The 56,722-nt window shown below is 67.3% G+C and carries 50 protein-coding genes and 1 tRNA gene (1 of these 51 running past the window's edge); 23 read left to right on the forward strand and 28 right to left on the reverse strand.

What is annotated here, in order from left to right; translation table 11 throughout:
* Window positions 1-188: 188 nt before the first annotated feature.
* From guaB to RH90_RS14220, 4 genes are all read left to right on the forward strand, one after another.
* Complete coding sequence (gene guaB, locus RH90_RS14205) at window positions 189-1,646, forward strand: IMP dehydrogenase (RefSeq protein WP_010186409.1); 1,458 nt, start codon at window positions 189-191, stop codon at window positions 1,644-1,646.
* 110 nt (window positions 1,647-1,756) lie between these two features.
* Complete coding sequence (locus RH90_RS14210) at window positions 1,757-2,269, forward strand: GNAT family N-acetyltransferase (protein WP_010186410.1); 513 nt, start codon at window positions 1,757-1,759, stop codon at window positions 2,267-2,269.
* Window positions 2,270-2,462: 193 nt separating this feature from the next.
* Window positions 2,463-3,446, forward strand: a complete 984-nt coding sequence (gene araD1, locus RH90_RS14215; RefSeq protein WP_010186411.1) for an AraD1 family protein — start codon at window positions 2,463-2,465, stop codon at window positions 3,444-3,446.
* 1 nt (window position 3,447) lies between these two features.
* Window positions 3,448-4,365 carry a Gfo/Idh/MocA family protein gene (locus RH90_RS14220; RefSeq protein ID WP_010186412.1) on the forward strand — a complete coding sequence of 306 codons (918 nt, stop codon included), beginning with the start codon at window positions 3,448-3,450 and terminating at the stop codon, window positions 4,363-4,365.
* A 69-nt stretch (window positions 4,366-4,434) separates the two neighbouring features.
* Here RH90_RS14220 and RH90_RS14225 read toward each other — a convergent pair whose 3' ends face one another.
* Complete coding sequence (locus RH90_RS14225; RefSeq protein WP_010186413.1) at window positions 4,435-6,249, reverse strand: IlvD/Edd family dehydratase; 1,815 nt, start codon at window positions 6,247-6,249, stop codon at window positions 4,435-4,437.
* A 191-nt stretch (window positions 6,250-6,440) separates the two neighbouring features.
* Between RH90_RS14225 and RH90_RS14230 the strand changes: the two genes are divergently transcribed.
* Entirely contained in the window at window positions 6,441-7,754 is a 1,314-nt protein-coding gene (locus RH90_RS14230; RefSeq protein ID WP_010186414.1) for a sugar MFS transporter, read from the forward strand.
* A 1,269-nt stretch (window positions 7,755-9,023) separates the two neighbouring features.
* Here the strand turns inward: RH90_RS14230 and RH90_RS14235 are convergent.
* From RH90_RS14235 to RH90_RS14280, 10 genes are all read right to left on the reverse strand, one after another.
* A complete protein-coding gene (locus RH90_RS14235) occupies window positions 9,024-10,472 on the reverse strand; it encodes a sugar porter family MFS transporter (protein ID WP_010186415.1) in 1,449 nt (482 codons plus the stop codon).
* Window positions 10,473-10,496: 24 nt separating this feature from the next.
* The gene (locus RH90_RS14240; protein ID WP_010186417.1) at window positions 10,497-11,363 is read right to left on the reverse strand and encodes an SMP-30/gluconolactonase/LRE family protein; all 867 of its coding nucleotides are present in this window, start codon (window positions 11,361-11,363) and stop codon (window positions 10,497-10,499) included.
* The gene (locus RH90_RS14245) at window positions 11,363-12,109 is read right to left on the reverse strand and encodes an SDR family NAD(P)-dependent oxidoreductase (RefSeq protein WP_010186418.1); all 747 of its coding nucleotides are present in this window, start codon (window positions 12,107-12,109) and stop codon (window positions 11,363-11,365) included. The genes RH90_RS14240 and RH90_RS14245 overlap by 1 nt, the downstream gene beginning before the upstream one ends.
* Window positions 12,106-13,239 carry a fumarylacetoacetate hydrolase family protein gene (locus RH90_RS14250; RefSeq protein WP_010186419.1) on the reverse strand — a complete coding sequence of 378 codons (1,134 nt, stop codon included), beginning with the start codon at window positions 13,237-13,239 and terminating at the stop codon, window positions 12,106-12,108. The genes RH90_RS14245 and RH90_RS14250 overlap by 4 nt, the downstream gene beginning before the upstream one ends.
* Window positions 13,240-13,378: 139 nt before the next feature.
* Window positions 13,379-14,959 carry an aldehyde dehydrogenase (NADP(+)) gene (locus RH90_RS14255; RefSeq protein WP_010186421.1) on the reverse strand — a complete coding sequence of 527 codons (1,581 nt, stop codon included), beginning with the start codon at window positions 14,957-14,959 and terminating at the stop codon, window positions 13,379-13,381.
* Window positions 14,960-15,084: 125 nt separating this feature from the next.
* On the reverse strand, window positions 15,085-16,395 hold the full coding sequence (xylA, locus tag RH90_RS14260; RefSeq protein ID WP_010186422.1) for a xylose isomerase: 1,311 nt from the start codon (window positions 16,393-16,395) through the stop codon (window positions 15,085-15,087).
* Between the two features lie 20 nt (window positions 16,396-16,415).
* The gene (gene xylB / locus RH90_RS14265) at window positions 16,416-17,870 is read right to left on the reverse strand and encodes a xylulokinase (protein WP_010186423.1); all 1,455 of its coding nucleotides are present in this window, start codon (window positions 17,868-17,870) and stop codon (window positions 16,416-16,418) included.
* Window positions 17,871-17,878: 8 nt separating this feature from the next.
* Window positions 17,879-18,958 (reverse strand): glycoside hydrolase family 43 protein, encoded by a 1,080-nt coding sequence (locus RH90_RS14270; protein ID WP_010186425.1) that lies wholly within the window; start codon window positions 18,956-18,958, stop codon window positions 17,879-17,881.
* 144 nt (window positions 18,959-19,102) lie between these two features.
* Window positions 19,103-19,864 carry an FCD domain-containing protein gene (locus RH90_RS14275; RefSeq protein WP_010186427.1) on the reverse strand — a complete coding sequence of 254 codons (762 nt, stop codon included), beginning with the start codon at window positions 19,862-19,864 and terminating at the stop codon, window positions 19,103-19,105.
* 82 nt (window positions 19,865-19,946) lie between these two features.
* Window positions 19,947-20,036 (reverse strand) — tRNA-Ser (locus RH90_RS14280).
* A 122-nt stretch (window positions 20,037-20,158) separates the two neighbouring features.
* Here RH90_RS14280 and RH90_RS14285 point away from each other — a divergent pair.
* The 11 genes from RH90_RS14285 to mazG all read left to right on the forward strand — a co-directional run bounded on the left by RH90_RS14285 (window position 20,159) and on the right by mazG (window position 30,137).
* Window positions 20,159-21,205: a lytic murein transglycosylase gene (locus RH90_RS14285; protein WP_010186428.1), complete on the forward strand. Its 1,047-nt coding sequence runs from the start codon at window positions 20,159-20,161 to the stop codon at window positions 21,203-21,205.
* Window positions 21,206-21,209: 4 nt separating this feature from the next.
* Entirely contained in the window at window positions 21,210-22,112 is a 903-nt protein-coding gene (locus RH90_RS14290; protein ID WP_010186429.1) for an SPOR domain-containing protein, read from the forward strand.
* A 17-nt stretch (window positions 22,113-22,129) separates the two neighbouring features.
* The gene (locus tag RH90_RS14295) at window positions 22,130-23,299 is read left to right on the forward strand and encodes a D-alanyl-D-alanine carboxypeptidase family protein (protein ID WP_010186430.1); all 1,170 of its coding nucleotides are present in this window, start codon (window positions 22,130-22,132) and stop codon (window positions 23,297-23,299) included.
* A 4-nt stretch (window positions 23,300-23,303) separates the two neighbouring features.
* Window positions 23,304-23,936: a dTMP kinase gene (gene tmk / locus RH90_RS14300; protein WP_010186431.1), complete on the forward strand. Its 633-nt coding sequence runs from the start codon at window positions 23,304-23,306 to the stop codon at window positions 23,934-23,936.
* Complete coding sequence (locus RH90_RS14305) at window positions 23,933-24,910, forward strand: hypothetical protein (protein ID WP_010186432.1); 978 nt, start codon at window positions 23,933-23,935, stop codon at window positions 24,908-24,910. The genes tmk and RH90_RS14305 overlap by 4 nt, the downstream gene beginning before the upstream one ends.
* Before the next feature lie 54 nt (window positions 24,911-24,964).
* Window positions 24,965-26,503, forward strand: a complete 1,539-nt coding sequence (metG, locus tag RH90_RS14310; RefSeq protein WP_010186433.1) for a methionine--tRNA ligase — start codon at window positions 24,965-24,967, stop codon at window positions 26,501-26,503.
* On the forward strand, window positions 26,503-27,279 hold the full coding sequence (locus RH90_RS14315) for a TatD family hydrolase (protein ID WP_010186434.1): 777 nt from the start codon (window positions 26,503-26,505) through the stop codon (window positions 27,277-27,279). The genes metG and RH90_RS14315 overlap by 1 nt, the downstream gene beginning before the upstream one ends.
* On the forward strand, window positions 27,276-28,040 hold the full coding sequence (locus tag RH90_RS14320; protein WP_010186435.1) for an MBL fold metallo-hydrolase: 765 nt from the start codon (window positions 27,276-27,278) through the stop codon (window positions 28,038-28,040). Before RH90_RS14315 ends, RH90_RS14320 begins: the two co-directional genes overlap by 4 nt.
* On the forward strand, window positions 28,037-28,219 hold the full coding sequence (locus RH90_RS14325; RefSeq protein ID WP_010186436.1) for a hypothetical protein: 183 nt from the start codon (window positions 28,037-28,039) through the stop codon (window positions 28,217-28,219). The genes RH90_RS14320 and RH90_RS14325 overlap by 4 nt, the downstream gene beginning before the upstream one ends.
* A 362-nt stretch (window positions 28,220-28,581) precedes the next feature.
* Complete coding sequence (locus RH90_RS14330) at window positions 28,582-29,259, forward strand: RBBP9/YdeN family alpha/beta hydrolase (protein WP_010186437.1); 678 nt, start codon at window positions 28,582-28,584, stop codon at window positions 29,257-29,259.
* Between the two features lie 131 nt (window positions 29,260-29,390).
* Window positions 29,391-30,137 carry a nucleoside triphosphate pyrophosphohydrolase gene (gene mazG, locus RH90_RS14335; RefSeq protein WP_010186439.1) on the forward strand — a complete coding sequence of 249 codons (747 nt, stop codon included), beginning with the start codon at window positions 29,391-29,393 and terminating at the stop codon, window positions 30,135-30,137.
* On the opposite strand, the gene RH90_RS14340 is transcribed toward mazG, so the two are convergent.
* The 9 genes from RH90_RS14340 to dusB all read right to left on the reverse strand — a co-directional run bounded on the left by RH90_RS14340 (window position 30,115) and on the right by dusB (window position 40,961).
* Complete coding sequence (locus tag RH90_RS14340; protein WP_010186440.1) at window positions 30,115-30,771, reverse strand: GNAT family N-acetyltransferase; 657 nt, start codon at window positions 30,769-30,771, stop codon at window positions 30,115-30,117. The two genes, mazG and RH90_RS14340, sit on opposite strands and share 23 nt — an antisense overlap.
* Window positions 30,749-32,035 (reverse strand): GTPase HflX, encoded by a 1,287-nt coding sequence (gene hflX, locus RH90_RS14345; protein ID WP_010186441.1) that lies wholly within the window; start codon window positions 32,033-32,035, stop codon window positions 30,749-30,751. The genes RH90_RS14340 and hflX overlap by 23 nt, the downstream gene beginning before the upstream one ends.
* Window positions 32,032-32,523, reverse strand: coding sequence for an RNA chaperone Hfq (gene hfq / locus RH90_RS14350; RefSeq protein WP_010186442.1), 492 nt, complete (start codon window positions 32,521-32,523; stop codon window positions 32,032-32,034). Before hfq ends, hflX begins: the two co-directional genes overlap by 4 nt.
* A 199-nt stretch (window positions 32,524-32,722) precedes the next feature.
* The gene (locus tag RH90_RS14355; protein WP_010186443.1) at window positions 32,723-33,553 is read right to left on the reverse strand and encodes a 23S rRNA (adenine(2030)-N(6))-methyltransferase RlmJ; all 831 of its coding nucleotides are present in this window, start codon (window positions 33,551-33,553) and stop codon (window positions 32,723-32,725) included.
* A 243-nt stretch (window positions 33,554-33,796) separates the two neighbouring features.
* Window positions 33,797-35,170, reverse strand: coding sequence for a nitrogen assimilation response regulator NtrX (ntrX, locus tag RH90_RS14360; protein WP_010186444.1), 1,374 nt, complete (start codon window positions 35,168-35,170; stop codon window positions 33,797-33,799).
* A gap of 3 nt (window positions 35,171-35,173) precedes the next feature.
* Window positions 35,174-37,393, reverse strand: coding sequence for a sensor histidine kinase (locus RH90_RS14365; RefSeq protein ID WP_010186446.1), 2,220 nt, complete (start codon window positions 37,391-37,393; stop codon window positions 35,174-35,176).
* A gap of 93 nt (window positions 37,394-37,486) precedes the next feature.
* Window positions 37,487-38,905 (reverse strand): nitrogen regulation protein NR(I), encoded by a 1,419-nt coding sequence (gene ntrC, locus RH90_RS14370; protein ID WP_010186447.1) that lies wholly within the window; start codon window positions 38,903-38,905, stop codon window positions 37,487-37,489.
* Complete coding sequence (locus RH90_RS14375; RefSeq protein ID WP_037493474.1) at window positions 38,902-39,984, reverse strand: two-component system sensor histidine kinase NtrB; 1,083 nt, start codon at window positions 39,982-39,984, stop codon at window positions 38,902-38,904. Before RH90_RS14375 ends, ntrC begins: the two co-directional genes overlap by 4 nt.
* Complete coding sequence (gene dusB / locus RH90_RS14380) at window positions 39,960-40,961, reverse strand: tRNA dihydrouridine synthase DusB (RefSeq protein WP_010186449.1); 1,002 nt, start codon at window positions 40,959-40,961, stop codon at window positions 39,960-39,962. Before dusB ends, RH90_RS14375 begins: the two co-directional genes overlap by 25 nt.
* Window positions 40,962-41,072: 111 nt before the next feature.
* Here dusB and ispF point away from each other — a divergent pair, with 111 nt between their 5' ends.
* Genes ispF through RH90_RS14395 form a run of 3 tightly spaced genes read left to right on the forward strand, consistent with a single transcriptional unit; the run spans window position 41,073 to window position 43,361 of the window.
* Window positions 41,073-42,320: a 2-C-methyl-D-erythritol 2,4-cyclodiphosphate synthase gene (gene ispF / locus RH90_RS14385; RefSeq protein WP_010186450.1), complete on the forward strand. Its 1,248-nt coding sequence runs from the start codon at window positions 41,073-41,075 to the stop codon at window positions 42,318-42,320.
* Window positions 42,317-42,838 (forward strand): hypothetical protein, encoded by a 522-nt coding sequence (locus RH90_RS14390; protein WP_010186451.1) that lies wholly within the window; start codon window positions 42,317-42,319, stop codon window positions 42,836-42,838. Before ispF ends, RH90_RS14390 begins: the two co-directional genes overlap by 4 nt.
* Window positions 42,831-43,361: a CinA family protein gene (locus RH90_RS14395; RefSeq protein ID WP_010186452.1), complete on the forward strand. Its 531-nt coding sequence runs from the start codon at window positions 42,831-42,833 to the stop codon at window positions 43,359-43,361. Before RH90_RS14390 ends, RH90_RS14395 begins: the two co-directional genes overlap by 8 nt.
* On the opposite strand, the gene RH90_RS14400 is transcribed toward RH90_RS14395, so the two are convergent.
* Both RH90_RS14400 and lipA read right to left on the reverse strand, forming a co-directional pair.
* Window positions 43,301-43,780: a type II toxin-antitoxin system RatA family toxin gene (locus RH90_RS14400; protein WP_029625334.1), complete on the reverse strand. Its 480-nt coding sequence runs from the start codon at window positions 43,778-43,780 to the stop codon at window positions 43,301-43,303. The genes RH90_RS14395 and RH90_RS14400 overlap by 61 nt on opposite strands.
* A 128-nt stretch (window positions 43,781-43,908) precedes the next feature.
* Window positions 43,909-44,832, reverse strand: a complete 924-nt coding sequence (gene lipA, locus RH90_RS14405) for a lipoyl synthase (protein WP_010186454.1) — start codon at window positions 44,830-44,832, stop codon at window positions 43,909-43,911.
* A 66-nt stretch (window positions 44,833-44,898) separates the two neighbouring features.
* Here lipA and RH90_RS14410 point away from each other — a divergent pair, with 66 nt between their 5' ends.
* Both RH90_RS14410 and RH90_RS14415 read left to right on the forward strand, forming a co-directional pair.
* Window positions 44,899-45,528: a carbonic anhydrase gene (locus RH90_RS14410; RefSeq protein WP_010186455.1), complete on the forward strand. Its 630-nt coding sequence runs from the start codon at window positions 44,899-44,901 to the stop codon at window positions 45,526-45,528.
* A gap of 45 nt (window positions 45,529-45,573) precedes the next feature.
* The gene (locus RH90_RS14415) at window positions 45,574-46,020 is read left to right on the forward strand and encodes a hypothetical protein (protein WP_010186456.1); all 447 of its coding nucleotides are present in this window, start codon (window positions 45,574-45,576) and stop codon (window positions 46,018-46,020) included.
* 22 nt (window positions 46,021-46,042) lie between these two features.
* Here RH90_RS14415 and RH90_RS14420 read toward each other — a convergent pair whose 3' ends face one another.
* Window positions 46,043-46,816: a polyphosphate kinase 2 family protein gene (locus RH90_RS14420; protein ID WP_010186457.1), complete on the reverse strand. Its 774-nt coding sequence runs from the start codon at window positions 46,814-46,816 to the stop codon at window positions 46,043-46,045.
* 136 nt (window positions 46,817-46,952) lie between these two features.
* Window positions 46,953-48,776 carry an aspartate--tRNA ligase gene (gene aspS / locus RH90_RS14425; protein ID WP_010186458.1) on the reverse strand — a complete coding sequence of 608 codons (1,824 nt, stop codon included), beginning with the start codon at window positions 48,774-48,776 and terminating at the stop codon, window positions 46,953-46,955.
* Between the two features lie 193 nt (window positions 48,777-48,969).
* Between aspS and rnd the strand changes: the two genes are divergently transcribed.
* A complete protein-coding gene (gene rnd, locus RH90_RS14430; protein ID WP_010186459.1) occupies window positions 48,970-50,148 on the forward strand; it encodes a ribonuclease D in 1,179 nt (392 codons plus the stop codon).
* Between the two features lie 111 nt (window positions 50,149-50,259).
* On the opposite strand, the gene RH90_RS14435 is transcribed toward rnd, so the two are convergent.
* Genes RH90_RS14435 through RH90_RS14450 form a run of 4 tightly spaced genes read right to left on the reverse strand, consistent with a single transcriptional unit; the run spans window position 50,260 to window position 55,900 of the window.
* Complete coding sequence (locus tag RH90_RS14435; protein ID WP_010186461.1) at window positions 50,260-51,804, reverse strand: Ppx/GppA family phosphatase; 1,545 nt, start codon at window positions 51,802-51,804, stop codon at window positions 50,260-50,262.
* A 4-nt stretch (window positions 51,805-51,808) separates the two neighbouring features.
* A complete protein-coding gene (locus RH90_RS14440; RefSeq protein WP_010186462.1) occupies window positions 51,809-53,986 on the reverse strand; it encodes an RNA degradosome polyphosphate kinase in 2,178 nt (725 codons plus the stop codon).
* On the reverse strand, window positions 53,983-54,618 hold the full coding sequence (locus tag RH90_RS14445; RefSeq protein ID WP_010186463.1) for an HdaA/DnaA family protein: 636 nt from the start codon (window positions 54,616-54,618) through the stop codon (window positions 53,983-53,985). Before RH90_RS14445 ends, RH90_RS14440 begins: the two co-directional genes overlap by 4 nt.
* A gap of 19 nt (window positions 54,619-54,637) precedes the next feature.
* Complete coding sequence (locus tag RH90_RS14450) at window positions 54,638-55,900, reverse strand: hypothetical protein (protein ID WP_010186464.1); 1,263 nt, start codon at window positions 55,898-55,900, stop codon at window positions 54,638-54,640.
* Window positions 55,901-55,962: 62 nt separating this feature from the next.
* Between RH90_RS14450 and purM the strand changes: the two genes are divergently transcribed.
* Window positions 55,963-56,722: the 5' portion of a phosphoribosylformylglycinamidine cyclo-ligase gene (purM, locus tag RH90_RS14455; protein WP_010186465.1), read on the forward strand. It continues 350 nt past the right edge of the window; only the first 760 of its 1,110 coding nucleotides appear in the window; its start codon is at window positions 55,963-55,965; the stop codon falls past the right edge of the window.

Consider the following 56,722-nt stretch of genomic DNA (forward strand, 5'->3'; position numbering starts at 1 on the left):
TCTCCGCGAATCCCACGGCAGAGTTGAGGCACGGCCCCACCCCAACCCCTCCCCTGAAGGGGAGGGGCTTTTTGCACCAATCCCAACCCCGCACCCGCCCCCTAGCGCCCCGTGCGAGCGTTGTTTACATGGACCGCCACGACTCGCACCCACCCGACCTCCCCGGGCCAGCAGGAAACGGCATTTTCATGGACATTCGCCTCGGCCTCACCTTCGACGATGTCCTGCTCGTGCCGGCCGAATCCGACATCGTGCCCAGCCAGACCAACACCGCGACGCGCGTCACGCGCGGCATCTCGCTCGACATTCCGATCCTCTCCTCGGCGATGGACACCGTGACCGAGGCCGACATGGCGATCGTCATGGCGCAATTGGGCGGCATCGGCGTGCTCCACCGCAACATGGAAGTGCCCGAGCAGGTCGCCGCGGTCCGCGCGGTGAAACGCTTCGAGAGCGGCATGGTCGTCAACCCGATCACGATCGCCCCCTCGGCGACGCTCGCCGAAGCGCAGGCGCTGATGCTCCGCCACAAGATCAGCGGCATCCCGGTGGTCGAGGCCGACGGCACGCTCGTCGGCATCCTCACCAACCGCGACACGCGCTTCGCCGAGAACGCGCAACAGCCCGTCTCCGAGCTGATGACGCACGAGAATCTCGCGACCGTCTCGACCGGCGTCGGCAAGGAAGAGGCGCGCCGCCTGCTCCACCAGCGCCGCATCGAAAAGCTCATCGTCGTCGATGACAAATATCGCTGCGTCGGCCTGATCACCGTCAAGGATATCGAAAAGGCGGTCACCTATCCCAACGCGACCAAGGACGATGCCGGCCGCCTGCGCGTCGCGGCGGCGACCACGGTCGGCGACAAGGGCTTCGCGCGGACCGAGGCGCTGGTCGATGCCGAGCTCGACCTGGTGGTGATCGACACCGCGCACGGCCACAATCGCGACGTCGCGCGCGCGGTCGAGCGGGTGAAGAAGCTCAGCAATTCGGTGCAGGTCATCGCCGGCAACGTCGCCACCGCCGAAGCGACCCGCGCGTTGATCGATGCCGGTGCCGACGGCATCAAGGTCGGCATCGGCCCGGGCTCGATCTGCACCACGCGCGTCGTCGCCGGCGTCGGCGTGCCGCAGCTGACCGCGGTGATGGACTGCGCCGAGATCGGCCAGAAGCACGGCGTGCCGGTGATCGCCGATGGCGGCCTGCGCACCTCGGGCGATCTCGCCAAGGCGCTCGCGGCGGGCGCATCGGCGTGCATGATCGGCTCATTGCTCGCGGGCACCGAGGAAGCGCCGGGCGAGACCTTCCTGTTCCAGGGCCGCGCCTACAAATCATATCGCGGCATGGGCTCGGTCGGCGCGATGGGCCGGGGTTCTGCCGACCGCTATTTCCAGGGCGACATCAAGGACCAGATGAAGCTCGTCCCCGAGGGGATCGAAGGTCAGGTCGCCTTCAAGGGGCCGGCCAAGGACGTGATCCACCAGCTCGTCGGCGGCATCCGCGCGGCGATGGGCTATACCGGCTCGGCGACGCTCGAAGACCTGCAGGCGCGCGCGCGCTTCGTCCAGATCACGGGTGCTGGGCTCAAGGAAAGCCACGTCCACGACGTCGACATCACGCGCGAGGCGCCGAACTACCCGACGCGCTGACGCCCGCAGCGGCGCTACGTAATATTACCAGCAGACCGACCTTCCGCGCGGCGGCATAGCGCCGATCGCGCGATGCCGCCGCGGCATCGCACCGTTGCGAAAGGTCGTCCATGCACCCGCCCAGCCAATTGCTCGTCACCCGGAGCGGCTTTCGCCTCCACGTTCGCCCGGCCTGCCCCGAGGACGACGGCACGGTCGCCGACTTCTTCACCCATGTCACGCGCGAGGATCTGCGGTTCCGCTTCCTGACCGGGCTCAACACGGTCGGCCCGGCGCAGGTCAGCGCCTTGACGCATGTCGACCACCGGAGGACCGAGGATTATCTCGCCTTCACCGAGGACGGGTCGATGATGATCGCTACCGCGATGCTCGCCTGCGACGCGGGCTTCGAGCGCGGCGAAGTCGCGATTACGATCCGCAAGGACTTCAAGCAGCATGGCATCGGCTGGGCGCTGCTCGCCTATGTCGCGCACTGTGCCGAAGCGAAGGGCGTCAAGGTCCTCGAATCGATCGAGAGCCGCGACAATCATGCGGCGATCGAGGTCGAGCGCGATCTGGGCTTCACGGTCGACGCCTATCCCGGCGACGCGGCGCTGCTGCGGGTGAGCCGTACGCTCGAGTAGGAGATGCGCCTCTGGGAGCGACCCCCGCGCGCTTTCTTTGCGGCCGGCTCCCCGACGTTTGGTTGAACATCGGCGACCCGGCTGCTAGCGGCAGTCGGACTAATCGCTGCCGAGATCCGCTGCGCTTGTGGCGGCTGGCACGCGACGTTCAATCCGCTGCCGGCGTGCGGCGTAGCTGGGAGAGGCCGTTTCTATGAGCGTATCGCTCGTTCAATTCCGCGCCGCGGATGGCACCCGCGGTGTCGCCGCGCTCGACGCGGCTGGCGCTGCACGGATCGTCAAGGGCGCGACCACCGTCCTCGCGCTCGCGCGCACGGCGCTGGCCGATGGGGTCAGCCTCGCCGATGCGGTGGCGCGTGCCGGGTCGGGCGATGCGCTCGATCTGGCGAGCGTGACGCTGCTCGCGCCCGTCGACCATGCCGACCCCGCGCATCTGCTGCTGACCGGGACCGGTCTCACGCATCTCGGCTCGGCCGAGGGGCGCGACAAGATGCACCGCGCCGCGGTCGAGAACCCCGCGCCGACCGATTCGATGAAGATGTTCCTGATGGGGGTCGAGGGCGGCAAGCCGTCCGAGCCGGGGCAGGGCGTCCAGCCCGAATGGTTCTACAAAGGCGATGGCTCGCAACTAATCGCGCCGGGTGAAGCGCTGCGCTCGCCGGCGTTCGCGCTAGATGCGGGCGAGGAACCTGAGATCGCCGGCATCTATCTGATCGATACCGACGGCACCCCGGTGCGACTCGGCTTCGCGCTCGCCAACGAGTTTTCCGACCATGTGACCGAACGCGGCAACTATCTGTGGCTGGCGCATTCGAAGCTGCGCAACGCCGCGCTCGGCCCCGAACTGCTGCTCGGCGCCTTGCCCGCCGACGTCCGCGGCACCAGCCGGATCGTTCGCGACGGCGCGACGGTGTGGGAAAAGCCGTTCGTTTCGGGCGAGGCGAACATGTCGCATTCGATCGAGAATCTCGAGCATCACCATTTCAAATATGCGCTGTTCCGCCGTCCGGGCGACGTGCACGTCCATTTCTTCGGCACTGCCACTTTGTCGTTCAGCGATGGCGTCCAGACCGCGGAGGGCGACGTGTTCGAAATCAGCGCGGCACCGTTCCATTTGCCGGTGCGCAATCCGATCGCGGTCGATGCGCCGGTCTCCGTCAGCGTAAAGGTTCTCTGAGATGGTCATCCGCATCGGTATCGTCGGGGTCGGCAAGATTGCGCGCGATCAGCATATCCCGGTGCTCGATGCTTCGCCCGATTTCGAACTCGTCACGGCAGCGAGCCGGCACGGCCGGATCGAGCGGGGCGTGACGCACACCACGATCGAGGAGATGCTCGCCGCCGAGGATATCGACGCGGTCGCCTTGTGCCAGCCGCCGCAGGTGCGCTTCGAAGCGGCGCGACTCGCAATCGCCGCGGGCAAGCACGTCTTTCTCGAAAAGCCGCCCGGCGCGACGTTGTCCGAAGTCGAGCTGCTGCGCGAACTGGCGCACGCCAAGGGTGTTACGCTCTTCGCGAGCTGGCATTCCCGCTATGCCGCCGGGGTTGCGACGGCGCGCGAGTGGCTCGCCGGCAAAACCCTGCGCTCGGTCAAGATCGAGTGGAAGGAAGACGTGCGGCACTGGCATCCGGGCCAAGCCTGGATCTGGGAAGCCGGCGGGATGGGGGTGTTCGACCCCGGCATCAACGCGCTGTCGATCGCGACGGCGATCCTGCCGGGGTTCTTCCTGACCGAAGGCGTGCTCGAAATCCCGGCTAACCGCGCGTCTCCGATCGCGGCGACGCTCGACTTCACCGACGCGGCCGGCACCCCGATCCGTGCTGAATTCGATTGGCGCCAGACCGGGCCGCAGACCTGGGACATTCGCGTCGAGACCGATGCGGGCACGCTGCTGCTGTCAAAGGGCGGCAGCGAGCTGCACATCGACGGCATCGCACAGGCGCTCCCGCCCGAGGCGGAATATTGCGGGCTGTACGATCGCTTCGCCGCACTGATCGCGGCGGGGGAGAGCGATGTCGATGTCGCGCCGCTCCGACATGTCGCCGACGCCTATCTCCGCGCGGAGCGGCGGCAGGTCGAGGCGTTCGAGGACTGAGCACCGCGCGCCGCGCGGCTGCGTAGGGAAGGGACGGCGGTCGCAACCGCCGTCCCTTTTCGTATCGGCTCAGTGGCTGTCGCGCGGCAGGCCCATCGTCTGGGCGATGCGCTGATACTTCTCGGCGCCTTCGAGGATCGCGCCGGTGTTGAGCTGGCCGACCACCGCGCGCTGCATCTCCTGCCATGGCGTTTGCGAGGCCGGGTAGTGATACCCGCCCGCCGCCATCAGCGCCGCGCGACGCTCGGCGAGTTCCTCGTCCGAGATCAGCACGTCCGCAGTCCCGCGGCCGAGATCGATCCGCACGCGGTCGCCTGTCCTGAGTAGCGCCAGCCCGCCATTGGCGGCGGCTTCGGGCGAGGCGTTGAGGATCGACGGCGACGCTGAGGTCCCCGACTGGCGACCGTCGCCGATGCACGGCAGCGCATGCACGCCTTCGCGGATCAGATAAGCTGGCGCGCGCATGTTGACGACTTCCGCCGCGCCCGGATAGCCGATCGGCCCGGCGCCGCGCATGAACATCAGCGTCTCGCGCGTGATGCCGAGCGCGGGGTCGTCGATCTTGTGATGATAATCCTCAGGGCCGTCGAACACGATCGCCGGGCCTTCGAATGCTTCGGGATCCTCCGGATTGGAGAGATAGTGCGCACGGAATTCGGCGCTGATCACGCTCGTCTTCATGATCGCAGCGTCGAACAGATTGCCCTTGAGCACGACGAACCCGGCTTCCTCGACCAGCGGCGTTTCGAACGTGCGGATCACGCGCGTATCCTCGATCGTCGCGGCGCGGCAATTGTCCCCGATCGTCCGGCCATTGACGGTCAGCGCGCCTTCCTGGATCAGATCGTGCCGCATCAGCTCGGCGACCACCGCGGGGACGCCGCCGGCATGGTAATAATCCTCGCCGAGATATTCGCCGGCGGGCTGCAGATTGACGAGCAGCGGGACCTTGTGGCCGTGCGTCTGCCAGTCGTTGAGCTCGAGTTCGGCGCCGACATGCCGCGCGATCGCGGCCAAATGGATCGGCGCGTTGGTCGATCCGCCGATCGCCGAATTGACGACGATCGCATTGAGGAAAGCGTCGCGCGTCATGATGTCGGAGGGCTTGAGGTCCTCGCGCACCATCTCGACGATCCGCTTGCCGGTGAGATAGGCGACTTCCTGGCGGTCGCGATACGGCGCGGGGATCGCGGCCGAGCCCGGCAGCATCATGCCGAGCGCCTCGGCGAGCGAGTTCATCGTCGTCGCGGTGCCCATCGTGTTGCAATAGCCGGTCGACGGCGCCGACGAGGCGACGAGTTTGATGAAGCCTTCATTGTCGATCTCGCCCTTGGCGAGCATCTCGCGCGCCTTCCACACGATCGTGCCCGAGCCGGTGCGCTCGCCCTTGTGCCAACCGTTGAGCATCGGCCCGACCGACAGCGCAATCGCCGGGATGTTGACCGTGGCGGCCGCCATCAGGCAGGCAGGCGTGGTCTTGTCACAGCCGATCGTCAGCACGACGCCGTCGAGCGGATAGCCGTAGAGCGTCTCGACGAGGCCAAGATAGGCGAGGTTGCGGTCGAGCCCGGCGGTCGGGCGCTTGCCGGTTTCCTGGATCGGATGAACCGGGAATTCGATCGCGATCCCGCCCATTTCGCGAATGCCCTCGCGGACGCGCTCGGCGAGGACGAGATGGTGGCGGTTGCACGGCGACAGGTCGCTGCCGGTCTGCGCGATGCCGATGATCGGTCGGCCCGAGCGCAATTCCTCGAGGCTCAGCCCGAAATTGAGATAGCGCTCGAGATAGAGCGCGGTCATGTCGATATTGTCGGGGTTGTCGAACCAGGCGCGCGAGCGCAGGCGCGCCAGGGGAGTCGAAAGGTCGTCAGGCGTGTCGGTCATGCAGGATCGTCCGGATAAGGCCAGCAGCAGCAATACGACCTGTGATGACGCGAGCGGGACATGAAATCTCCGCGCAGCGCCCTCAGGTCGCCGAGGCTATCTGTTGACGAGATAACGCCTGGCTTATACTCCGACAAATAACGAGAAGGCAATCCGCCCTGCGCGGCATTGCCAGTTAGAGGATCTACCGCATGGCCGCACCCGTCATCGCCGCGCCCGCCCCCGTCGGCAGCGGCGATTCCCCCGATAGCGGACGCTATCGCTCGGCACTGACGTTGCTCGCGAGCCTGTTCTTCATGTGGGGCTTCATCACCGTCATCAACAATACGCTGCTGCCGCATCTGCGCAGCGTGTTCGACCTGAGCTACACGCAGACGACGCTGATCGAGAGCGTGTGGTTCATTGCCTATTTCGTCGCGTCGATCCCCTCGGCCAAGCTGATCGAGCGGATCGGCTACCAGCGTTCGCTGGTGGTCGGGCTTGGCATCATGGCGGCGGGGGCGCTCGGCATGATCGTCGCGGCGCGGATCCCGTCCTACGGCGTCACGCTGTTCGCCTTGTTCGTCATCGCGAGCGGCATCACGCTGCTCCAGGTCGCCGCCAACCCCTATGTCGCGGTGGTCGGCAAGCCCGAGACCGCCTCGTCGCGGCTCAATCTGGTGCAGGCGTTCAACTCGCTCGGCGCCACGCTGGCGCCGCTGTTCGGCGGGTATCTGATCCTCGGTCGCTCGACCTCGGGTACGGCAGCAGCGGGGGCGGCGGCGCTGACCCCGGCGCAGCGGCTCGCCGATGCGCAATCGGTGCAGCTGCCGTATTTGATCGTCGCGGTCGTGCTGGTGGTGCTCGCGGTGGTGATCGCACGTTCGCCGCTGCCGGCGATGGGCAGCGCGACCAAGCGCAACGCCAAGGCCGAGCGCGCCAACCATTCGCTCTGGTCGCACCGCAATCTGATCTTCGGCATTCCGGCGATCTTCATCTACCTGATCGCCGAGATCGGCGTCGGCAATCTCTTCATCAACTTCATCAGCCAGCCCGAGATCGGCAATACGACGCACGAGCAGGCGTCGCACTATCTCTTCCTGCTGTGGGGCGGGATGATGGTCGGCCGCTTCCTGGGCAGCTATCTGATGCAGCGCATTCCGGCCGAGCGCGTGCTAGCCGCGGCGAGCATCGGGGCGTGTATCGTGATGCTGGTCGCGACCTTCACGACGGGCCATGTCGCGATGTGGGCGCTGATCTCGGTCGGGCTGTTCCACTCGATCATGTTCCCGACGATCTTCACGCTCGGCATTCGCGGGCTCGGGCCGCTGACCGAGGAGGGTTCGGGGCTGCTGATCATGGCGATCGCCGGCGGGGCGCTGGTGATCGTGCAGGGCAAGCTCGCCGATATGTACGGGCTGCAGAACTCGTTCCTGCTGACCGCGGCGTGCGAACTGTATGTGCTGTTCTATGCAATATGGGGCAGCCGGGTGACGGGCGAAGGTACGGGGCAGGGCGCCGCGTAATCGCGGAGCCTGTTCTACTTGACTCGATTGACCCCAAGACGTGATGTTTACCATTGCGATCGTTTCCGTTTCTGAACGGATACGGTCGTGCGGGTTCGACAATGTCAAAGAGCCTGGCGGGTATACCATGAAGGCTGGGATGTAGGACAGCGGCGTGTTGCTGGCGGCCCCGCGCGGCGGTCGGCGATCTGGCGGCAGGCGCCCGCGGACCTAATGGTGGTCGTCGTTGACGCTCACCGCTTGCGTCATTCCCGCGCCGGCAAAAATCGCTGGCCGCCACGCCAGCGCGAGACAGAAGATCGTCGCGCTTACAGACCCCGCCTGCGCGGGGATGACGGGGGGCGGGAACAACCATCAACGGCGGTTTAGCTAGTGATCGCGGGGCGCGTCGCCCGAAAGCCGACCGGCAGTTATTGAGCGGAACAGCGGTCGGGCAGAGATCGACCAATTGCGGTCATATGCGGTTCGTGACATCTTATTGCAAAACAGACGACTGGAACCGATGTGTTTCTCATGTTTCTTGCGCTGGCCGCTTCGGTCGCTCAGACCCCGTTACCTCGGCAATGGGCGCAGTTCGGTCGTTACGGATTGTTGAGTGGCGTTACTGAGACTGTGGATATCGCCACAGGTGACACAAAGGGCGAACCGAACTTTCCATACACACTTCGATTTACGAGGACATCACCCGGCGCCGCCCCTGAAGTGAGCTGGGCCAAAAGTTCTACTTGCTCTGCCGTCCGCGCGGTGATTGCCAGTATGCGCAATATCAAGATGCCGTCGCCTGCGCCTTATGGTGTGCCCGGTGTCCGTCCGAAAAGCGTTGTCGACGGCATAGGATATTTCATCACGGCTCCTTCGTCAGACAGCAACGGAAAACTGACCATATCCTCTAATCTCGGCTCGCCCCTTGCAGTATGGATTGATGCTTCACTGAAGCGCCTCGCATCATGCTGGAGGATGCCGGCTTCCTAGATAATGTGATCCAAAAGGTGCCTTTCCGGAGTCCACCAATAAAGGACAGTCGCCCCCACGTGGATTGCGAGGGAATAATGGACGTTGGACGGAGTTCCGACGCCAGCCTCGTCGACCTCTCAGGTCGTGTTCTGTAGCGACGGGATTGCTCTCGCGCCGTCCCTCGCTCTCGCTCGGCGCTTCGACTGCCGGGAGACCAAACCAAAACGGGACCGCGATGGCGTCCATCGCGGTCCCGCTCGGGCCGAATTGCAGCTCGTCAGCCCCCGCGCGCCGCTTTCGCGGCGCGCGATCAGCTCAGCCCTCCATCGCCTCGAGCGACTTGCCCTTGGTCTCGACGATGAACTTCTGCACCAGGAAGAAGCTGATCACCGCACACACCGCGTAGAACGAATAGCTCTTCGCGAGCCCGATCGTGCCGAGCATGATCGGGAAGGACTGCGCGACGAGGTAGTTGGCGAACCACTGCGCGAAGCCACACACCGCGAGCGCCGAGCCGCGGATCTGGTTCGGGAACATCTCGCCGAGCATCACCCACATGATCGGGCCCCAGCTGATGTTGAACGCGACCGAGTAAGCGAGCGCCGCGCCGACCGCGAGCTGCCCCATATGCCCCGGCAGCGTGAGCTTGTCGGCGACGAGCGTGCCGGTCGAGAAGGCATAGACCATCGCGAACAGCGTGACCGCCATACCCGCCGAGCCGATCAGCAGCAGCGGCTTCCGGCCGATCTTGTCGACCAGGCCGATCGTGACGAAGCACGCGACGATCGAGAGCGAGCCAGAGATGATGTTGGTCATCAGCGCCTGCGATTCGGAGAAGCCCGCCGCCTGCCACAGCGTCGCGCCGTAATAGAAGATCACGTTGATGCCGACGAGCTGCTGGAACACCGCGAGCAACAGGCCCGCCCAGACGATCGAGCGCAGCCCGAGAAAGCCCCTGCCACCCGGCGGCGTCAGCACGTCGGACAGGCGCGGACGATGGTCCTTCGAGAAGCTCGCCTCGATCTCGCCGAGCGTCTGCTTGCCCTGTGCGCTGCCGAACAGGCTGGTGAGGACGCCGAGCGCCTCTGCGTTGCGCCGCTTCGCCACGAGGAAGCGTGGGCTCTCGGGAATGAAGAACAAGGCGATGAAGAAGATGACCGCCGGGATCGCCTGGAGCAGGTACATCCAGCGCCAGGCCGCGATGCCGAACCACAAGGGATTGAGCGACGCCACGTCATTGGGCGTGGCGGGATTGGCCGCGGCGGCGGCGAGATAGTAATTGGCGAAGAAGGCGGCGGTCAGACCGGTGATGATCATGATCTGCTGCACCGTGGTCATGCGGCCACGCAGCGCCGGGGGGGCGACTTCGGAGATATAGGCGGGCGACAGCACGCTCGCCGCGCCGACCGCGATGCCGCCGCAGATCCGCGCGATCACGAACAGCGTATGGTTGTGTGCCAGGCCCTGAACCAGCGCGCCGACGAGGAACAGCAGCGCGGCGTAGCGCATCACGTTGCGGCGGCCGATCGCGTCGGCGAGCGTGCCCGCCGAGAAGGCGCCGACCACGCACCCGATCAGCAGCGAGCCGACGGTGAAGCCCAGCCCAGCATCGTCGAGCGCGAACGCCGCCTTGAGCCCGGGCTGCGTCCCGTTCACCGCACCGCTGTCATAGCCGAACAACAGTCCGCCGATCGTGGCCACCGCCACGATCGCCGCAATGAACCCTAGATTGCCCTTTTGGGTATCGGGCTGGGTGGTTGCCATATCGTTTTTCCGCTCCTGAGACTGTTATAGTTGTGCTGGATGAACCGGCAGGCCCGCCACGCCGGCGTCGAAGGCGAAGAGGTTGCCCGCGAGCGGCTGCGAGTGCAAATCCTGTTCGCTCAAGCCCTTGCGCGCCGTTGTCGCATAGGCGGTGCGCAGGTCGGCGCCGCCGAAGGCGATTTTGGTGACGTTGGCGACGGGGAAGGCCACCGTCTCGATCAGCGTGCCCGCCGGATCGTAGCGCCGCACGCCCCAGCCGCCGAACAGCGCGACCCAGACACAGCCTTCGGAATCGATCGTCGAGCCGTCGGGATGGCCTTCACCGGGCGCGATCTCGCAGAACACGGTGGGGGCTTCGAGCGTGCCGTCGTCGTTGAGCACGACGCGCCACACCGTCCGGCCGAGTGTATCGGTATGGTAGAGCGTGCCGCCATCGGGCGCGATCGCCGGGCCGTTGGTGATGACGACGGGCGCGAGCCCGCTGTCGGTGCCGCCCTGCGCATCGGCGCGGTAGAGCCGGCCGGTCGCGTCCTGCTCGGCATTGTCCATGCTGCCGAACCAGATGCGGCCCTGCGCATCGGTGGTGGCGTCGTTGAGCCGATTGCCGGGGAGATGCCGCTCGGGGTCGAACAGATGCGCGAACTGTCCACTGACCGGGTCGAAACTGTGCAGGCCGGAGTCGAGGCCCGCGATCATCCCGCCCGAGCTACGCGGCAGGACCCAGCCGACTTCGCCCGGCGCTTCCCACTCGCGTAGAGCGCCGCCCGCGGGATCGAAGCGATAGATTCGCTGGCGCTTGATATCGACGAACCATAGCGCGGCGTCATGCCACACCGGCCCCTCGCCGAGCACCGCGCCGATCGGCGCGACCGAGCGGAGCGCGAGTTCCATCAGCGCCAGCCCGCGTCCACGAAATAGTCGTGGCCGGTGCACATCCGCGCATCGTCCGAGGCCAGGAAGAGCGCGAGCGCGGCGACATCGGCGGGCTGGATCCGGCCGTCGAGGCACTGCGCGGCGACGATCTCGGCTTCGCCCTCGGGGGTGTACCAGCGTTCCTGCCGAGGCGTCTGGATGTTGCCCGGCACGATCGTCGTGACGCGGATCCCGTCGCGCCCGAGATCGCGCGCGAGGCTGCGCGTGAGGCCTTCGATCGCCGCCTTCGCGGTCTGGTAGAGGACGAGGTCGGGGAGCCCGAGATGCCAACTGATCGACCCGAAATTGATGATCACGCCGCCGCCCGCTTCGCGCATGCCGGGGACCACTGCCTGCGCCGCAAAGAACAGGTGGCGGAGGTTGGTCGCCATCCGCTCATCCCAATACGCAGGGGTCACCTCTTCGATCGTGTGACGATCGTCGCGGGCGGCGTTGTTGACCAGGATGTCGATGCCGCCGAGCGTGCTCGAGATCGTCTGGATCGTCGCGGCGAGCGCGTCGAGATCGCGCAGGTCGCATTGGTAGAAGCTATCGGGCGCAACTTTCGCCGCGGTCGCTTCGCCCGCGGTCCGGTCGTTGTCGATGAACGCGACGTGCGCCTGTTGCGCGGCGAACGCCTCGACCAGCGCGGCGCCGATGCCGCTGCCGCCGCCCGTCACCAGCACACGCTTGCCGACCAGGCTCGGATAGATGGCGCCGCTCATTTGGTTGCTCCCAACAGGCCGCGCTCGGCCAGATTTGCGAAAAACGCGCCGATGCCGATCTGCCAGGGCGCGGCATCGCGCGAGGTGGTGACACGGTTGACCAGCCGACCGAGCTTGGCGCTTTCGATCGCCACGCTGTCGCCGATCTTGTGGGTGAAGCCGCGGCCCGGCTCGTCGCGATCCTGCACCGGTGCGAACAGCGTGCCGAGGAACAGCACGAAGCCATCGGGATATTGATGTTCGCTGAGCGTCTGCTTGACCAGATCGAGCGGATCGCGGCTGATCTCAGCCATGTTGCTCGCCCCTTCGAGGACATAGCCGTCGGTGCCTTCGATCCGCAGCCGGAGCTCGGCCGAGCGCACGTCGTCGATGCCGAAGCTCTCGTCGAACAGCCGGACCATCGGCCCGAGCGAGCCGGAGGCGTTATTGTCCTTCGCCTTGCCCAGCAGCAGCGCCGAGCGCCCCTCGAAGTCGCGCAGATTGACGTCGTTGCCGAGCGTCGCGCCGACCACCGTGCCGCGGCTGTCGACGAGCAAGGCGATCTCGGGCTCGGGGTTGTTCCAGGTCGAATCCGAGCGGATGCCGATTTCGGCGTCGGCGCCGACGGTCGAGAGCACGGGGGCCTTGGTGAAGACTTCGGCGTCGGGCCCGATCGCGACTTCGAGATATTGCGACCACATCGCATCGTCGATCAGCGCCTGCTTGAGATCGGCGGCTTCGGGCGAACCGGGGACGACCTTGCGGATCGAACCACCGACACGGCTTTCGAGCCGTTCGCGGATCGCCGCCGCCGCGCCCGAATCGCCGCGCGCACGCTCCTCGATCACGCGCTCGATCGCCGAGATCGCGAAGGTCACGCCGCATGCCTTGACGCATTGCAGATCGATCGGGGAGAGCAGCGTCGCCGCGGCAGTGTCATAGGCGCCGAGCGAACGACCACCGGCGGTGCTGAAATCGCCCGCCTCGACCAGCGCCGAGACGGTCGGCGCGACCTGCGCCATGTCGAACAGCTCGCCGTGCCGCAGGAGGACGGGGCTGGGGCCGTCGGGGGTCACGATGCGCCCGATAAAGGTCCCGCTGCGCCAGTCTGCTGCCAGCGCGGACTGCTGTGGCTCACCGCTAACCGCCATTATCCACTCCAGTTACGATTTTTTTCGTTGATAGCGCTACCAACACGACCCATCACGGGGTGTCAAGAGCGCGCTAGGGCGAGGGGCGTCCCGCGGGTGATGCGAGACCGCGGGTCATGCCCGCGGTCTCGGGAAAGCCTCACCGCGCAGACGCCTCGCGAACCCCTTCGACCCGTCGTGCGACGTGCCACGGATTGTCCGGCGCGATCGCGTGCGGCAACAGCTCGGCTGGCATGTTCTGGAAGCAGACGGGACGCAAGAAGCGGTAGATCGCCAGCGTCCCGACCGACGTCGTGCGACCGTCACTGGTCGCGGGGAAGGGGCCGCCATGCACCATCGCATGGCTGACTTCGACGCCCGTCGGCCAGCCGTTGGCGAGAATCCGCCCGACGCGGTCGGCGAGGGTCGGGAGCAGCTTGGCGGCCTCGGCATGATCGTCGGCGTCGATCTGCAGCGTCGCGGTCAGCTGACCCTCGAGCCCGGCGACGACGCGCGTCAGCTCGGCGACGTCCTTGCAGCGCACGACCACCGCCGACGAGCCGAACACTTCATGCCCGAGCGCGCGGTCGGCGAGAAAGGCGGCGGCGTCGGTATCGAACAGCGCGCCGACCGCCTGATTGGCGCCGGTGCTCGCGCAGCCGCGCGCGACGGTCCGGACCGAACCATGTTCGGCGAGCGCGGCGACGCCCTTTTCGAAGCTGTCATGGATGCCGGGCGACAGCATCGTCGCGGGCTGGCTGCCGCCGAGCGCGACCCCGGCTGCATCGACGAAGGCATCGAGTTCGGGACCGTCGATCGCGAGCACCAGGCCGGGATTGGTGCAGAACTGGCCCGCGCCCATCGTCAGCGACTGGACGAATGCCGTTGCAAGCGCCTCGCCGCGTGCAGCAAGCGCTGCCGGGAACAGGATCACCGGGTTGATGCTCGACATCTCGGCATAGACCGGGATCGGCTCGGCGCGTTGCGCCGCGATCTTGACCAAGGCCAGACCGCCGCCGCGCGAGCCGGTGAAGCCGACCGCCTTGATCCGCGGATCCGCGACGAGCGCGCCGCCGAGATCGTTGGTATTGCCGGGGAGGTAGGAGAAGGTGCCGGCGGGCAGGCCGCATTTGGCGACCGCGCTGGCGATCGCGCGCGCAACCAACTCGCCCGTGCCGGGATGCGCCGGATGGCCCTTGATGATCACCGGGCAACCCGCCGCGAGCGCCGAGGCGGTGTCACCGCCGGCGACCGAGAAAGCGAGCGGGAAGTTCGATGCGCCGAACACCGCGACAGGCCCGAGCGGGAGATTGACGCGACGCAGGTCGGGGCGCGGCAGCGGGGCGCGATCAGGCAGCGCGGCGTCGATCGTCGCGTCGAGCCAGTCGCCTTGCCGGACGACCTGCGCGAAGAGTCGCAGTTGGCCGACGGTGCGGCCGCGTTCGCCTTCGATGCGCGGGCGGGGCAGGCCGCTTTCCTGGACGGCGCGGTCGATCAGTTCGTCGCCGATCGCGACGATCGCATCGGCGATCGCCTCGAGGAAGGTCGCGCGCGTTTCGAGATCGGTCGCGGCGTAATCGACGAACGCGGCCTGCGCGAGCGCGGCGGCATCGGCGACGGCATCGGTGCCGGCCGAGGAGAAATCGGGGGTGAGGGCCGCACCGGTCGAAGGGTCGATCCCCGAGAATCGCGTCGTCGCCTGCCGTTGCTCGGCACCGACCAAAATCGCTCCGTCGATCATAGATAACCTTCCTTGGATTAGTCCGACATAATAGAAGCTGCCGGCGCAGAGTACAAGGCGATCGGCGCAAAGGCCGGAGGGGGACATCGGCCCGTCCGTGCGAAAGGGACGGGCCGATCGCTTCGTCAGATGAAGCGGTTGATCAGATTCTCGATCCGCTCCTGACGGCCCGAGCGCGGCTGCGGGTCGATGCCCTGCTCGACCGCGAGATCGGCGATCCCGGCCAGATCGAGCGAGCCGATCTTCTGGCCGAAATCGGCATCCCAGCCGGCATAACGCTCGGTCTTGATCGCATCGAGCCGACCGTCCTCGATCAGCGCTGCCGCATTGAGCAGGCCCTTCGCGACGACGTCGATCGCGCCGACATGGCCGTGGAACAGGTCGACCGCGTCCATCGACTGGCGGCGCACCTTGGCGTCGAAGTTGAACCCGCCGGTGGTGAAGCCGCCTGCACGGATGATCTCGAGATTGGCGAGCGTCAGTTCCTCGACCGAATTGGGGAACTGGTCGGTATCCCAGCCATTCTGCGGATCGCCGCGGTTGGCGTCGATCGAGCCGAAGATGCCGAGCGCCGCGGCGGTCGCGATCTCATGCTCGAAGGTGTGGCTGGCGAGGGTCGCGTGGTTCGCCTCGATGTTGACCTTCACTTCATGCTCGAGGCCGTAGCGCTTGAGGAAGCCGTACACCGTCGCGGTGTCGAAATCATACTGGTGCTTGGTCGGCTCGAACGGCTTGGGTTCGATCAGGATCGTTCCGGTGAAGCCGATCTTGTGCTTGTGCTCGACGACGAGCGACAGGAAGCGGCCGAGATTGTCGAGCTCGCGCTTGAGATCGGTGTTGAGCAGCGTCTCGTAACCCTCGCGACCGCCCCACAGCACGTAGTTCGCGCCGCCGAGGCGATGCGTCGCTTCGAGCGCGTCGCGGACCTGCATCGCGCCGAACGCGAACACTTCCGGGTTGGGATTGGTCGCACCACCGGCGGCGAAGCGCAGGTGGCTGAACAGGTTGGCGGTGCCCCACAGCAGCTTGCGGCCCGACGAAGCCTGCAGCTTCTCGAGGTGATCGACCGCTTCGGCGAAGTTGCGGCGATGCTCGTCGACGCTGTGCGCATCGGCCATCACGTCGACGTCGTGGAAGGCGTAGAACGGGATGTCGAGCTTGGTGAAGAAGTCGAACGCGACCTCGCGCTTCTGTGCGGCAGCGGCCGAATCGTTCGCGCCGGCATGCCACGGGCGGTTGAAGGTGCCGCCGCCGAACACGTCCGAGCCGGGCCAGCAGAAGGTGTGCCAGAAGCACGCGGCGAAGCGCAGATGGTCTTCCATCCGCTTGCCCATGACGACGCGGTTCTTGTCGTAATAGCGGTACGCCAGCTCGTCGTCGGTCTCGGGGCCCTTGAAGGCAATCTGCGGAATGTCGGCGAAGAAATCGGTGGCCATTGGGGCGCTCCTTGGGGGGGTCAGTTGGATGCGGTGAGGGGGGAGATGCGCGAATAGGCTGCCTTGAACCTCGCCTTTTTGGGGGCGAGGCGGCGGACCAGTTCGGCATCGGGGGCGATGCGGTGCGAGACGGGCGGGGCGACGCAGACTTCGGCGGGCGTGCCGCCATCGACCGCGATCTGCGCGAGGCGCGCGGCGCCGAGCGCGGGACCGACTTCGCCGCCCTGCAGGTACACCAACGGCACCTCCATCGCGGCGGCGAGCGTCTCGCCCCAATAGCGCGAGCGTGCGCCGCCGCCGATCACCGCCAGCTCGGCGACCTCGGTCCCGGCCTCGCGCAGCACGTCGAGCCCGTCGGCAAGCGCGAACGCGACGCCTTCGAGCACGGCTTGAGCGAGCCGGTTGGGACCGGTGTCATTGTCGAGCCCGACGAACGCGCCGCGGACCTGCGCGTCGTTGTGCGGGGTGCGTTCGCCCGAGAGATAGGGGAGGAAGATCTCGGGACCGTTGGCGACACCCGCAGCTTCGGCGCGCTGGAACAGTTCGGCGGCGCCGCTCGCGCCGGTCAGGCGCGCGACCCAGTCGATGCACGAGGCGGCGCTCAGATGAACCGACATCTGGTGCCACATGTCCGGCAGGCAGTGGCAGAAGGCATGGACTGCGCGCGCCGGGTTGGGGCGGAAGCGATCGTTGGCGACGAAGATCACCCCCGACGTGCCGAGCGACAGCAACGCCTTGCCGTCGGTCACGACGCCGACTCCCGCCGCGCCGCCGGCATTGTCGCCAGCGCCGCCCGCGACGGGAACCTGCGGGATGCCCCAGGCTTCGGCAGTGTCGGCGCGCAACAGCCCGGCGACATCGGTACCCTCGACCAGTCGCGGCATCTGCGCTTCGGTCAGTCCGCACGCGGCGAGCAGCGTCTCGCTCCAGCGGCGGCCCGCGACGTCGAGCCACAAGGTGCCCGCCGAATCGGACATGTCGGACGCCTTCTCGCCGGTCATCCGCAGCCGGATATAGTCCTTGGGCAGCAGCACGGTCGCGACCTGCGCGAAGATTTCGGGCTCATGCCGGCGGACCCATTCGAGCTTGGGCGCGGTGAAGCCCGGCATCACGATATTGCCGCCGATCGTCCGGAATTCTGGTGTCGTTGCCTCGAGCGCCGCGCATTCGGCGAACGAGCGGCCGTCGTTCCACAGGATCGCGGGGCGCAGCGGCCGGTCGTCGGCGCCGAGCAGGGTCGCGCCGTGCATCTGCCCGGCCAGCCCGATCCCGCGCACCGCGCGCCGGACTTCGGGGTCGATCGCGAGAACGGCGGCGCTCGTCGCCTTCCACCAATCGTCGGGGTCCTGCTCGGACCATAAGGGATGGGGGCGCTGGACGCTCAGCGCCGCGACGCCCTGGCCGACGACCGCACCATGCGTGTCGAGGACGACGGCCTTGACGCCCGACGTGCCGATATCGATTCCGAGAAACATCTGCTGCCTTATTTGACCAGCGGATCGATCGTCTTGATCGTCCCGTCGGCGTTGAAGGTGAGTTCGGTCACTTTGACGTTGCGCAGGTGATTCTTGTTGCTCAGCTGCGTGTCGGCATAAAACAGCCACCATTTGCCGCCGGTCTCGAGGATCGAGTGGTGCGTCGTCCAGCCCTGCACCGGCAGCAGGAAATGGCCGCGATAGGTGAACGGGCCGTAGGGGTTGGTGCCGGTCGCATAATTGAGGAAATGCGTGTCGCCGGTCGAGTAGGTGTAATAATATTGCCCGCCGCGCTTGAACATCCATGAGGCCTCGAAGAAGCGCTTGGCATGATCACCGCCGAGCACGGGCTTGCCGGCTTCGTCGAGGATCACCGCATCGTGCGGCGTCTCGGCGAGGCTCTTCATGTCGGGGTTGAGCCGCGCGACCTTGCCGGTCAGCGCGGGCTGGGCGTCCTGTAGCAGATCGGTATCGCTGCCGTTGGGATCGAACTTTCCGTCCTTCCAGCGCTGGAGCTGCCCGCCCCAGATTCCGCCGAAATACAGATAGCTCTTGCCGTCGCTGTCGGTGAAGACCGCGGGGTCCATCGAGAAGGCGCCCGCGATCGGCGTGGGATCGGCGGTGAACGGGCCCATCGGGTTCTTCGAGGTGGCGACGCCGATCATGAACTTGCCGAGGCCGTTCTTGTCCTTGGTTTTGTCACGCGCGGGGAAGTACAGATAATAGGTGCCGTTCTTGTACGCCGCGTCGGGCGCCCACATCTGCTGCGATGCCCAGGGAACCTGCTTCACGTCGAGCGCGACCGGGCCGACCGTGACCGGCGCGCCGATCCGGTCCATCCGCAACACGCGATAATCGTGCATCGCATATTCGTTGCCGAGATCGTCGTCGGGAATCGACGTCGGGACGTCATGGCTCGGATAGACATAGATCTTGCCGTCGAAGACGTGCGCCGACGGGTCGGCGGTGTAGATCGACTTGACCAGCGGCTGCGACAGATAATGCCGCCCATCCGGTGCGCGGTCCTGCGCGAGCGCGATGGACGCGATTCCGCACGCCAATACCGTGGCCGCGATACGATATGCCATAGATCCTCTCCCCCGATGCGCCTTGTCGCGCTATGGCATACGGGTAGCGCTACCATTGAAGCGCCGCAAGCGCTTTTGGACGATCCGGCGGCACGCTCCCCGCTAAGACCGGATTTCCGGCATCCGACCGGACCGCGGACGGCGTCAGCGCGCCATCGCGCTTTGCGTGTCTTCGAGCGCCTGATCCACGAGGCGTCGCATCGCCGCGCGGGCCGCCTCGGCATCGCCCGCGACGATCGCGTCGCAGACCAGGGCATGATCGGGGATCGGGTTGCGTGGCAGCGTGCGCATGCGCTGCTTGAAATGCGTCGTCCAGCTCACCGCCGCGCCGATCGAGGCGCTGAGCACGGTCAGCGCGTCGTTGCGCGTCGCGCGCAGGATTGCGTCGTGGAATTGCCGATCGGCGGCGCGGCCGAGCTCGGTTGCGAGCGAATAGCGGCGCATCGCGGCGAGCGCGTCCTTCATCCGCTTGATATCGTCGCGGTCGCGCTTCGTCGCGGCGATCGCCGCCGCGGCGGGCTCGATGATCGCGCGCAGTTCGAACAGGCTGCGCACCAGTTGCGGATCGGGCTCGCCGGCAAACGCCCAGCCGAGCACGTCGGGATCGAGCAGGTTCCAGCGATCGCGCGGCAGCACGCGCGTTCCCGTCTTGGGACGGCTCTCGACCAGCCCCTTGGCGATCAGCACCTGGATCGCCTCGCGATACGCGCTGCGCGAGACGTCGAGCGTCTCGGCGAAGACGACCTCGCTCGACAGCGTCTCGCCCGGCGCGAACTCGCCCGAGACGATCGCCACGCCCAGCTTGTGCGCGATCGCGCCGCGCAGGCGTCGCCCCTTGCCGCGTGGCTGGCGCGTGATCGGTTCGGCGGGGGCGAGCGTTTCGGTCGAGAGCGTTTCTGTTTCCACCCGGCGATGGTAGCAGCAGCGGGGCGCGACGGAAACTCCGCGATTGCCCGGGGCCGATCGGCCGCGAAATCGTGGCGGTAAGTGGCGGAGAGAGTGGGATTCGAACCCACGGTGAGCTTGCACCCACGGCGGTTTTCAAGACCGCTGCCTTAAACCACTCGGCCATCTCTCCGCGCTATGGATCGCATAACCATCCCGCCCCGGTTCGTGCAAGGGCCACTGCGTGCGCGGTTTGTGATGGAGTGCGGGCCTTTGGGGGTTCATGTGCGCGGGCGGCTGTGCCAAAGTTGCGCAATGCGGGACAAACACACATTACGCGCTCGGATCGTTCAGGGCGCTGCAGCGATCGCGCTGTGTCTCGGGCTGGGTGGGCCGGCCGGCGCGCAGGACGACGCGGGTTTCCAGAGCTATCTGACGACGCTCCGCGCCAAGGCCGAGGCCAAGGGCGTCAGCCGTACGACGCTCGATGCGGTAATCCCGACGCTGACGCTCAATCCGCGCGTGATCGAGCTCGACCGCGCGCAGCCCGGCGCCAATCCGAACGCCGGCGTCCCCGATTTCGCGCCGTACAAGGCGCAGCATTTGAGCAGCGCGCTGATCGCCAACGGGCGCAGCGCGTATCAGGCCGAGCGCTGGCGGCTGCGGCGGATCGAGCAGCAGACCGGCGTCCCCGAATCGATCATGGTCGCGATCTGGGGGCACGAGACGAGCTATGGCCGCGTGATGGGCGGGTTCGACCTGCCGCGCGCGCTGGCGACGCTCACTTATGAGGGGCGGCGACGCGATCTCTTCGCCGACGAGTTCATCGCCTCGCTGCAGATGCTGGACCGCGGCGTGACGCGGTCGCAGCTCGTCGGCAGCTGGGCGGGGGCGACCGGCGGGCCGCAATTCCTGCCGTCGATCTATCTGCGGCTCGCGCGCGACGGCGATGGCGACGGGCGCGCCGATATCTGGTCGAGCCATGCCGATACGCTCGCGTCGATCGGCAATTATTTCGCCAATGCCGGCTGGCGCCCGGGGCAGCCGTGGGGGCTGGCGGTGTCGGTGCCGCCGAGCTTCGACCGCAGCCAGATCACCAATCGCTTGCTGTCGCCGCGTTGCCTCAGGGTGTTCGCGCGCCACAGCGGGTGGAAGACGATGGCGGAGTGGCGCGCGCTCGGGATCGCGCCGGTTTCGCGTGCCTGGCCGGGCGATACGGTGCTCGCGACGCTGATCGAACCGGATGGTGTCGGGCGCACCGCCTATCTGCTGACCGGGAATTACCGTGTGATCCTCGATTACAATTGTTCGAACTTCTACGCGCTGTCGGTGGGCCTGCTCGCCGACGCGGTCGAGCAATAAGCGCGTGACGGTGCTGCTTGGCTTGGCGCTGCTTGGCGTCACGGTGTCGCCGGACGCTGCCACGCTCCAACGTGATCTTCGCGACCCGACCTTGCCGTCGGATAGCGCCGCGCCGCCGCAGGACGTGCCGCCAGAAGTCGCGCAAGGCACCGGTCCGCGCGGAACCTCGGGCGAGGTCCATGAGGATGGCGTCGGCTATGCCGCGCTGCTCGCTGCGCCGCCGGAAGGCCGCTGGGCCCGTGTCGCGATCGGCGTCGGTCATCCGACGCTCGCCCCCGGGACGCCGGTCGAACTGACCGCGCTCGACACCGGACGGACGATCGTCGCCCTGGTCGTCGCGCCGAGCGGCGGGGCGGTGGTCGCGCTGTTGCCGGGGGCGGCGCAGGCGCTCGGCGTGGGCGAGCATGCCGGGGTTCGCGTCCGCACCGTCGTCGCTTCGCCGCAGGACCTGCGCGCGCTACAAGCCGGGCAAGCGGCATCGCCTCGGCTCGACGCGCCGCCGACCTTGCTCACGGCGCTTCGGCACAAGCTTCCGAACCGAGCGGTCGGCGCCGCGCCGCGCCCTTCGCCACGACCACCGATCGCGGCGGCGCGGCCGACGCCGGCTCCGCCGCGGCCCGCGCCGGCAAAGCCCCACGCCGCGGCCGAGACCCAGCCTCCCGCATACGCAAAGCCTGTGCCGCTGCCGGCCCCGGCGCGCGGCGGGCTGATGGTCCAGGTCGCTGCGCTCTCGTCGGCCGAGCGCGCCGCGGGGCTCGCCAAGCAGCTCGGCGGACGCGTCGTCCCGCTCGGCAAGCTCTACCGCGTCCAGCTCGGGCCCTTCGCCGACCCCGCCGCGGCGCAGCGCGCACGTGACGGCGCCGCGCGACGCGGCTATGCTGACGCACGCATTTTCCACACCGACTGAAAACGAGACCGAACCGCATGTCCTCGCGCCAGAAACTGCTTGCCGCCGCTGTCGTCGCCTTTGCCGCAACGTGCCCGGCAGTCGCCGCCCCCGATTTCCAAACCCCGGCGCCGGTCGCCTATCTGCAGGATCTGTCGTCGGGTGCGATCCTGTATCAGAAGGATGCCGACCGCCGCATGCCGCCCGCCTCGATGGCGAAGATGATGACGGTCTATGTCGCGTTCGAGATGATCAAGTCGGGCGAGTTGAAGCTCGACCAGAAATTCCCCGTCCGCCCCGAGACGTGGCGCGCGTGGCATTCGCAGGGCTCGACGATGTTCCTGTCGTCGGGCGAGGAAGTCAGCGTCGAAGATCTGCTGAAAGGGATCGTCACGCTGTCGGGCAACGATGCCTGCGTCGTGCTCGCCGAGGGGATTTCGGGGACCGAGAGCGCGTTCACCGAGCGGATGAACCGCGCGGCGGCCAAGCTCGGCCTGAGCAACAGCCATTTCGGCACCGCGAACGGCTGGCCCGATAATGGCGTGACCTATGTCACCGCGCGCGATCTCGCCAAACTCGCCTCGGCGACGATCCGCGACTTCCCCGATTTCTACAAGCGCTTCTACTCGCTGCGCAGCTTCACCTGGGGCAAGACCCTCGGCGGCGAGAAGCCGATCGACCAGGCCAATCGTGATCCGTTGCTCGGTCGCGTGTCGGGCGCCGATGGCCTCAAGACCGGCCATACCGACGAAGCCGGTTATGGCTTCACCGGCTCGGCGCAGCAGAACGGTCGCCGGCTCGTGCTGGTGATGGCGGGCCTCGGCAGCTCGGGCCAGCGCGCCGAGGAATCGGTCAAGTTCATGGAATGGGGCTTCCGCGCGTGGCAGGCCAAGCCGATCCTCGCCAAGGGCAAGCAGATCGAGACCGCCGAGGTCCAGCTCGGCAACGCGCGCACCGTTGGCCTCGTCGCCGCGAACGATCTCAGCGCGACGCTCCCGGCCGGCACCGCGGGCGAGATGAAGCTCAGCGTGCAATATGACGGGCCGATCAAGGCGCCGATCAAGGCCGGCCAGCATATCGCCGATCTCGTCGTGGTGACGCCCGGCATGCCCGCCGAACGCCTTCCGCTGGTGGCGGCGAACGACGTCAGCGAGGCCGGTTTCTTCGGGCGCGCCTGGGCGGGTCTGATGAGCCTGTTCGGCGCTTGAGCCAATGTCCGTGACGGGCCGCTTCATCTCGCTCGAGGGCGGGGAGGGGGCGGGCAAGTCGACGCAAGCGAAACGCCTCGCCGCCGCGCTCGGCGCGCGCGGGATCGATGCGCTCGTCACCCGCGAACCCGGCGGGAGCGAAGGCGCCGAGGCGATCCGCGCGCTGCTGATGCAGGGCGCGGTATCGCGCTGGAGCCCGCATAGCGAAGCCTTGCTGTTCGCCGCCGCGCGCGCCGATCATGTCGAAAAGACGATCCGGCCGGCGCTGGGGGCGGGGCGGTGGGTGATCTGCGATCGCTTCCTCGACAGCAGCCGGGCGTATCAAGGCGTGGCGGGCGGGATCGATGACGCAGCCGTCCTTGCGTTGCACGGCTTCGGTTCGCGCGGGCTGCTGCCCGATCGCACGCTCGTGCTCGAGCTCTCGCCCGAGCAGGGGCGCGCGCGCGCGGCGGTGCGCGACGGCGCGGCGGCCGATCGCTTCGCGGCGCGCGGGGCGGCGTTCCATGCCGACGTCGCGGCTGCGTTCCACCGTTTCGCCGCCGCCGAACCCGAGCGCTTCCGCCTGATCGACGCTGCGGCCGACTTCGACACGGTTGCCGCGTCGGTGCTCGCCGCGCTGGCGGACCTGCTGCCATGACGCTGCCGCTCGGCAACGACGCCGCGCATCAGGCCTTCGCCGCCGCGATGACGAACGGGGCGTTGCACCATGCCTGGCTGTTTGCCGGCCCCGAAGGGATCGGCAAGGCGACCTTCGCCCGCATGGCTGCGTTGCGCGTGCTCGCGCAAGGCGCGGGCGCCGACCTGCCGCCCGGCTTCGACGTCCCCGAGAGCGATCCGCAGCGCAAGCTGATCGCCGCGGGTTCGCATCCCGATTATCGCGAACTGACGCGCCAGCCTAAGGAAGGCGACAAGACCGGGCTCGACCTCGCGCGCAGTATCCCGATCGCGCAGGTCCGCGCACTCGGGCCGATGTTCGCGACGCGGCCCTCGATGTCCGACCGCCGCGTGGTGATCATCGACTCGGTCGACGACCTCGAGCGGCCGGGCGCCTCCAACGCATTGCTCAAGAATTTGGAAGAACCGCCGCAGGGCACGATCTTCCTGCTGATCAGCCATGCCCCGGGGCGGTTGCTGCCGACGATCCGCTCGCGCTGCCGCCAGCTGCGCTTCGATCCGTTGAACGATGCAACCATGACGTCGGTGCTCGGCCATCTGCTGCCGAGCGTCGAGGATGCCGAACTGTCGGCGTTGATCGGCGTCGCGCATGGATCGCCCGGTCGCGCGCTCGGGTTTGCTGGGCTCGATCTCGCGGCGCTCGACCAGGCGCTGGCGGTGATCGCGCGCGAGGGCGATCCGGGCAATGGCCGCCGTGTCCGGCTCGCCAAATCGCTTGCGCTGAAAGCGGCGCAGAAGCGCTACGAGGCGTTTCTCGACCGCGCGCCGGCGTTCATCGCGGCGCATGCCGCCGATCGGCAGGGCGAGCGGCTGCGGATCGCGCTCGACGGCTATGACGCCGCGCGCACGCTCGCGGCGACGGCGCGCGCGCTGACGCTCGATGCGCAGGCGACGGTGTATGAGATGGCGGGGATCGTCGCGCGGCTGGCTGCCTGAGCAGCGGCCGCGCCGAGGCTTCAATAACCCCGAGCGATGTTCTAGGAGGCGGGCATGACCGAACCCTATTACATCACCACCGCGATCAGTTACCCCAACGGCCGCCCGCATATCGGGCACGCCTATGAGGCGATCGCGACCGATGCGATCGCGCGCTACCAGCGGCAGTTGGGCCGCGAGGTGCGCTTCCAGACCGGCACCGACGAACATGGCCTCAAGATGGTGCAGGAAGCGCGCAAGCGCGACTTGACGCCGCGTGCGCTTGCCGATGAAATGAGCGGGTATTTCAAGGCGATGGCCGACGCTCTTGATATCTCGTACGATCGCTTCATCCGTACCAGCGACGAGGATCATTATCGCGCGAGCCAGGCAATCTGGCGGGCGATGGAGGCAGCGGGCGATCTGTATCTCGATCGTTACGAGGGCTGGTATTCGGTCCGCGACGAGGCGTTCTACGACGAGAAGGAACTGGTCGAAGGCGAGGGCGGTGCTAAGCTTTCGCCGCAAGGGACGCCGGTCGAATGGACCGCCGAGGAGACCTGGTTCTTCAAGCTCTCGAAATATCAGCAGCCGCTGCTCGATTATTACGCCGCGAACCCCGACTTCATCCGCCCCGAGGCGCGGCGCAACGAGATCCTGCGCTTCGTCGAGGGCGGGCTGTCCGATTTGTCGGTATCGCGCACCAGCTTCGACTGGGGTGTTCCGGTTCCCGGCAGCCCGGGGCACGTGATGTACGTCTGGGTCGACGCGCTGACCAACTATCTGACCGGCGTCGGCTATCCTGACGATGTCGAACTGTACGAAACCTTCTGGCCCGCGCATCTGCACATCATCGGCAAGGATATCGTGCGATTTCATGCGGTTTACTGGCCAGCCTTCCTGATGAGTGCGAATATCCCGCTGCCGGGCGGGGTGTTCGGCCACGGATTTCTGCTCAACCGCGGCGAGAAGATGTCGAAGTCGGTCGGCAACGTCACCGATCCGATGGAACTCGCCGAGCGTTTCGGGGTCGACGCGCTACGCTACTTTCTGCTGCGCGAGGTGAGTTTCGGGCAGGATGGCAGCTATTCGGAGGACGCGATCGTGACGCGGTGCAATGCCGATCTCGCGAACAATCTCGGCAATCTCGCGCAGCGCTGTCTGTCGATTATCGCCAAGGCGTGCGGCGGTATCGTGCCTGCGACGGGTACCCGGACGGCGGCCGAGGATGCGCTGATCGCCAGCGTCGAAGCCGCCGAGACCGGCATGCACACCGCGATGACCGATCTCGCTTTGCATACCGCGCTCGAGGCGATCTGGGCGGCGGCGCGCGACGCCAACCAATATTTCGCCGACCAGGCGCCGTGGAGCGTGCGCAAGACGGACCCCGAGCGTGCCGACACGATCCTGTATCACGCCGCCGAGGCGATCCGCCGCATCGCGATCCTCGCGCGCTGGGCGATCCCTAGGGGTGCCGACAAGTTGCTCGACCTGCTCGCGCAGGCGGCGGACGCGCGAAGCTTCGCAGCGCTCGGCCATCCACTTGCGCCGGGCCTGGCGCTGCCGGCGCCGGCGGGCGTGTTTCCGCGGCTCGAATCCCTCATGGAGGCGTGATGTTCGCCGACAGCCATTGCCACCTCAACTATAAGGGGCTGGTCGAAGGTCAGCAGGATGTGCTCGCGCGCGCCCGCGCGCGCGGCGTCCATGCGATGCTCAACATCGCGACGCGCGAGAGCGAATGGGATGCGGTGATCACGACCGCCGAGCGCGAAAGCGACGTCTGGGCGACCGTCGGGATCCACCCGCATGAAGCCGACCAGCATCCCGACGTGGGCACCGCGCGACTGATCGAGCGCGCGCAGCACGCGCGCGTCGTCGGGATCGGCGAGAGCGGGCTCGACTATTTCTACGATCACAGCGACCGCGGCCGCCAGCGCGCGAGCTTCCGCGCGCACATCGCCGCGGCGCGCGCGACGCAGTTACCGCTCGTCGTTCATACGCGCGACGCCGAGGAGGATACCGCCGCGATTATGCGCGACGAGATGGGGAAGGGGGCCTATCCCGCGGTGATCCATTGCTTCACCGCGAGCGGCGCCTTTGCCGACATCGCGCTCGACCTTGGCTGCTATATCTCGATTTCGGGGATCGTGACCTTCAAGAACGCCAGGGATCTGCAGGAAACCGCGGCGCGGCTCCCGCTCGATCGGCTGCTGATCGAGACCGACGCGCCGTTCCTCGCGCCGGTGCCGCATCGCGGAAAGACCGGCGAGCCGGCGTTCGTCGCCGACACCGCGGCGTTTCTCGCGCAACTGCGCGGCGAGCCGCTCGAGGCGCTGGCCGCGGCGACTGCGGAAAACTTTCACGCTTTGTTCACCAAGACGCGCGTATGAAGCTGCGGATCCTCGGTTCCGGCACGTCATCGGGCGTGCCGCGGATCGGCAATGACTGGGGTGCATGCGACCCGACGAACCCGCGCAATCGGCGCCTGCGGGCGTCGATCCTGATCGAGAGCGCGAGCACGCGGATCCTCGTCGATACCGGACCCGATATGCGCGAACAGTTGCTCGCGGCCGGGGTGGCTACACTCGATGCGGTGATCTGGACGCACGATCATGCCGACCATACGCATGGCATCGACGATCTGCGGCAGGTGTTTCACGCCATGGGGCAACCGGTCCGCGGTCTGGCGCGCCCGGAGCTGAAGGCGATGCTCGAACGCCGTTTCAGCTACGTCTTTCGCGGGCATGACGGCTATCCGCCGACGGTGGTGATCGAGGCTCTCCCCGATACGATCACGATCGGCGACATCACCGTCAGCACGGTCGAGCAGCCGCATGGCCCGTTCGTCTCGGCCGGGCTGCGGTTCGCGAGTGGCGGAAAGGCGATCGGATATGCCACCGATTTCAGCGCGATGACGGCGGATATGGCGACGCTGTATCAGGGGCTCGACCTGTGGGTGGTCGATGCGCTGCGGCGGCGCCCGCATCCATCGCATGCCGATCTGCCGAGCGTGCTCGGTTGGATCGAGGCGTTCCGGCCGGGGCATGCGGTGCTGACGCATGTGGACCAGTCGATGGACTATGCGACGCTCGTCGCCGAACTGCCGCCGGGTGTCGAGCCGGGGTATGACGGATTGGAACGGGTCCTGTGATCGACGGCACGATGACGATCGTGCTGTATGCGCTGGTGCTGATCCTGCCGCTCAGCGCGCTCGTCGCGCGGCGTCTGCCGATCGGCGATGCGATCAAACTCGCATTGGCTTGGGTTGCGATCTTTGGTGTGTTGTTCATCCTCGTGACGCTTTGGCAGGGCGCGGCGTCGGGCCCGTGAACAGATCCAACGATCCCCAGAATACGACCTTATTTTACATAATGTATATTATCGGACTGTGAGCTAGTGGCCTTTTGGGCCAATGGGGCCGTCGTCCCCCTAAATATCGCGCGGCGCTCATGGTCGGAATCGGCGCGCCGCGGTCCCTGCAATCCATATAGCGACCAAAAACGCGACGCGACGACGGATCCGTGCGGTGTCCCGTGATGGGGAAAGCCGAGCTTTAGCGACACCAAGAAAGTCACGGTGGAAGCCTCCGGCGCGATGCGGGATCATCTCCCAGCACAACGATCGGAATTGACGATGTCGTCCATGCTTGCTGCCCCCCGGGCGAACGCCGCATCGCATCGCGCGGGTGCGGCATGATCTCGCCCGTCATCCTCACCGTTCCCGGATTGCTCGGCTCGGGGACCGATCACTGGCAAACCCGCTGGGAACGCGAGCGCGCCGATACGCATCGGATCGAGCTGGGCGATTGGGACAATCCCAATCGCACCGTCTGGATGAGCCGGATCGACCAAGCCGTCACCGCCGCGCGCGGGCCGGTCGTTTTGGTCGCGCATAGCCTCGGGTGCCAGGCGGTCACCTGGTGGGCGAACGCGCTTGGCCCGAGCGGCGCGTCCTCGGTGCTCGGCGCGCTGCTGGTCGCCCCGCCCGCGACCGAGCGCGCTGCGCTCGATCCGCGCATTGCGCGCTTCGGCAACGATCCGCGCCGTGCGCTCCCATTCGTCTCGCTGCTCGTTGCGAGCGAAGACGATCCGTACGCCACGCTCGCCGAATCGCAGGCGCTCGCGCGGAAATGGGGTGCCGGGCTGGTCGATATGGGCCTCGCGGGGCACATCAACGCGCGCTCGGGGCTCGGCAGCTGGCCGCAGGCCCAGGCGGTCGCCGAACTGCTGCGCGATGCCCGGACGGGCAATGTCCGTCTGCTCGCCGATCAGGCGCAAGCGCTGTTGCTCGACCCCGACGCGACCCCCGCGCACCCGCGTGCGGTGACGCCCGGCGGCATGACGGTCGGCCGATCGGCCCCGCACCGCTGACCGCGCCAGCCGCTCGCGACTTTCCGGCATCGCATCGATGCGTGCTTTGCGCTAGGCGACGGCGACATAGTCGAGCGAGCGCGAGATCCGATGCACCGACCCTTTCCTGCCCCGACCCGAACGGCCTACCGATGATCGGCCGCCTCGTCAGCATCATGGCGCGGCTGCGCGACCGCGAGACCGGATGCGAATGGGACGTCGCGCAGGATTTCGCGAGCATCGCGCCCTATACGATCGAGGAAGCCTATGAAGTCGCCGACGCGATCGCGCGCGACGATATGGCCGATCTCAAGGACGAGCTCGGCGACCTGCTGCTGCAAGTCGTGTTCCACAGCCGAATCGCCGAGGAGGCCGGGCTTTTCGCGCTGCCCGACGTGGTGGGGGCGATCAGCGACAAGATGGAGCGCCGCCACCCCCACATCTTCGGCGACGCCACGGCGGGCGGATCGCAGCGCTGGGAACAGATCAAGGCCGAGGAACGCGCCGCCAAGGGCGCCGGGGGTGCGCTCGACGGCGTCGCGGTCGGCCTGCCCGCCTTGCTCCGCGCCGAGAAGCTGCAGAAGCGCGCCGCGCGCACCGGGTTCGACTGGCCCGATACCGCGGGGCCGCGCGCCAAGATCTTCGAAGAGATCGCCGAGATCGACGCGGCTACGACACACGACGAACGTGAGGACGAGATCGGCGACCTGCTCTTCTCGGTGGTGAACTGGGCGCGGAAACTCGGGGTCGATCCCGAGGCGGCGCTGCGCCGCGGCAACGCCAAGTTCGAACGGCGCTTCAAGGCGATGGAAGACGCTGCGGGCGATGGCTTCTCCGCGCTGTCGCTCGACGAACAAGAAGCGCTGTGGCAGTCGATCAAGCGCCCCAAACAGGGCTGAGCGCGCTTGCATAGGGGCTCTGCACGGTCCAGCCGAGGCTCGAGTAGAGCGCCCTTCCCTGGTCGGTCGCGACGAGTATTTCGCGCGACGCGCCGGACCGCCGCTGCGTGCGCAGCGACGTCATGACGACATGGCCGAGCCCGCGCCGTTGGTGATCGGCGCTGGTGCGGATCCGATCATACGCAAAGACCCCCGCCGTCTCGACCGCATAGCCACTCGCGCCGAGCGTCCCGTCGGGCGCGGTGATCGTGGCCGCGATGACGTGGTCTATCTCCTCAAGCGCAAGCGTATAGCCCGACGGCAGGCTGCGCGCGGGCGGGTCGGCCGTGCTCGTCATCACCCAGGCGCGATCCTGCAGCGTCCATCCATCGGGCAGCAGCCGGAGCAACGCGGCGTCGTCGGCACAGACCTTGATAAACACCCGCGGCCGCGCGATCGTCCGCGCGAGCGCCGCTATCGCGCTATCGGGACGCGCGGAGATGTAGCGGCACCATTCGACGTCGCTATGGGTATCGACCCGCCAGCCGCCATGAACGGCGACCGGCGCGGGCAGCCCGCGCGCGATCGACCGCGCCGCGACCCACCCCGCGAGAAGTCCCGGGTCGACTCCGTCAGCGCTGGGCGAAGCGCTCATAGTCGCGCTCGGCCATCCGGACCTCATAGATCGCCTGCGCGCCCTCGACGCTCTGGCTCAGCACATCGCCATGCGCATGCAGCCACGCCGCCCCCGCGCCGTCGCCGGCATCGAGCAGGATCGTGTAGCGCCGATGGCTCGCGGTCAGCAGTCCGGCGACGGTGTCGAGCAGGCCCGCCACCCCTTCCCCGCTCAGCGCCGAGATCGCCACGACATCGTCGCGCCGCGCCGCCTCGCCGAGCCATTCGGCGCGTTCGTCGTCGTCGAGCAGATCGAGCTTGTTCCAGGCCTCGATCCGCGGCACCGAGGTGTCGACGCCGATATCGCGCAGCACGGTCTCAACATCGTCGCGCTGCACCAGCGTATCGGGATGCGCGATGTCGCGGACGTGGATCAGCAGATCGGCCGAGACGACTTCCTCGAGCGTCGCCTTGAACGCCGCGACGAGCTGGGTCGGGAGTTCGGAGACGAAGCCGACCGTGTCCGACAGGATCGCCTTGTCGATCCCGGGCAGCGCGATCTGGCGCAGCGTCGGGTCGAGCGTCGCGAAGAGCAGATCCTCCGCCATGACGTCGGCCCCGGTCATCCGGTTGAACAGCGTCGATTTTCCCGCGTTGGTATAGCCGACGAGCGCGATCACTGGCCACGGCGCGCGCTGGCGCCGGTCGCGGTGGAGGCCGCGGGTGCGCGAGACTTGTTCGAGCTCCTTCTTCAACCGCGCCATGCGGTCGCGGATCAAGCGCCGATCGGCCTCGATCTGCGTCTCGCCCGGGCCGCCGAGGAAGCCGAAGCCACCGCGCTGACGTTCGAGATGGGTCCAACTGCGCACGAGCCGCCCCGCCTGGTAATCGAGATGCGCGAGTTCGACTTGCAGGCGTCCTTCGGCGGTCGCGGCGCGCTCGCCGAAGATCTCGAGGATCAGCCCCGTACGGTCGATCACCTTGGCCGACAGCGCCTTTTCGAGGTTGCGCTGTTGCACCGGGGTGAGGCTCGCGTCGAACACGACGAGCTCGGCTTCCCCCATCCGCACCGTCGCGGCGAGCGCCTCGAGCTGACCTTTGCCGATCAGCGTCGAGGGCTGGAGCGTGCGGACCTTGATCGCGACGCGATCGACCACCTCGACATGGATCGCCATCGCGAGCCCAGCGGTTTCCGCCAGTCTTGCCTCGGCATCGCGGGTCGATACGCCGGTGTCTGGATACACCACGACCGCCTTGGCACCGCGCGCTACGTCGTCGCGGTCACGTTCGAAACCTGTGGTCAATCTTCGTCCGAACCTGCTGTTTCATCAGCCAAATTGAGGGGGTGCGCGGGTTGGATCGTCGAAACCGCATGCTTGTAGACGAGCTGCGCCATGCCGTCGCGCTGGAGCAGCATGCAGAACAGGTCGAACGCCGCGATCTGCCCCTGCAGCATCACGCCGTTGACGAGGAACATCGTGACATTGTCCTCGGACTTGCGCACCGCGTTGAGGAAGATTTCCTGGAGCAACGGCTGCTTGCGCTGGGCTTCGCCGACGGCGTTGACGATCGCATCGATATCGACGCTGTTCGACGGCATGATCGTCGAAATCGCGTGCTTGTAGATCAGCTGCGACTGGCCGTCGCGGCGGAGCAGAACCGAGAAATTGTCGAACCAGGTGACGATGCCCTGGAGCTTGACGCCCTTGACGAGGAACATCGTGATCGGCGTCTTGGTGCGGCGGAGCGCATTGAGGAACAGGTCTTGCAGCGAAGTGTGCTTGTCGGCCATCGGTCGATCCTATGTTTTTGGCGGGTGGTTCCCGCAGTGCGCCGGTTCCGGCGTCGAGATGCGCCTGATTGGCGCTGAGGGTGATTTAGGGTGTCTGGGGCGGTTCGTCCAGCGGGTGGGTTTTGGAAAGGATGTGGTCTCGTGTTGGCGGCGCTCGATCGCCTGCCGGCTTGCACGGCGCGGCCGATGAGGATTTCGTTCAATTACCCAGCCATTCGGCCGTCAATTCGCCGCTATGCCCCTCCGGCGCCAACGCGGCGCGCAGGGTCTGTAGCAGAGGCGGCAGCGCCTGCGCGAAGGCATAGGGCGGGTTGACGATATAAAGCCCGGCGCCGTTATAGCTGCCGGGCTGATCCTCGTCGTACAGCCAGTGCTCCACCGACAGCATTTTCGGGATGCCGAGCCTGCGGAGCTGCCCCTTCCACCGTGCATGCGTGGCGCGATCCTTCAGCGGATACCAGATCACCGTCACGCCATGCGCCCATTTGCGGTGAGCGGCGGCAAGCGTGGCGGTGATCCGTTCGCGTTCGTCCGTCTGCTCGTACGGCGGATCGACCACCACCACGCCGCGCGCGGTGCGGGGCGGCAGCACCGCCAGCCAGAGTTCGTAGGCGTCGCGCTCATGCACGGCAGCGGACGTGCCGCGCATCACGCCGCGCAGGGTATAGGCGTCGTCGGGATGTTTTTCGTTGAGGATCAGCAGATCCTGCGGACGCAGAAGCTGCGCCAGGATCTGCGGCGAGCCGGGGTAGAGCTGTGGTTCGGCCCCGACATTCACCGCCTGCACGGCGGTGCGGTAGTCGTTCAGCAAGGGGTTCGGGTCGGCAAGGGCGCGCACCACCCCGTGCGTCGACTCGCCGGTGCGCTGGGCATCCTCGCCACCCAGATCGTACAGCCCGCAGCCGGCGTGCGTGTCGATCAGGGTGAGCGCGCCCGGTTTCAGCTGCAAGGCCCGCACGAGGGCGATCAGGAGGCTGTGCTTGACGACGTCGGCGCTGTTGCCGGCATGGAAGGAATGGCGATAATTCATTGCAATCCGAAATTCTGACGATCCGGCTTCAGACGCGTAGCGGGTCGCGAGGCAATTGAGGCAACCAAGCCAGCGCTCGTATAAAGTCGGGCCGAAACCTTCAACGCACTTCCGCGCAAGGTCTCAACCCCGCGTTGGCGATCGGCAGCAGAGCGGAGACGCGAGGCTCCGGACGCATGCAACTGCCCGATCGTCGCGAAACCGGACGCGACAAGGATCACCACGTCCTTCCCCGCCCGCCCCTCAATCCTCCCGCACCTCGGTGATCCCGAGCAGTTTCAGCTTCCGGTGCAACGCCGAGCGCTCCATCCCGATGAAGTTCGCGGTGCGCGAGATATTCCCCGAGAAGCGCCGGATCTGCACACGCAGATACTCGCGCTCGAACGTCTCGCGCGCTTCGCGTAGCGGCGAACCCATGATTGCCGTCCCGCTCCCGCCCAGCTCGCCGGGATCGCCGAGGATGTCGGCGGGCAGCATGTCGAGGTCGATCCGCCCGATCCGGTCGCCGGGCGCCATGATGATCGTGCGTTCGACGATGTTGCGGAGCTGGCGGACGTTGCCGGGCCATTCGTACGATTGCAGCGCGACCATCGCGTCGGGCGCGACCTCGGGAGTCGGGACACGGCGTTCCGAGGCGTAGTGCGCCATGAAATGGTCGATCAACGCGGGGATGTCTTCGCGCCGCTCGGCGAGGCCCGGGATCGCGACGGGGACGACGTTCAAGCGGTAATAGAGATCCTCGCGAAAGCGCCCCTCGGCGATCTCGTGCGTCAGGTCGCGCGCGGTCGCCGAGACGACGCGGACGTCGACCTTGACGATGCGCTGCCCGCCGACGCGGCTGAAGCTCTGGTCGGTCAGCACGCGCAGGATGCGGCCTTGCGTGGCGAGCGGCATGTCGGCGATTTCGTCGAGGAACAGCGTTCCGCCATGCGCCTGTTCGAGCAGCCCCGAGCGCACGAGTTGCCCCGCTTCCTCGGCGCCGAACAGCTCCTCCTCGACGCGCTCGGGCGTCATCCTTGCGGCATTGACGATGACGAACGGCGCATTGGCACGCTGGCTCCAGCCGTGGAGCAGCCGCGCGGCGACTTCCTTGCCGACGCCGGCCGAACCCATGATCAGCACGCGGCTGCCCGTCGCGGCGACGCGCTTCAAGGTCGCGCGGACGCCGTTGATCGCGGCGGAATTGCCGGTGAGATCGTTGTTCTGCCCGACCGACTCGCGGAGAGACGCGATCTCGCGGCGGAGGCTCTCGGTCTCGGTCGCGCGCGCGACCATCAGCAGCAGGCGTTCGGCCTCGAACGGCTTCTCGATGAAATCGGCGGCACCGCGGCGGATCGCGGCGACCGCTGTGTCGAGATTGCCGTGGCCCGAGATCATCAGCACCGGGATCGACGGGTCGCGCCGCTTGATCTCGTCGAGCAGCTCGAGCCCGTCGAGCCGCGAGCCGTGGAGCCAGACGTCGAGCAGCACGAGCGACGGGCGCCGCACCGAGATCGCCTCGAGCGCCGAGTCGCTGTCTGCGGCGACGCGCGCGCCATAGCCTTCGTCCTCGAGGACGCCGGCTACGAGGTCTCGGATGTCACGTTCGTCATCGACGACGAGAATGTCGAGGGGCATGGCTCAGGTCCGGTTCTGCAAAAGGGCGGGTGCGGGCGCGTCGGCGATGCCCCCATCGCCTCCGTCGCCCTGGTCTAGCGTGGCGAGCATCGCCGTGTCGAAACGCACGGTGACGATCGTGCCCCCCCCGGGGCGGTCATCGAAGGCGATCGTACCGCAATGCTCCTCGACGATCTTCTTGACGATCGCGAGGCCGAGCCCGGTCCCGCGCGCGCGTGTCGTGACATAGGGCTCGACGATCCGGTCGCGATTGGCGGGCAGCCCGATGCCGGTGTCGGCGAGGGTCAGCGTGATATGGCCCTGCCCTTCGCCGACCGTCATCGCGATCTCGGCCGCGCGCGCGTCTGGATGGGCCTCGACCGCCTCGACCGCGTTCTTGACGATGTTGGTCAGCGCCTGGCCGATCTGCCGACGGTCGCACACCAGGATCGGGCCGGGATCGTCATGCGTGAGCGTAAAGACGATGCCGGGATGCGCGACCTCGTGAAGGAACATCGTCTGGCGCGCGAGATCGACCAGCGATTCCTCGCGGAACACCGGCTTTGGCATCCGCGCGAAGGAGGAGAATTCGTCCACCATCCGCCGAAGATCGCCGACCTGGCGGATGATCGTCTCGGTCAGGCGCGCGAAGGTCGTGTCCTCGGGGTCGATCTGCTTGCCGTAGCGGCGCTGGAGGCGTTCGGCGGCGAGCTGGATCGGGGTCAGCGGGTTCTTGATCTCGTGCGCGATGCGGCGTGCGACATCGGACCAGGCGGCGCGGCGCTGGTCGAGCAACTGGCCGGTGATGTCGTCGAAGGTCAGGATCGGGCCTTCCGCGGCGCGCGTCACCTTGACCGCGAGCGTACGCGCCTCGCCGCCCCCCGCGCCGAGCTCGACGATCGCCTCGCGCTCCTTGCCTTCGACCAGGGCAGCGAGCTCGGGCGAGATCAGGCTGAGCGGCTTGCCCGCCAGCGTCTCCTCGACGCTTTCGAGCAAGGTCATCGCCGAGCGGTTGATAAGGCGGATCGTGCCGTCGGGCGCGACCGAGATCACGCCTGCGGTGACGCCCGACATCACTGCCTCGATCAGCGCGCGGCGGCTCTCGAGCGCGCTGTTCTGCGCCTGAAGCCGGCTGGTCATGCCGTTGAACGCGTTGGCGAGCGTCCCGACCTCGTCGTCGGTGGTCGGCGTCGGCACGCGCGCGCCGAGATCGCCCGCGGCGACGCGGTGCGCGGCGGCGACGAGTTCGCCGACGGGTCGGACAAGCCGATCGGCGACGGCGAGCGCGATCCACACCGCGATCGCGACGATCAACAGCGAGATCGCGAGCAAGGCAGCGTTGAACTTGAGCTGCAGCGAGCGGGCCTTGACGAGCAGGTCGCGATAGGTTGCAAGGACCTGGGTGCTGCGCCGCGACTGTTCCTCCATCACCTTGACGTCGGAGATCGCGACGCTGAGGAAATAGCGGTCGGCGGTCCCGGGGATCGCGGTCAGCGTCTCGATGCGATTGCCCTTGACGGTCGTCACGCTCGGCGCGCCGCCGCGCACGCGGTCGAGATCGGTCGCGGTGATTTCGTTGCGGAGGTCGAGCTTGTCGGGATTGATCGCATGCAGCAGCTGGATGTCGTTTCCCGGGCTCGCGGCGAAAATGAACCCGTCGGACAGGCTGCGGAAATAGATCTGGTAGAAAAAGATGTTCTCGAACGCGGGCGACCCCGATTTGAATTCGGGCAGGCCGCCAATGTCCTGCGCAGCGATCACCGTCGCCTGCTGCCAACGCTTAAGCATCTGCTGGTAGGAGGTCGAGGCGACGCCCGTCGCGTTCTCGATCATGTCGCGCGCCTGGTCGGAATACCAGAACTGCACGCCGTACTGGAACAGTAACGACGCGAAGATCACGACGAGCAGCGTCGGCACCGCGGCGATCATCGAAAAGATCGCGACCAGCCGGACGTGCAGCCGTCCGCGCCCGCCGATCGGCGAACGCGCCGCGCGGCGCATCGCGACACGGCGTCCGAGCAAGACGAGCAGGGCGACGCCGGGCAGCAGGTTCGAGACGAGCAGCAACGCGACCACGCCCGGGCTGAGCAGGCTCTGCGAGACGGCGCCGCTCGCGATCACGAAATAGCTCGCGACCGCAATCGCGACCGCGATGCCGACGACCGAAAGCTCGAGCGCAGGCGTCACGCCGATCCACGACCGCGGCGCGGCGAAGGGAACAGAAGAGGCCGAAGCATCGCTCATCGTGACATTGCTACAACGCCAGCGTTGCAAGGAAAACACACAAATCGGGTTTCTGTCGCAGTTCCGTACCGATCGGGCGTCCGGGCGCGTCGTTCAGGGATCGATCCCCAGCAGATCGAGCCGCTTTCGCAGCGTGTTGCGGTTGATCCCGAGCGCCCGCGCCGTGCGCAACTGATTTTGCCCGTGCCGTGCGAGCAGCGCCTCGATCAGCGGGCGTTCGACCTCGGCGATGATCCGGTCGTAGAGCGTCCCGTCGTCGAGCGCCGCCGGCTCCTCGATCGCGAGTCGCTCGATGCGCGCGCGAATCGCGGCGTCGATTCCCGCATCGCCGGGCGTAGCGACCGACGGCATCGCGCTGCCGAGCATTGCGCGGATCTCGCCGGCATCGATCCGCTCGTCGCGCGCGAGCACGGCGATGCGGCGCATCATGTTCTCGAGCTCGCGGACGTTGCCCGGCCAGTCATAGGCTTCGAGCACCGCGATCGCATCCATATCGAGCTGCTTGCGCGGCAGCCCGTCCTCGGCGGCGCGGTCGAGGAAGTGGCGCGCGAGCAGGGCGATGTCCTGCCGTCTGGCGCGCAGCGCCGGGAGCGTCACCGGCACGACGTTGAGGCGGTAGAACAGATCCTCGCGGAACTGCCCCGTCGCGACGAGCTGACCAAGCTCGCGATTGGTCGCCGCGACGATGCGGACGTCGGCGCGAATCGTCCGTGCGCCGCCGACCGTGGTGAACTCGCCCGATTGCAGGACGCGGAGCAGCCGCGTCTGCGCCTCCATCGGCATGTCGCCGATTTCATCGAGGAACAGCGTGCCGCCAGCCGCCTGCTCGAACCGCCCCGCCGATCGCGCCTGCGCGCCGGTGAAGGCGCCGCGTTCATGCCCGAACAGCTCGGCCTCGATCAGTTCGCGCGGGATCGCCGCCATGTTGAGTGCGAGGAAGGGCGAACGGCGGCGCGGCCCGAGATCGTGGATCGCACGCGCGACCAATTCCTTGCCGGTGCCCGATTCGCCCGAGACGAGCACGGTCAAATCGTTCGACACGACGCGCGCGATGATGCGGTAGACGTCCTGCATCGCGGGCGAACGCCCGATCAGCGGCAGCGCGCGATCCTCCGCCTCGATCGGCTCGGCCTCGCCCCCCGAGCCGCGTGCCAGCGCGCTTTGGACGGTGCGCGAGAGCGCATCGAGATCGAACGGCTTGGGCAGATAATCGAATGCACCGACCTCGGTCGAGCGCACCGCCGTCGTCAGCGTGTTCTGCGCCGACAGCACAATGACGGGAAGTCCCGGATGCGCGCGCACGACGCGGTCGACCAGATCAAGCCCGTTGCCGTCGGGCAGCTTGACGTCGCTGATCAGCACGTCGGGCAAAGCCGTGGCGAGCTGCACTTCGGCCTCGGCGATCGTCGCGGCGGTCAGCACGCGGTGCCCGTCGCGCTTGAGCGCCTGGCCGACGACGGTGCGGATCGCTGCGTCGTCGTCGAGCACGAGGATGCGGCCGGTGCGCGTCATGAATCGCCTCGCGGGAGGAGGATGCGAAAGACGGTCATCGGCGGCGCGCCCTCGCGCGCGAACTGTATGATCCCGCCCATGTCGCGCACCAGCTTGTCGACCAAAGCGAGGCCGAGCCCCTGCCCTTCGGGCTTGCCCGAGATGAACGGGTCGAACAGATGCTCGGCTATGTCCGCGGGCGGGCCCGGGCCATTGTCGATCACGCAGATTTCGATCGGCAGCGGGCGGCGCGGTTTGCCCGGCGCGGGCGCGACCGCCATGCCGTGGCGATAGGCGGTGGCGAGCGTGATCCGCGCATCGGCCTGCTCCTGCGTCGCCTCGCTCGCGTTCTTCAGCAGGTTGAGCACGACCTGGAGCGTCGCATCGCGGTCGATCTGGACGCTCGGTAAGGACGGGTCGAAGCGCTCCTCGATCGTCACATGCTGCGCGAAGCCGGCGAGCGCGACGCGACGCGCGTGGCCGAGCAAGGGATAGATGTTCTCGGGCGCGAGCTTGAGCGGCCGGGTGTCGGTAAAGTCCTGCATCCGGTCGATCAGCGCGGCGATGCGATCGACCTCGGTGGTGATCAGCGTGGTGAGTTCTTCGGCGCCCTTCCCCTTCGACAGCAATTGCGCCGCGCCGCGAATCCCCGAGAGCGGGTTCTTGATCTCGTGCGCGAGCATCGCCGCCGCACCGATCGCGGCGCGCGCCGCCGCCGCCCGGTCGGCGCTGTGGCCCATTCTGCGCGACGTGGCGGCATGATGCAGCGTGATCGTGTGCCAGCCGGGGTGATCCGCGACTCGCGTCTCGATATAATCGACGCGGATCTTGCCGCCGCGCTTGAGCGCGATCTCGGTGTCGAACGCGGCGAGCCCGTGATTGTCGCGGGCGTTGGGCTGGCTCGGCGGGGTCATCACCGAGACGAGTGGATGACCGAGCATCGCGCGCTCGGACAGATTGAGCAGCGTTTCGCATTCGGCATTGGCGAAGACGATGCACCCCGCATCATCGACGACGAGCACCGCAACCGGGAGCGCTGCGAACAGCTCGGCGAAATCGGGGCCCCCGATCGCCTTCACGCGGCGGCGCGGCTGCACCAGGGGGCGTAGAACTCGGCGAGCATCGCCTGCACGACCTTGGGATCGGGGATCTGGTTGACCTTGTTGCGGAACTCGGCCGAGCCGTGGAGCCCGCGCGTGTACCAGCCGATATGCTTGCGCGCCATGTTGACGCCGGTTTCGTTGCCGTAATGGCTGAGCATCGCTTCGTAATGTTCGGCGATCACGCCATATTGTTCTTCGATAGAAGGATCGGGCACGCGTCGGCCGGTGGCGAACCATTCCATCACCTGGCCGAGCAACCACGGACGACCATAAGCGCCGCGGCCGATCATGATGCCGTCGGCGCCAGACTGATCGAGCGCCGTCTCGGCGTCCTCGATCGAAGTGATGTCGCCATTGGCGATCACCGGGATGCTGACCGCGTCCTTGACCGAGCGGATGAACGCCCAGTCGGCATTGCCCTTGTACATCTGGTTGCGCGTGCGGCCGTGGACGGTGACGAGCTTGACGCCGAGGTCCTGCGCGATCTGCGCGAGTTGCGGCGCGTTGAGGCACGCATGGTCCCACCCCATCCGCATCTTCAGCGTGACGGGCACGCTGACCGCGTCGACCACGCCCTTGATGATCGCGCCTGCAGTGTCGAGATCGCGCATCAGCGCCGAGCCGGCGTCGCCATTGGTGACCTTGCGCACCGGGCAGCCCATGTTGATGTCAATGATCGCCGCGCCGCGATCCTCGCTGAGCTTGGCCGCCTCGCCCATTTCGTACGGCGTGCAGCCGACGAGCTGCATCGACACAGGATTCTCGATCGGCGCCCAGGCGGCCTTTTGCAGCGACTGGCGCGTTTCGCGGATCGCGGCCTGGCTCGCGACCATCTCGGTGACGTTGAGGCCCGAGCCGTAGCGCCGCACCAGCGTGCGGAACGGCATGTCGGAGACGCCGGTCATCGGCGCGAGGATCACCGGCGAGGCGATCGTCACGGGGCCGATCTGGAGCGGAGCGAGGCGGGAAGTCACGGGGATAGGTCTGCCTGAAAAACGGGCAGCCTATAGGGGAAAGCGGGTGGAGCGGCAAGCATGCGTGGCTGGGCTGGCGGGGCGTGCGCGGTTGGGCTAGGCGCTCATCGCATGAACACCCCTAGCACCGCTGCGTTGATCGTCGCCGCCGGCACTGGCGTCCGCTCGGGCAGCAAGATCCCCAAGCAATATGCGCCGCTCGGCGGCAAGGCCGTGCTGGCCTATTCCTATGCCGCGCTGGCGGCGCATCCGGCGATCGAGCGCGTGATCGTGGTGATTGGGGCGGGGCAGGAAGCAGCGTTGCGCGAGGCGGTGGGTGAGGTCGAGTTTGTGATCGGCGGAGCAAGCCGACGGCTATCGGTGCTGGCTGGGTTGGAGGCGCTTGATCGTCGCCCCGGCGGAGGCCGGAGCCGCCTCGTTCCCGCGGACGACGCGAGCAACGCAGCGGCCCCGGCCTCCGCCGGGGCGACGGGCGAGGTCGAGCGCGTGCTGATCCACGACGCTGCCCGGCCGTTCCTCAGCGCCGCCGTCATCAACCGGCTGCTCGGCGCGCTCGGCGACCATGACGGCGCGGTCCCCGCCCTCCCCGTCGCCGACACGCTCGCCAAGGGTGAAGCCGCGCTGGGCGAAACCGTGCCGCGCGACTCGCTCCACCGCATCCAGACGCCGCAAGCCTTCCTCTTTCCCACCGCCCTCGCCGCGCATCGCGGCTGGCCAGATGACGGATCGGGCGACGAACCGACCGACGACGCGCAGATGGTGCGCGCCGCCGGCGGCAGCGTCGCGCTGGTCGCAGGAGACCCCATGCTCGAGAAAATCACCCACCCCGCAGATTTCGCCGCCGCCGAGGACCGCCTCGCCACGACGCTGCGCACGCGCATGGCGACCGGCTTCGACGTCCACCGGCTCGAAGTCGGCGAGGAACTCTGGCTTGGCGGCGTCAAGATCCCGCACGACAAGGGTCTGTCGGGGCATAGCGACGCCGATGTCGCGCTCCACGCGATCACCGATGCGCTGCTCGGCACGATCGCCGCGGGGGATATCGGTACGCACTTCCCGCCGAGCGACCCGCAATGGCGCGGCGCCGACTCGGCGCAGTTCCTTCAGCACGCCGCCTCGCTGATCACCGATCGCGGCGGGATCATCGATTTCGTCGACCTTACCTTGATGTGCGAGGAGCCTAAGATCGGCCCGCACCGCGCCGCGATGCGCGACCGCATCGCAGAGCTCTTGCAGCTCGACGCGGATCAGGTCAGCATCAAGGCGACGACGACCGAGAAGCTCGGCTTCACCGGGCGCGGCGAAGGCATTGCCGCGCAGGCGGCGGCGACGGTGCGGGTTCCGGGGAGCAAGCGATGAAGCGGCTGACGACACTCGCGGCATTATGGTTCGGGGCGACCGCGACGGTCGCTGCGTCGGCCGCGCCGACCGACCTGCCGTGCCTGACCGAGCAGGAGGGGCAATCGCTCGTGCTCGTCGCATTGCCCGACGTGCTCGACTCGGTCGGGAAGGCCTGCGCTTCGGCACTGCCCCCGACCGCGACGCTTCGCGCCGGTCTGCCGGCACTGGTCGCGCGCTACCGCGTCGATGGCGATGCGGCCTGGACCGCGGCGAAGCCTGCGATCGGCAAGCTGGGAGGTGACCAGTTCCGCGGGATGGACCCCGACGTGATCCGTCCTCTCGTCGGTACTCTGCTCGGGCCGCTTGTGGTCAAGAACCTCAAGCCCGGCGATTGTCCACGGATCGACCGGATCACCGGTTTGCTCGCCCCGCTGCCGGTCGCCAATACCGCGGCGCTCGTGGTGCAGCTGTTCCTGATCGGCAACGAATATTCCAAGACGCGCGCGCCTTTCACGATCTGCTCGACCCATGGATAAGCGCGACACGATCCTCCCGGCCGAACTGGTCGAGGCCGCGCGCAAGGTCGTCGCCGCCAATCTCGCCGCCGGACGTCGTGTGACGCTGGCCGAAAGCTGCACCGGCGGACTCGTCGCGGCGGCGCTGACCGAAATCCCGGGATCGTCCGAAATGTTCGAGTGCGGGTACGTCACCTATTCGAACGACGCCAAGCTCGACATGCTCAACGTCAGCGCCGACGTGCTCGAGACCTTCGGTGCGGTGTCGGTGGCGACCGCGTGGAGCATGGCGCAAGGCGCGCTCGAGGCGAGCGGTGCCGATATCGCGGTCGCCATCACCGGCGTTGCCGGTCCCGGCGGCGGGACCGAGAAGAAACCGGTCGGCACGGTGGTGTTCGCGCGAGCCGAGCGGGGCGCCGATCCGGGGCATGTCGTCGCCGATCGCAAGGATTTCGGCGACCTTGGCCGCGGTGGCGTGCGGCTTCAGGCCGCGTTGTGCGCGCTCGAACTGCTGCTCCCGCCTGACGGCGACGGCGACGCATAGAGCACGGCTGCGCGCTCCTCGAACGCGCCGATCATCTTTCGCAATGCGGCGCCGAACACCTGCCCGGCGAGCATCTCGAACACGCGGTTCTTGAACGCGAAGTCGACCGTGAAATCGACCGCGCAGCCCGTCCCGTCGGGGCGGAACACCCAGTCGTTGCGCAGATATTTGAGCGGCCCGTCGAGATATTCGACATGGATCCGGTTGGGGCGTTCCTTGTCGACCTTTGAGGTGAAGGTCTCGCGCAGCCCCTTGAAGCCGACGATCATGTCGGCGGTGAGTTCGGTCGCGCTGTTCGAGCGGATGCGGATCGCCGAGACCCAGGGCAAGAATTCGGCATAGCGGCCGACATCGGCGACCAGGTCGAACATCTGCTCTGGGGTGTAGGGCAAGCGGCGTGTTTCGGAGTGGCGGGGCATCTACATCCTCCCCGGCACGGGGAGGTGGCGGCCGCAGGCCGACGGAGGGCCTCCGCGAGTGTGACGCTCGTGGCACGCCCCCTCCACCATCCTGCGGATGGTCCCCCTCCCCGTTCCGGGGAGGATCTTCATGCGACCCTCGCCAGCTTCGCCTCGCGCGCTGCCTTCATCTTGGCGAAATCGTCGCCGGCGTGGTAGCTCGACCGCGTCAGCGGCGAGCTCGCAACGAGCAGGAAGCCCTTCGCGCGCGCGATCGCGGCATAGGCGTCGAACATGGCCGGCGTGACGAAGTCGATCACCTTGGCATGGCGCGGGGTCGGCTGGAGATATTGCCCCATCGTTAGGAAGTCGATCTCGGCGCTGCGCATGTCGTCCATCACCTGATGGACCTCGAGCCGCTCCTCGCCGAGCCCGAGCATCACACCCGACTTGGTGAAGATCCGCGGATCGTGCCGCTTGACGCTCTCGAGCAGCCGCAGCGAGGCGTAATAGCGCGCGCCGGGACGGATCGTCGTGTAGAGCCGCGGGACGGTCTCGAGATTGTGATTGTAGACGTCGGGCCCCGCCTCGATGATCGACTCGACCGCGGCCTGCGTCTTGTTGCGGAAATCGGGGGTGAGGATCTCGATCGTCGTGTTCGGCGTAGTGGCGCGGAGCGCCTGGATCACCTTGACGAACTGCGAGGCGCCGCCGTCGGGCAGATCGTCACGATCGACCGAGGTCACGACGATATGCTGCAGCCCCATCTGCGCCGCCGCATCGGCGACGTTCTGCGGCTCGAGCCTGTCGACTGCGCGCGGCATGCCCGTCTTGACGTTGCAGAACGCACAGGCGCGCGTGCAGGTATCGCCGAGGATCATCACCGTCGCGTGTTTCTTGCTCCAGCACTCGCCGATATTGGGGCAGGCCGCTTCCTCGCACACCGTGGTGAGGCTCTTCGAGCGCATCAGTTCGCGCGTCGCGGCGAAACCGGCCGAGGTCGGCGCCTTGACGCGCAGCCAGTCGGGCTTGCGGTCGCGGGGCGGGCGGGCGAGCGGGGACATCTCGTTCATGCTCGTGCAGATAGCGATTGCCGTCGCGGCTTGCCACCCCCTCTTCGCTTCCGGTAAAAGCGCGGCATGACCGATTTCAGCGATCTCGTCGGCGGCTACCACCGCTTCCGTTCCAGCGATTATATCCGTCAGCACGAACGCTGGGCGGAACTCGCCGAGGGGCAGAGCCCCAAGGTGATGGTGATCGCCTGCTCGGACAGCCGAGTCGATCCGGCGCAGGTGTTCGACACATCGCCGGGCGAGATCTTCGTCGTGCGCAACGTCGCCAATCTGGTGCCGCCATTCGAGCTCGACGGATCGCGCCACGGCGTCTCGGCGGCGCTCGAGTTCGCGGTCAACCAGCTCGAAGTCGGCGAGATCGTCGTGATGGGCCACGGATCGTGCGGCGGCGTCAACGCTGCGCTGACGCGCGCGTTCGAGGGCAAGGCGCCGGGCGAAGGCGGCTTCATCGCGCACTGGATCGACATGCTCGATGCGGCGCGCGACCGGATCGTCGCCGAGCACGGCACCGGCCCGCAGGCGATTCGCGAAATGGAACTCGAGACGGTTCGGGTCAGCCTCGCCAATCTGCGCAGCTTCCCCAATATTCATGCGGCCGAGGCGGCGGGGCGGTTGCGGCTGCGCGGCGCCTATTTCGCGATTGCCGATGGCGTGCTGCATGTGATGGACGAGGGCGGGACCTTCGCGCCGGCGTGACGTCCGCGATTGATCGAGTCGTTACGTTCGCGTAGCCCGAGGATCATGAGACCCAACACGCTGCGGACGCTGCGCCGCTATCACCATTATCTCGGCCTGTTCTTCGCGCCGATGATCCTGCTGTTCTCGCTCAGCGGTGCGCTGCAGACCTTCCGGCTGCAGGAGACGCGCGGCTATGGCGAGACGCCGCCGAACTGGATCGTCTGGCTGGCAAGCGTCCACAAGGATCAAGGCCCGCCGCGTCCGCCGCGCCCCGAAAAGCCGAAGCCGGCCGGCGATATGTCGAAGCCCCGGGGTGACGCCGAGCGCGGCGGCACAAAGCGCCCCTCGCCGCTGCCCCTCAAGATCTTCGTCGTTGCGCTGGCGATCGCGCTCGCTTTCTCGACGATCACCGGCGTGGTGATCGCGCTGTCGATCCGCTCAATGCGGCGCGTCTCGATCGCGCTTTTGGTCGCCGGCGCGGTGGTGCCGATCGTCCTGCTCTGGATCTGATCGATGACCGCGGGCGCCGGAGCTAGAGCCCCAGCGCCTTGCGCGCGATCGCCTCGATCTTCGGGTCGAGCTCGGGCGGGGTCATGTCGATATGCGCCTCGAGCTGCTCGGCGATCGCGCTCAGCGCGGCGATGCGTCCGGCTTTCTTGTCGTTGCCGTCGATCACGGTCCACGGCGCCCAGCGCGTGTCGGTGCGCTTGAACATGTCGTGCATCGCGTCGAGATAGGCGGCGCGCTTCTCGCGGTTGCGGTAATCCTCGACGCCGGTTTTCCAGCGCTTCCACGGACGATCGAGCCGGTCCTCGAGGCGTTTGTCCTGCTGCTTTTGCGAGACATGGACGAACAGCTTGACGATCGTCGTTCCCGAATCGGCCTGTTGCGCCTCGAATTCGTTGATCTCGTCAAAGCCGCGCTTCCACTCGGCTTCCTTCGCATAGCCCTCGACGCGTTCGACCAGCACGCGGCCGTACCAGCTGCGATCGAACACGCCGATATCGCCGCATGCGGGGAGCTTCTGCCAGAATCGCCACAGGAAATGATGGTCGAGCTCGTCCTGCGTCGGCGCCTTGATCGGCCAGACCTCGAAATTGCGCGGGTCCCATTCGGCGCAGAGCCGCTGGATGATGCCGCCCTTGCCCGCCGCGTCCCAGCCTTCGAACAGCACGATCGCGCGCTTGCGGTGGACGATATGCGCGACCTGGATATGTGCGAGGCGTTTCTGCAGCTTCGCGAGATCGGCGGCGTAGTCGCCGTCGTAGGATTTGCCCGATTCGTAGTCGGAAAGGTCGATCGTCATATCCCCCTCCCGCTTGCGGGAGGGGTTAGGGGAGGGAATGGGCAGAGCGTTGTCATGGGGAGACACTGCCCTCCCCCAGCCCCTCCCGCAAGCGGGAGGGGAGTTTGGGCAAGCGCTTCCCGTAGCCGGGTGGGTTTTATTGCGGCCGCACCGCTTCGTCGGCCGGCTTGGCGGTGGCGACGCCGGCGGTCGAGCGCAGGTTGAGTTCCTTGAGCTGCTTGGGCGTCGCGAAGTTGGGCGCGCCCATCATCAGATCCTCGGCCTTCTGCGTCATCGGGAAGGTGATGACCTCGCGGATGTTGGGCTCGTCGGCGAGCAGCATGACGATGCGGTCGACCCCCGGCGCCGATCCGCCGTGCGGCGGCGCGCCGAACTTGAAGGCGTTGATCATCCCCGCGAAGTTCGTATCGACATCGGCCTGGGTGTAGCCGGCGATTTCGAACGCCTTGTACATGATCTCGGGACGATGGTTCCGGATCGCGCCCGACGACAGCTCGATGCCGTTGCAGACGATGTCGTACTGGTAGGCGAGGATGTCGAGTGGGTCCATCGTCTCGAGCGCTTCCATCTCGCCCTGCGGCATCGAGAAGGGGTTGTGGCTGAAGTCGACCTTCTTGGCATCCTCGTCATATTCGAACATCGGGAAATCGACGATCCAGCAGAATTCGAAGCGCTTGTCGTCGATCAGGCCGAGCTGATCGGCGACGCGCGTCCGGGCCAGGCCGGCGAGCTTGGCCGCCTGCGCCGCCTTGCCGGCCGCGAAGAAGATGCCGTCGTTCGGGCCGAGGCCGAGCGCTTCGGCGATCGCCTTCATGCCGTCCTGGCCGTGATTGTTGGCGATCGGGCCGCCGAACACGCCGTCCTTCTGCGTCGCATAGCCGAGGCCGGGGAAGCCTTCGCTCTGCGCCCAGCTGTTCATCTCGTCGAAGAACTTGCGGCTCTTCTCATGCGTGTTGGGTGCCGCGATCGCACGGACGACGTCGCCGCCCTCGACCATCGACGCGAAACGACCGAAGCCCGAACCCTTGAAGTGCTCGGACACGTCGGTGATGATCAGCGGGTTGCGCAGGTCGGGCTTGTCGTTGCCGTACTTGAGCATCGATTCGCGGTACGGGATGCGCTTGAACGGCAGCGCCGAGACGGTGCGGCCCTTGCCCTGCCAGTTGGCGAATTCCTCGAACACGCCGTGGAGCACGGGCTCGATCGCCGCGAACACGTCGTCCTGCGTGACGTAGCTCATCTCGAAATCGAGCTGGTAGAATTCGCCCGGCGAACGGTCGGCGCGCGCGTCCTCGTCGCGGAAGCATGGCGCGATCTGGAAATAGCGGTCGAAGCCCGCAACCATCAGCAGCTGCTTGAACATCTGCGGCGCCTGCGGGAGCGCGTAGAACTTGCCGGGATGGACGCGGCTCGGGACAAGATAATCGCGCGCGCCTTCGGGGCTCGACGCAGTGAGGATCGGCGTCTGGAATTCGGTGAACCCCTGCCCGATCATCCGCTGGCGCAGCGACGAAATGACGTTCGAGCGCAGCAGCACGTTGGCGTGGAGCCGCTCCCGCCGCAGATCGAGATAGCGATACTTGAGGCGGATTTCCTCGGGATATTCGGCCTCGCCGAACACCGGCATCGGCAGCTCGTGCGCGACCGACTGGACGACGACGTCGCGCGCGCGGATCTCGATCTCGCCCGACGGAAGGTTGGCGTTCACCGTCTCGGATGACCGGGCGACGACCTCGCCGGTGATCGTCACGACCGACTCGGGGCGCAGCTTGTCGAGCACGGCGTGCGCCGGGCTGTCGCTGTCGGTGACGATCTGGGTGATGCCGTAATGGTCGCGCAGATCGACGAACAGCAGATTGCCGTGATCGCGCTTGCGATGGACCCAGCCCGACAGCTTGACCGTGGTGCCGACGTCCGCGGCGCGGAGCTGGGCGCAAGTATGGGTGCGATAGGCGTGCATGGATCTCATCTCACTCTTTCCGTCGTCCCCGCGAACGCGGGGATCCCGCTTCCCTTCGCGCAGCATTCGGCGCGGCGCGGGCGGCAGAAGCGGGATCCCCGCTTACGCGGGGATGACGGTTGAAAATATGGTCCCGCGCTTTCCCGTCACACAGCGCTTTGTCAAGGCGCGCGACCCTCGCTATGGGGTGGAGATGCATATCCATCCCCTGATCACCGACAGCGCCACCCTCGCCAATCTCTGCGCCCGAATGTCGCAAGCCGATTTCGTCTGCATCGACACCGAGTTCATGCGCGAGAACACCTTCTGGCCGGAACTCTGCCTGATCCAGATCGCCGACGTGAACGAAGCGGCGGCGATCGACCCGCTCGCGCCGGGGCTCGACATGAGCCCGCTGCTCCAGCTGATGGTCAATAACGAGGACGTGCTCAAGGTCTTCCATGCCGGCGGGCAGGATCTCGAAATCGTCTACAACCTCACCGGCACGACGCCGCATCCGCTGTTCGACACGCAGGTCGCGGCGATGGCGTTGGGGCAAGGCGAGCAGGTCGGTTACTCGAACCTGGTCGATGCGTGGCTCGGGATCACGGTCGACAAGGGCGCGCGCTTTACCGACTGGAGCCGCCGTCCGCTCGACGCGCGGCAGATCGAATATGCGATCGGCGACGTGACGCATCTCGCCAGGATCTTCCCGAAGATGCTCGAGCGCTTGCGCCGCACGGGCCGCGGTGCGTGGCTCGACCAGGAGATGGAGCGTCTCGGCGACCCCAAGAATTACGCCAACGATCCCGAGGAAGCCTGGCGCCGGATCAAGGTGCCGAGCCGCAAGCCCGACGTGCTCGGTCGGTTGAAGGCGCTCGCGCGCTGGCGCGAGATCGAGGCGCGCGGCAAGGACCTACCGCGCGGGCGGATCGTCAAGGACGAGACGATCGCCGATCTGGCGGGGCACGCGCCCAAGCGGCAAGCCGATCTCGCCAAGGTGCGCGGGCTTTCCGCGACGTGGGCGCAGAACGATATCGGCGCGCGGCTGATGGCGGCGCTCGAGCATGCCGAGCCGATGTCGGCTGACGAATTGCCCTCGCGCGATGACCGCAAGCCGGGGATGGGCAAGGACGGCGCTTTGGTCGCCGATCTGCTCAAGCTGCTCCTGAAAATCCGTTCGAAGGAAATCGACGTCGCGGCGCGGTTGCTCGCGCGGACCGACGATCTCGACGCGCTCGCCGCCGGGCAGCGCGAAGGGCTGTCGATCCTCGAGGGATGGCGCTTCGATCAATTCGGGCGCGACGCGCTCGATCTGGTCGAGGGGCGGCTGGCGTTTGCGGTGGTGAACGGCAAGCTCAAGATGACGCGGACCGAGGATATCGCGGTCTAGCCCCTCTTCGTCACCCCGGCCTTGTGCCGGGGCCCACCGGGATGCCCGAACTGCGGCCACAGAGTGCGTGGCACGGTGGACCCCGGCACAAGGCCGGGGTGACGGGAGGGCCTATTCGACGATCACCGCCTTGCGTCCCAGCGCCGCCGCCAGCGACGCGTGCCGCCGCTCGACCGTCTCGCTGTACAGCGCGATGTCGCTGTCCTTCACGCGCAGCGTCACCGTCTCACCATCGTCGGCGAGCGACGAGCGTTGCAGCGGGCCGGCAAGCCCGCCGCTCATCCGCTGCCCGAGCCGCATCGCCAACCCCCAAAGCACCGCGCGTTTCAAGTCGAGCGGATCGGCGAGTACCGCGAGCGGCGCCGGCGTATTGACCCCGCCGCCCAGACTCGTGTGGAGCGCCTGTGCGATCAGAGCACGGCCGCGCGCGTCGACCGCGACCCAATTGCCGTGGAGCGCCACTTCGACGCCGCGTTCGGCGCGGAATTCGGGATTGGCGCGCCAGCCGACATCGGCGAGCAGGCACGCCGCGAGCCGCAACCGCGCCATTTCGGGCTGGTCTCGGGTAAACAACGGCGCGATCCAGCCGTCGAGCAGGTCGCCATGCTCGGCGAAACGGCCATGCCGCCGGCCCTCGTCGCGCGTCGCGACGATCAGCGGGTCCTGCGCCTGCACCTGCGGGTCGAGCGCGCCGTAGAGCAACCCCTCGCGCAGGCCGAAGGCCGAAACGATCGTGGTCTCGCTGCCGATATGCTTGAGGAGCGCGACGAGCAGCGCCGTGGCGTCCCCCAGCGTCGCGGCGCGCGCGGCGGACAGGCCGGGGATCGCGCGCAGCCAGCTCTTGTTGACGTGGCTGATCGTCCGCCCCATCCGCGCGATCGCCTCGGCCGACATCGCATATTCGTGGATCACCGGGAGCGGATAGCTCGCGAGATGCATGTCGAGCCGCGCCAACGCACGCCATGATCCGCCGACGAGATAGAGCGGGAGCCCCGCCCCCTTCCCCGTCCAGCCCGACCGATCGAGCGCGCGCGCGACCTCGCGTTGCAGAACGCCAGGCCCCTTGTCGCGGATCGCGCCGATGCGCAGTACGCCGAGCGGGAAGGACACGCGCTCGCCGACCTTGCCGTCGCGAATGCGGATCAGTTCAAGGCTGCCGCCGCCGAGGTCCCCCACGATACCGTCGGCCTGCGGGATTGCGGACATCACGCCGTAGCCGGCGCCCGTCGCCTCCTGCTCGCCGCTAAGCAATTCGACCTCGAGCCCGAGATCGTGCGCTGCATCGAGCAGAACCTTGCCGTTGGAGGCATCGCGCACCGCGGCGGTCGCGACGGTACGGAGCTGCGTGACCTCCATCTCGCGCGCGACGGCGGCGAAGCGCGCCAACGCGTCCTTGGCGACCGCGATTCCCGATTCGGCGATCGCGCCGGTCTCGGCCATGCCGCGGCCCAGCCCAGCCATGACCTTCTCGTTGAACAACGTCGCGGGCAGCCGCTCGGGGCCTTGATAGACCACCAGGCGGATCGAATTGGACCCGATGTCGATGATCGCAGTGCGGGGTTCGGCTGGATCCTGCTCGCGGGTCACGACGGTTTTGCCTGAGACAGCGCTGTCACGATTGGCGGGCGACAAGGGGAAGCGGAACGGCGTGTTCATCAGTTCAGCGCCGGTTTCTGAGCGACAGCTTGGGCACCGAACCGCTCGCGGCGAGCGAGGCGCCGCGCCCCGACAGCGAGGGGTTGGTCATGAAATAGCGATGCAGGTTGAACGGCCGGTCGCCCGGCTGCGTGCGGACATACGATCCGTCGCCCTGCAGCTCCCAGCTCTGCTCGTTGTCGATCAGATTGGCGACCATCACCTGATCGAGGATCTGCTGGTGGACGGTCTTGTTCTCGATCGGCAGCATATATTCGATGCGGCGATCGAAATTGCGCTGCATCCAGTCGGCCGACGAGATGAACACCTGCGCGCCGTCATTGGGCAGCATCCCGCCATTGCCGAAGCACCAGATCCGGCTGTGTTCGAGGAAGCGGCCGATCACCGATTTCACGCGGATGTTCTCGGACAGGCCGGGCACGCCGGGCTTGAGGCAGCAGATGCCGCGGATGATGAGGTCGATCTGCACTCCGGCGTCGCTGGCTTCGTAGAGCTTGTCGATCACCGCCGGGTCAACCACCGAGTTCATCTTCGCCCAGATCGCGGCGGGGCGGCCCGCCTTGGCATTGTCGATCTCGGTATCGATCAGCCGCATCAGACGTGGACGCAAGTCGCGCGGCGACAGGCTGATCAGCGCCATGTTCTCGGGTTCGACGTACCCGGTGATGTAGTTGAACATCTGTGCCGCATCGAGCCCGAGCCGCGGGTCGGCGGTGAAGAAGCTGAGGTCGGTATACACTTTGGCGGTGATCGGGTGATAATTGCCCGTGCCGAAATGGCAGTAGGTCCGGTATTGCCCGCTCTCGCGGCGCACCACCATCGAGACCTTGGCGTGCGTCTTCCAGTCGATGAAGCCATAGACGACCTGGACGCCCGCGCGTTCGAGCGCGGAGGCCCAGAGCAGGTTCTGTTCCTCGTCGAAGCGTGCCTTCAACTCGACCACCGCGGTGACCGACTTGCCCGCCTCGGCGGCGGCGATCAGCGCGTTGATGACCGCGGGCTGCTTGCCCGCGCGGTACAGCGTCTGCTTGATCGCGACGACATCGGGGTCTGCCGCTGCCTGCTTGAGGAAAGCGAGCACGACGTCGAAGGTCTCGTACGGGTGGTGGACGACGATGTCCTTCGCCTTGATCGCGGCGAAGCAGTCGCCGCCATATTCGCGGATCCGCTCGGGGAAGCGCGGCGAGAAGGGCGGGAATTTGAGATCGGGGCGATCCTCGTCGACGATCGCCTCGAGGTCGCCGACGCCGAGAAACGCGCCGCTCTCGGTGACGAAGCAGTCCGCGCCGCCGAGCTCGTCGCGCAACACCGAGCCGAGCCGCTTCGGCATCCCGCTTTCGAGCTCGAGCCGGATGACGCGGCCACGCCGGCGACGCTTGATCGCGTTCGCAAAGTAGCGGACGAGATCCTCGGCCTCTTCCTCGATCTCGAGATCGCTGTCGCGCAGCACGCGGAACTCAGCGCCGCCGATCACGCGGTAGCCCGGGAAGACGAGCGGAGCGAAGCGCTTCACCAGCGATTCGACCGCGATGTAGCGCGCCTTTTCGCCCGGCAAGCGGAGGAAGCGCGGCATCGGCGCGGGGATCATGACGAGCTCGCGGATCGGCTGGTCGTCCGAGATGCGGACCAGGTCGAACATCACCGCCAGCCCCTTGTTGGGGATGAACGGGAAGGGATGCGCCGGGTCGAGTGCCTGCGGCGTCAGGATCGGGAAGAGCTGCTCGCGGAACTGCGTCTCGAGCCAGGCGAGGTCCTCGCCCGACAGCGCCTCGTCGATCGTCCGCGAGCTGAGCACCGCGATCCCGGTTTCGGCGAGCTGGCGGCGCAGGTCGCGCCAGACGTCGCGCTGGCTGGTCACCAGCGCGTCGGCCTCGGCGACGATCGCAGCGAGCTGCTGGCCCGAGGTCAGCCCGTCGTTCGACAGCCGCGCGACGTCCTGCAGCTGCTGACCCTTCAGTCCGGCCACGCGGACCATGAAGAATTCGTCGAGGTTCGACCCCGAGATCGACAGGAACCGCACGCGCTCGAGCAGCGGATGCGCGGTGTTGCACGCTTCTTCCAGAACGCGCCGGTTGAACGCGAGCCAGGACAGCTCGCGGTTGAAATAGCGGTCGCTCCCCTCGCTTCCGGCAAACGGGTCGTCGTCGTGGTCCAGGCTCGCGAGGTGGGCGGGTCGGGTCATGGGGTTTCCGTCGGTTCGGGGAACAGGTCGGGCACCGCGCCCGGGATCAGTCCGGCTTCGATCAACGTGGCCCGCGCGAGCGGGATCGACAGGCGCTTGTGGCGCGCCAGCAGTGCCTGATCGAGCAGATCGACCGTGCGCAGCAAGGTTATGTGGGTGCGTTCCACCCGCAGGACGAGCCATTGAATCACCTCCGGCCGGGCATCGATACCACGCCGGAGGAACTGACGCTCGAAGATTGCGCGCATCAGCTCCTCGTCGGGGTCGCCGATCCGCACCGTCGGGCTCGCGGCGAGGCGCGAGCGAAGGTCGGGCAGCTTGATCGACCATTCGGGCGGCGGCGCGTCCGCCACGATCACCACCGGGCGGCGATCCTCCTGCGCGCGATTCCAGGCGTGGAAGATGCTCGTCTCGTTCTGGCGCTCGGCATCGTCGATAAGGCCGCCGCCGGTCTTGGCGGCGAAGATCCGCGCGAGCAGGCTGCGGCCCGATTTGCGCGGACCGGTGACGACGACCGCCATGACGGGCCAGGTGCTCCAATGCTCGAGCTGCTGCACCGCCCGTGCGTTCGAATTCCCGATCAGGAATTCGTCGTCACGCGGGTCGGCTGGCCAATCGAGCGGAAGTGCCATTTGTGCCGGGAGCATTAGATCACCCCGTCGGCGAATCGGTGGGTGCGGGTTGGCCGGACGGGCCCGAGCGCCGGATGCGGAAGGTCGTGCCGCTCGCGCTCACGCTCCAGCCGCGCGACTCGAGCGCGGCGCGCAGGACGGCGGGGTCGGCGTCGTAGGTGACGCGCAGCACTGAAACGCCGCCGATCGCGAGGCTGGTGGTGATCGCCGAGCGCACGCCCGGGATCGCCTGAAGCGCGCTTTCGGTCGCGGCGACCGAGCCGGCACTCGGCGTGTCGGCCTGAATCGTAATCGGTGCGCTCGTTCTGGCGGCCGAGGGACCGGGCAGGCCATCGATCCCGAGATCGATCGGTACGACGTCGGTCGGCGTTGCGCTCGGCGTCGGTGTGGCGACTGGCGCGACATAGGCGAGCCCCGAATCGCCGTTCAGCCCGCCGCCACGGAGTGCTGCCTGATAGGCGTCGTCGATCCGCTTGACGCCGGCATCGAGCAGCACCGGCAGCGCGTCGGCGCGATCGACGCGCAGCGTGAATTGCGCGATCACGTTATTGTCGGGGCCATGCCGGGCCTCGAATACGCCAATGATCGGCCCGCCGGGCCATTCGCGGCGGAGCGTGACCTTGGGGACGAGCACGTCGGTCGCGCCATATTGGTCGAGCACGACGCGCCACCAGCCGCGGCCGGGCCGCTCGGTCTGGCCGAGCGTGAGCAACAGCGCGTCGGCGCCGGTGCCGGTCGGGCGGACGTAATCGACCAGACTGCTGCCGGTGCGATAGCGGCTCCAGGCGTCCTGCCACGCGGTCTTCTGTTCGAGCCCGGTCGCGACCCCGCCGCTCACCTCGATCGGAATCGTCAACATCGGCGCCGAGCGCGCCGCCGCCGCGGAAACGCCGAGGATCGATCCGGCACGCGCACGGCTGAACAGCACGCCGAGTTTGGCGACGTAGCGATTGGGGCCGATCTGCTCGTTCTCGACGACGATCCCCGAGACCATCGCGTCGAGCGTCCCGTCGGACAGCGTGGCGCCGCCCTTTCCCATCCGACGCGAGAGCATGTCCCAGCCCTTGCGCTGCGCGATCCGCCAGCCGGCATAGCGCGCCGCCTCGGCGCTCTTGGCGGTAACATCGACCGAGATACCGCTGACCTCATAGCTGCCCGAGCTGTCGGCGGGTGCGACGCCCTGGTCGGGATCGTCGACCTGCGCGAACACCAGCCCGCCCGTCGCGGTGAGAGCGAGCGCCGCGGCGAACTTTATGGGCGTGGAAAGGCGGCGGATCGTCATGTCGGCGCCCTTTTGGCGAAGGAGGCGTGGAAATCCAAGCAGGATATGGCTAGGCGGACACGATGAGCGAAACGAACCCGGACACCGAGTCCTACACTTATGCCCAGGCGGGCGTCTCGATTGCCGCCGGCAATGCGCTGGTGCGCGCGATCGCACCGCTCGCCAAGGCGACGCGCCGGCCGGGCGCCGATGCCGAGCTTGGCGGGTTTGGCGGGCTGTTCGATCTAAAGGCGGCGGGGTTCGTCGATCCCCTGCTCGTCGCGGCGAATGACGGGGTCGGGACCAAGCTCAAGCTCGCGATCGAGCACAATGCGCATGACGGGGTCGGGATCGATCTCGTCGCGATGTGTGCCAACGATCTGATCGTGCAAGGCGCAGAGCCGCTGTTCTTCCTCGATTATTATGCGACCGCGAAGATCGACCCTGCGGTTGCCGAGCGTGTGATCGCCTCCATCGCTGAGGGCTGCCGGCAGGCGGGCTGTGCGCTGATTGGTGGCGAGACCGCGGAGATGCCGGGGATGTATGCCGCCGACGATTATGATCTGGCGGGCTTCTGCGTCGGGGCGGTCGAGCGCGACCGGGTGCTGACCGGGGCGGCGATCGCGCCGGGCGATGTCGTGCTCGGGCTTGCCTCGGCGGGGGTGCATTCGAACGGGTTTTCACTGGTGCGGCGGCTTGCCGCCGACAAGGGCTGGAAGCTCGACCGCCCGGCGCTGTTCGATGCCGACGTGCTGCTGATCGACGCGCTGATGGCGCCGACGCGGATCTATGTGAAGGCGTTGCTGCCGCTGCTGGCGGAAAAGCGGATCAAGGGGCTGGCGC

It is taken from the genome of Sphingomonas sp. PAMC 26605 (assembly GCF_000241485.1).
Lineage (GTDB): Bacteria > Pseudomonadota > Alphaproteobacteria > Sphingomonadales > Sphingomonadaceae > Sphingomonas.

What these genes read in the sequence shown, in the direction of transcription:
- guaB (WP_010186409.1), top strand. Translation starts at nt 189, where the DNA reads ATGGACATTCGCCTCGGCCTCACCTTCGACGATGTCCTGCTCGTGCCG.
- RH90_RS14210 (WP_010186410.1), top strand. Translation starts at nt 1,757, where the DNA reads ATGCACCCGCCCAGCCAATTGCTCGTCACCCGGAGCGGCTTTCGCCTC.
- araD1 (WP_010186411.1), top strand. Translation starts at nt 2,463, where the DNA reads ATGAGCGTATCGCTCGTTCAATTCCGCGCCGCGGATGGCACCCGCGGT.
- RH90_RS14220 (WP_010186412.1), top strand. Translation starts at nt 3,448, where the DNA reads ATGGTCATCCGCATCGGTATCGTCGGGGTCGGCAAGATTGCGCGCGAT.
- RH90_RS14225 (WP_010186413.1), bottom strand. Translation starts at nt 6,249, where the DNA reads ATGACCGACACGCCTGACGACCTTTCGACTCCCCTGGCGCGCCTGCGC.
- RH90_RS14230 (WP_010186414.1), top strand. Translation starts at nt 6,441, where the DNA reads ATGGCCGCACCCGTCATCGCCGCGCCCGCCCCCGTCGGCAGCGGCGAT.
- RH90_RS14235 (WP_010186415.1), bottom strand. Translation starts at nt 10,472, where the DNA reads ATGGCAACCACCCAGCCCGATACCCAAAAGGGCAATCTAGGGTTCATT.
- RH90_RS14240 (WP_010186417.1), bottom strand. Translation starts at nt 11,363, where the DNA reads ATGGAACTCGCGCTCCGCTCGGTCGCGCCGATCGGCGCGGTGCTCGGC.
- RH90_RS14245 (WP_010186418.1), bottom strand. Translation starts at nt 12,109, where the DNA reads ATGAGCGGCGCCATCTATCCGAGCCTGGTCGGCAAGCGTGTGCTGGTG.
- RH90_RS14250 (WP_010186419.1), bottom strand. Translation starts at nt 13,239, where the DNA reads ATGGCGGTTAGCGGTGAGCCACAGCAGTCCGCGCTGGCAGCAGACTGG.
- RH90_RS14255 (WP_010186421.1), bottom strand. Translation starts at nt 14,959, where the DNA reads ATGATCGACGGAGCGATTTTGGTCGGTGCCGAGCAACGGCAGGCGACG.
- xylA (WP_010186422.1), bottom strand. Translation starts at nt 16,395, where the DNA reads ATGGCCACCGATTTCTTCGCCGACATTCCGCAGATTGCCTTCAAGGGC.
- xylB (WP_010186423.1), bottom strand. Translation starts at nt 17,870, where the DNA reads ATGTTTCTCGGAATCGATATCGGCACGTCGGGCGTCAAGGCCGTCGTC.
- RH90_RS14270 (WP_010186425.1), bottom strand. Translation starts at nt 18,958, where the DNA reads ATGGCATATCGTATCGCGGCCACGGTATTGGCGTGCGGAATCGCGTCC.
- RH90_RS14285 (WP_010186428.1), top strand. Translation starts at nt 20,159, where the DNA reads ATGCGGGACAAACACACATTACGCGCTCGGATCGTTCAGGGCGCTGCA.
- RH90_RS14295 (WP_010186430.1), top strand. Translation starts at nt 22,130, where the DNA reads ATGTCCTCGCGCCAGAAACTGCTTGCCGCCGCTGTCGTCGCCTTTGCC.
- tmk (WP_010186431.1), top strand. Translation starts at nt 23,304, where the DNA reads ATGTCCGTGACGGGCCGCTTCATCTCGCTCGAGGGCGGGGAGGGGGCG.
- RH90_RS14305 (WP_010186432.1), top strand. Translation starts at nt 23,933, where the DNA reads ATGACGCTGCCGCTCGGCAACGACGCCGCGCATCAGGCCTTCGCCGCC.
- metG (WP_010186433.1), top strand. Translation starts at nt 24,965, where the DNA reads ATGACCGAACCCTATTACATCACCACCGCGATCAGTTACCCCAACGGC.
- RH90_RS14315 (WP_010186434.1), top strand. Translation starts at nt 26,503, where the DNA reads ATGTTCGCCGACAGCCATTGCCACCTCAACTATAAGGGGCTGGTCGAA.
- RH90_RS14320 (WP_010186435.1), top strand. Translation starts at nt 27,276, where the DNA reads ATGAAGCTGCGGATCCTCGGTTCCGGCACGTCATCGGGCGTGCCGCGG.
- RH90_RS14330 (WP_010186437.1), top strand. Translation starts at nt 28,582, where the DNA reads ATGATCTCGCCCGTCATCCTCACCGTTCCCGGATTGCTCGGCTCGGGG.
- mazG (WP_010186439.1), top strand. Translation starts at nt 29,391, where the DNA reads ATGATCGGCCGCCTCGTCAGCATCATGGCGCGGCTGCGCGACCGCGAG.
- RH90_RS14340 (WP_010186440.1), bottom strand. Translation starts at nt 30,771, where the DNA reads ATGAGCGCTTCGCCCAGCGCTGACGGAGTCGACCCGGGACTTCTCGCG.
- hfq (WP_010186442.1), bottom strand. Translation starts at nt 32,523, where the DNA reads ATGGCCGACAAGCACACTTCGCTGCAAGACCTGTTCCTCAATGCGCTC.
- RH90_RS14355 (WP_010186443.1), bottom strand. Translation starts at nt 33,553, where the DNA reads ATGAATTATCGCCATTCCTTCCATGCCGGCAACAGCGCCGACGTCGTC.
- ntrX (WP_010186444.1), bottom strand. Translation starts at nt 35,170, where the DNA reads ATGCCCCTCGACATTCTCGTCGTCGATGACGAACGTGACATCCGAGAC.
- RH90_RS14365 (WP_010186446.1), bottom strand. Translation starts at nt 37,393, where the DNA reads ATGAGCGATGCTTCGGCCTCTTCTGTTCCCTTCGCCGCGCCGCGGTCG.
- ntrC (WP_010186447.1), bottom strand. Translation starts at nt 38,905, where the DNA reads ATGACGCGCACCGGCCGCATCCTCGTGCTCGACGACGACGCAGCGATC.
- ispF (WP_010186450.1), top strand. Translation starts at nt 41,073, where the DNA reads ATGAACACCCCTAGCACCGCTGCGTTGATCGTCGCCGCCGGCACTGGC.
- RH90_RS14390 (WP_010186451.1), top strand. Translation starts at nt 42,317, where the DNA reads ATGAAGCGGCTGACGACACTCGCGGCATTATGGTTCGGGGCGACCGCG.
- RH90_RS14395 (WP_010186452.1), top strand. Translation starts at nt 42,831, where the DNA reads ATGGATAAGCGCGACACGATCCTCCCGGCCGAACTGGTCGAGGCCGCG.
- RH90_RS14400 (WP_029625334.1), bottom strand. Translation starts at nt 43,780, where the DNA reads ATGCCCCGCCACTCCGAAACACGCCGCTTGCCCTACACCCCAGAGCAG.
- lipA (WP_010186454.1), bottom strand. Translation starts at nt 44,832, where the DNA reads ATGAACGAGATGTCCCCGCTCGCCCGCCCGCCCCGCGACCGCAAGCCC.
- RH90_RS14410 (WP_010186455.1), top strand. Translation starts at nt 44,899, where the DNA reads ATGACCGATTTCAGCGATCTCGTCGGCGGCTACCACCGCTTCCGTTCC.
- RH90_RS14415 (WP_010186456.1), top strand. Translation starts at nt 45,574, where the DNA reads ATGAGACCCAACACGCTGCGGACGCTGCGCCGCTATCACCATTATCTC.
- RH90_RS14420 (WP_010186457.1), bottom strand. Translation starts at nt 46,816, where the DNA reads ATGACGATCGACCTTTCCGACTACGAATCGGGCAAATCCTACGACGGC.
- aspS (WP_010186458.1), bottom strand. Translation starts at nt 48,776, where the DNA reads ATGCACGCCTATCGCACCCATACTTGCGCCCAGCTCCGCGCCGCGGAC.
- rnd (WP_010186459.1), top strand. Translation starts at nt 48,970, where the DNA reads ATGCATATCCATCCCCTGATCACCGACAGCGCCACCCTCGCCAATCTC.
- RH90_RS14435 (WP_010186461.1), bottom strand. Translation starts at nt 51,804, where the DNA reads ATGAACACGCCGTTCCGCTTCCCCTTGTCGCCCGCCAATCGTGACAGC.
- RH90_RS14440 (WP_010186462.1), bottom strand. Translation starts at nt 53,986, where the DNA reads ATGACCCGACCCGCCCACCTCGCGAGCCTGGACCACGACGACGACCCG.
- RH90_RS14445 (WP_010186463.1), bottom strand. Translation starts at nt 54,618, where the DNA reads ATGGCACTTCCGCTCGATTGGCCAGCCGACCCGCGTGACGACGAATTC.
- RH90_RS14450 (WP_010186464.1), bottom strand. Translation starts at nt 55,900, where the DNA reads ATGACGATCCGCCGCCTTTCCACGCCCATAAAGTTCGCCGCGGCGCTC.